We start from the raw sequence: 57,671 nt of genomic DNA on the forward strand, positions 1-57,671 counted from the left end.
GGGGGGGCGCCGGGGGGGGGGATGCGCCCCCCCCCCCCCAGCGTACCCTACCAGCCCCCCCGGTTCTTGCGAGCGCGGCCCCCCCGGCGGGGGGGGGGGGCCCCCGGCCCCCCCCCCGCCGGACCGGCAACGGGCAACCGCCCTTACAGCCGCATTCGCTGATCATGCGTCAGGAACTCCTGAGGATGACGAGTTGCTGGGTCGCCCGGGTCATCGCGACATAGCGGTCGACCGCGCCTTCCACCCCCTCGCCGAACTCCTCCGGGTCGACGAGGACGACCAGGTCGAACTCGAGCCCCTTCGACAACTCCGGGGTCAGCGACCGGACCCGGGACGTCGCCCGGAACGTGGCATCGCCGATGATGCAGGCGATCCCCTCGGCATGTGTGAGGAGCCAGGTGTCGAGGACCGACTCCAGATCCGCGACGGAACCGTGGACGACGGGAACGCCGGTGCTGCGGACGGAGGTCGGCACGTTGGCGTCCGGGAGCGCGGCGCGGATGACCGACTCGGCCTCCGCCATGACCTCTTCCGGCGTCCGGTAGTTGATGGTCAGGGAGGCCACCTCGATCCGGTCGAGCCCGATCCGCCCGAGCCGTTCCTGCCAGGACTCCGCGAAACCGTGTCTGGCCTGGGCGCGGTCCCCGACGATGGTGAAGCTCCGGGACGGGCAGCGCAGCAGCAGCATCTGCCACTCCGCGTCGGTCAGTTCCTGGGCCTCGTCCACGACGATGTGCGCGAACGGACCGGCGAGCAGGTCCGGTTCGACGGTGGGCAGTTCGGACTCGTCGACCAGGCTGACCTTGGCGTCCTCGCCGCGCAGCATCGTCACCAGGCCCTCGCCGTCGTCACCGTCGGCGCCGGAGGCGGCGGCGGCCTCGATCAGGTTGCCGACGACCTGCGCCATGCTCTCGCGCTGGGCGGCGAGAACGGCCTCGTGCCGGCGCTTGCGCCGGGCCGTCTCCGGGTCGCCGAGCCGCTGCCGTGCGGCGTCCAGGAGCGGCAGGTCGGAGACCGTCCAGGCCTGGGGGTCGTTCTTGCGCTGCAACTTCCGCACGTCGTCGGGGCCGAGCCAGGGCGCGCACATCCGCAGGTAGGCGGGCACCGACCACAGGTCTCCGACGAGGTCGGCCGCTTCGAGCAGCGGCCACGCGCGGTCAAGGGTCCCGGTCAGTTCCTCGTCGTGCAGCATCGCGCGCCGGAACAGATCGGGCGGGACATCGTCGTCGTGCCTGTCCAGCAGGATCGTGAGCAGTTCCTCCCAGATCAGGTCGCGCGCCTCGTTGTGCGGGGTACCGGGGCCCGCCGCCTCGAACGCCTCGGCCCAGTCGTCGGCGCTCAGCGTGACCTCGGCCCAGGGGGTCGTCACGGTCATCGCCCGGGTGGGCGGCTCCTCGTAGAACCTGACGGCTTTCTCGATCGCCTTCACCATGTCCGCGGACGACTTGAGACGGGCCGCCTCCGGGTCGGGCTCGATCGCCGCTCCGGGTCCTTCGACGACGAGGTCCCGCAGGGTGCAGGTCTGTACGCCCTCCTCTCCGAGGCTGGGCAGGACATCGGCGACGTAGGCCAGATAGGGCTGGTGGGGACCGACGAAGAGCACGCCGCCCCGTCGGTGGCCGAGGCGGGGGTCGGAGTAGAGGAGGTAGGCGGAGCGGTGCAGGGCGACGACCGTCTTGCCCGTACCCGGACCGCCGTCCACGACGAGAGCGCCGCGGGATCCGGCCCGGATGATGGCGTCCTGGTCGGACTGGATGGTGGCGAGCACGTCCCTCATCCGGGCCGACCGGTTGCTTCCCAGGCTGGCGATGAAGGCGGACTGGTCGTCGAGGGCGGCGTGCCGCTCCAGCCCGTCGGTGGTGAACACCTCGTCCCAGTAGTCGCTGATGCGGCCACGGGTCCAGCGATACCTGCGGCGGCTAGCCAGGCCCATCGGGTTGGCGTGGGTCGCGGCGAAGAACGGCTCGGCCGCAGGAGAGCGCCAGTCGGTGAGCAGCCTGCGGCCTTCGCTGTCGGTGAGACCGAGGCGCCCGATGTACAAAGGCTCCGAGTCGTCCGCGCCGACGACGTGTCCGAGGCACAGGTCAAGGCCGAAGCGGCGCAGGGCGCGCAGCCGACCGGTCAGCCGGTGGATCTCGATGTCCCGTTCCATCGCCTCGCGGCCGATGCCGCCGGGCGCCCTGCGCTCGGCGTCGAGACGGTCGGACAGTTCGTCGATCGCCTGCTCGAGGCTCTCCGCGATGGCCCCGAAGTGCCGTTCGTCGGCGGCGATGAGCGCCGGGTCGGCTTTGGGGGAAAGGTGGCCGGGAAGACGGAACGCACTGGTGGTCAAGGGGTTCATGTCACCGGCTCCGATCCGGGGTCGCGCCCGCGAAGGCCGGTTGCGCGCCCACCCGCGCCTCGCCGCCGGGCACCCGCGAACTCGGCGCGATCCCCACCTCGGGTACGCCGTCGCCGCACGCCCCATTGATCGACACAAGCACACGCACTTCGTGAATCTCCCATTTCCGCAGGTTCTGGCCTCGGCCAGTGATTCTGCGGCACGACCGGGGCCTTGCCGCAAGCCCCCCAGTGCGCTATATGTTGAGAGTGGCAAGGGGTGGGTGTTCCCCTTTGCCTACTCCCCTTCGCCTCTGCCGCCCGCCATCGCCGGGCAGGACCCTCGACTGTCCTGATCTGTCACGGTCGACCGTCGCGGCTATGTCACGGTCGACCGGCGCGGCCCGTCACGGCGCCAGGCGGCCGGCCTGTCGGGTGGCGGCCTCCAGGACACGGTCGAGGAGGCCGGGGAACAGTGCGTCGAGGTCGTCGGTGCGCAGTCCGTTCAGCTTCGCCGTGCCGCGGTAGACCTGGCGGATGACCCCGCTCTCACGGAGCACCCGGAAGTGGTGCGTGGTCGTGGACTTGGTGACCGGCAGAACGAAGTCCGAGCAGGAGAGTTCCCGGCCGTCGGCGGCGAGTTCCCGCACGATCTGGAGCCGCATCGGATCGGACAGGGCGTGCAGCACCGACTCCAGCCGGATCTCCTCGCGCGGGGGGTGCGGCAGATCACGGCCGCCGCCGGCGGCGGTGGCGGTCGTCATGGCGGCTCCACTTCGTCCGGGGACCTTGGTCTTCGTCCGGCTGCCTTCGGCATCGTCCGGGGCTTCGCCCGACGCCGTCATTGTACGAGACCTGTCGTAGTTTGACACCCGCCGTACTACGATGCTTATCGTACGAGGCGTACACCGGTCCCGCGACGAATGGAGTCGGCCGTGAGCGCGCTCTTCGAGCCCTACGTCCTGCGCGAAGTCACCATCCCCAACCGGGTGTGGATGCCCCCGATGTGCCAGTACTCGGCCGCACCCGAGGGTCCCTCCGCGGGCGCCCCGCACGACTGGCACTTCGCCCACTACGCGGCCCGCGCCACCGGCGGAACGGGACTGGTCATCGTCGAGGCGACCGCCGTCTCACCCGAGGGCCGGATCTCCCCGTACGACCTGGGCATCTGGAACGACACCCAGGTCGAGGCGTTCCGCCGCATCACGCGCTTCCTCAAGGCGCAGGGCACGGTGCCGGCCGTCCAGCTCGGGCACGGTGGGCGCAAGTCCTCGACCGACCGCCCCTGGAAGGGCGGCGCACCTGTCGGCCCGGACGCGTACGGCTGGCAGGCGCTCGCCCCGAGCGCGCTCCCGTTCGCCGAGGGACACCCGGTTCCCGACGAGCTGACGGTCGCCGGCATCCAGGAGATCGTGGGCCAGTTCGCGGACGCGGCGCGCCGCGCCCTGGCCGCCGGTTTCGAGATCGTCGAGATCCACGGCGCCCACGGCTACCTCATCAACGAGTTCCTCTCCCCGCACTCCAACCACCGCACCGACGCGTACGGCGGCTCGTACGAGAACCGCACCCGGTTCGCCCTCGAAGTCGTCGACGCCGTACGGGAGATCTGGCCGGCCGACAAGCCGCTCTTCTTCCGCGTCTCGGCCACCGACTGGCTGGAGGACGCGGGCTGGAGCACGGACGACACCGTCCGCTTCGCCACCGAACTGCACGAGCACGGCGTGGACCTGCTCGATGTCTCCACGGGCGGGAACGCCTCGGGCGTACGCATTCCCGTCGGACCTGGCTATCAAGTCCCGTTCGCCGCACGGGTGAAGAGGGAGACCTCGCTGGCCGTCGCCGCCGTCGGTCTCATCACCGAGGCCGAGCAGGCCGAGAAGATCATCGCCAACGGGGAGGCCGACGCGGTGCTGCTGGGCCGCGAGTTGCTGCGCAACCCGTCCTTCGCCCGGCTCGCGGCGCGCGAACTCGGGGCCGAGGTGCACATTCCGGAGCAGTACCACCGGTCCGTGTAGGCATCGGACCGCCGGGCGCCGAAGCGGGGCCCGGCACCGGGTCGTCGAAGCGGATCCTCGTCACCCGCGCCGGGGTTCGGAGCACATTCCCTTCGAACTCCCTTCGCCCCGCTTCACATTCTTTCGAGCGTCCTTCGAACTTCCTTCGAGCTCCGGCCTGTCGGGATGCCGTGCGGGCCGGGGCCGACCGGAAGCGGTGGACCCCGGCCCGCACGGTCAGGCGGCGGTCGGCGCGGCCCGCACCGCCGTCACCTCGGCCTCCGCTTCGGCGAGCAGCGCGATCAGGGTCGCCCGGGCCCGCGCCACTCGGGAGCGGACCGTTCCGACGGGGCAGTCGCTGACCAGGGCGGCCTCCGCGTAGGGCAGGCCCATCATCTGGGTCAGGACGAACGCCTCGCGCCGGTCGCCGGGGAGCGCGGCCAGCAGGTCGAGCAGCGCGATGCCGTCGTCGAAGCCGGGCAGACCGCGCGGCTGTGCGCGTTCCACCACGGTCTGCCAGTCCGCGGCGTCGTTCGACCGCGGCCGGGCAGCGGCGTGCCGCAGGCTGTCGATCACCGCACGGCGGGCGATGGACAGCAGCCAGGCCCGCGCCGAGGAACGCCCCTCGAACCGGTGCAGACTGCCGAGCGCCCGCAGGAACGTCTCTTGGGCGAGGTCGTCGGCAGCCTGCGGATCGGCCGACAGGTGGGCGACGTAGCGCACGACATCGCGGTGCAGCGCCCGGACGAACCGCTCGACGGCGGCCGGGTCACCGGCGCGGGCGGCCAGTGCCCAGGCGGTCGTCGACTCGTCGACCGAGACCGCTCGGTCGCCGTTGCTGTCGCTGTTGTTCCGCTCCTCGCATCCGTGGCGTGAAACAGGCAGGGCAGGAGTGATCACCAGGTGTCCTTCTCGGGTCATCCGTGATCCGGACCGGCGCGAGGCCGCACGGGGTCCGGTGCTGGGGGGGTACGGCCGTACAGGAGGTACGGCCGATGCCCGAAGGGCGGAAGGCCCTTCGGGAAGCCGGCTGTCTCAGGCGACAGCGGTCCCCACGGGCGGACCCCGGGAAGTGATCGGGTGAACGAGAAGGAGGCGGCGCGGGGCGCGGTCCGAGGAGCCTCGGCGCACCAGGACCCTCGGCCGGTGCGGCGGCGTCGGCAGGGCGAGCAACAACCGCAGCGGGGCGGCCAGCCGGCCGGCCAGCGCCCGCAGCGTGCGGAACACGGCCCGCTCGCCGTACGCGAGCCAGAGTCCGCACAGCAGCGCGGCGAGCACATGGGCGGCGAGCATGCCGAACGAGGAAGGGGAACCCGCCTCGCGTCCCCCTGTGAACAGATGTGCCAGGGCGCTGGAACCGATGCGCCCCATACCCATGGCGTCCATCGAGTCCATGTTCGCGGAGCCCATGTCCATGGAGCCCATGTTCAGGGAAGCCATGTGGGCAGAACCCATGTGCAGGGAGCCCAGGGCGTACCCGTGCCTCACGCTGCCCATCAGTATGCCGCCCATGCCGGGCTGCCCCGGTCCGGAGCCCGGGCCCATGTCGGCATCCGCGGTGGGCGTGAGCGTCTGCGCGATCGAGAACGCCGTATGGAGCACGCCCTGGCCGAGCAGCACGACGGACACGACGAGCGGCAGTCCACGTTCGCGGCCGGCCAGGCACCAGCCCGCTCCGGCCGTGCCCGCCCCCGCGCCGGCCAACGCCCACCAGGCCACCGGAGAGCTGGACATCATCACGTGGCCGAGGGCGGCGAGCACCACACAGACGGCCGCGAACATCGCGGCTCGCAGCGTGCGAGTGCACCACCCGGCAGTCATCAGGGCCCTCATCCTCGCATCCGGGGTCCCGGCGTCATGGATGGGTACGGAATTGGACCGGATGTCCGGTCGGTGACACACCCGTGATCCGGATCACGGCGAGCCCGGACTTCCCGGCCCCGCATGGCGGGCATCGCCCGGGGTACCCGGCGGAACACGGATCGAGCACGGGTTGAGCACGGCCAGGACAGGGGGACCCTACGTGCCGTAGGGTCCCGGCGGTGAACGTCTCATGTCAGGGGGAGCCTGTGAAGGAACGTGACGCCGGGCGCACGGCACGCGGACCGGCGTCCGTGCTGGCACTGCTCGTGCCGAGCCTCGGGATCGCCGCACTGGGCGTTTACCACCTGTGCGGGTTCGACCTGCACGCCCTGCACGGGCGCCCGCACTTCGGCGACGCGGTGACCATGGCCGGGGTGATCACGGCCCTGGTATCGGCGGGCGCCGCACTGGGCGACCTCCTGTGGATGGCGACCACACGCGACCGCCCGCTCGGTGACAGCGGGGAGCCTGGCCCGGGCAGACATTTCGGGAACTCGGGTCGCGACCGGGGAGCCTCGGGCCGCCGTTGAGGGATGCGGGGCGGGCGCCGTTGAGAAATCCGGCTCACCCCTGACAGAATCCGGCTCGGCCGTCGCGAGGGCCGAGCCGCGGCCGGTCGGCGCGGTTCCGCGTCCACGGCCGGGCTCCGTACCCCCGGCAGCGCGAAGCCGACAGCTCGCCGGCAGGCGATGCGGACCGGCGAGCAGGCGGACCAGCAGGTGCGGGTGGCGCGGAGCGGCGGACCGGCAGGCAGGTGTGACGCGGACCGGCGGGCCGTATTCTCAACACCTCCTTACCTCTTCACGCGGACTCTGCCTGGCCATAACCTGACTCTTCCCTACAAGATGTAGTGTTCCGGCCTCTGTCCCCACCGGTTTTTCCCGGCCTCTCCCCAAGGTGATGCTCCACGGTGTCCGTACAACAGTCAGCGCTCATCCCGGAACAGCGGAACGCGAGCTCGCGCCGGGGGGCTCGGGCCGGACGAGCAGGCGTCGGAATCCGGCCACGAGCCGCCGCGCTCACCGTCTGGTACCTGCGGCTGCTCGCGATCCTCAACATCGTCGCGGTGATCTCGCTGCCGTTCCGCGAAGAGGTGCACGAGCACAACGGGGGCGAGTTCTTCACCCCGTATCTGGCCACCGCCGGGCTGATCTCGGCGGCGCTGGCCCTGTTTCTCGCGCTGGTGATGCGGCGCCGCAAACGAGCCGCCTGGATCTTCAATCTGCTGATGGCCGGGCCGCTCCTCGCGCTCTACTCAGTGGCGCTGACCCAGGACCGCTACCAACGGCACGTCTTCAACTGGGTCTCGGCCCTGCTCACCGCTGCCTTCGTCGTCGCCCTCCTGCTGGGGCGCAAGGAGTTCCATGCCGTCGGGGACCGCTCGAATCCCCGGCTGGCGCTCGCCGTCGGCGCGGGCGGCCTCCTCGTCAGCGCCACCCTCGGCACCCTGCTCGTCAGTGCCACCAACCGCGTGTCGGGAACGCCGCTGAGCGACCGGATCGCGTACACCCTGCTGCGTGGAATCAGCGTCGGTCCGCTCGCCGACCGCTTCGACAGCGTCGTCGCGCCCCGCTGGGTCGACATCCTGGTCAACGTCCTGATGGCCGCCACCTTCCTGCTGGTGCTCTACGCGTGCTTCCGCTCCCCGCGCGGCCTCGAACTCCTCGGCGAGGAGGACGAGACGCGGCTGCGAGCCCTGCTGGCACGGCACGGGGAACGCGACTCGCTCGGCTACTTCGCACTGCGCCGCGACAAGGCGGTCATCTGGTCCCCGAGCGGCAAGGCGGCGATCGCGTACGGCGTCGGTGGCGGCGTGACCCTCGCCTCCGGCGACCCGATCGGCGACCCGGAGGCCTGGCCCGGCGCGATCGAGGCCTGGCTGCGGGAGGCAAGGCGCCACGCGTGGACGCCCGCGGTGATGGGCGCGAGCGAGGAGGCCGGGACCGTCTACGCCCGGCACGGCCTCGACGCCCTGGAGCTCGGCGACGAAGCCATCGTGGACCGGTCCGACTTCACCCTGGAGGGGCGCGCCATGCGGGGCGTCCGGCAGGCCCACAAGCGCGTCCGGCGCGCCGGCTACACCGTCCGCGTACGACGGCACGAGGACATCCCCGACGCCGAGATGGCCGCCCTGACCGACAAGGCGGACGAGTGGCGCGACGGTGAGACCGAACGTGGCTTCTCCATGGCGCTCGGCCGGCTGGGAGACCCGGCCGACGGCCGGTGCGTGATGCTGGAGTGCCATGACAGCGAAGGGGAACCCCGGGCCGTACTGAGCTTCGTGCCGTGGGGTGAGCGGGGGCTTTCGCTGGACCTGATGCGCCGCGACCGGAACTCCGAGAACGGGCTCATGGAGTTCATGGTGATCGAGCTGCTGCTGCGTGCCGAGGAGATCGGCGTCGAGCGGGTGTCCCTGAACTTCGCGATGTTCCGGTCGGTCTTCGAACGCGGCACCCGGCTGGGCGCCGGGCCCGTGCTGCGTCTGTGGTGCTCGGTGCTGACGTTCCTCTCGCGCTGGTGGCAGCTCGAATCCCTCTATCGGGCCAACGCCAAGTACCGGCCGGTCTGGGAGCCTCGCTACCTCCTCTTCGAGAAGAGCGCCGACCTTCCCCGTATCGGCATCGCCGCGGCCCGCGCGGAGGGCTTCCTCGCCCCGCCGGCCCTGCCCCGGTTCGCCTCCAGGCGCCCCGCGCCCCCGGCTCCGCGACCCCCCGTGACGCCCCTCGCGGCGCCCGTGGCGCCCGCGGCACAGCCTGCTCACCCCGCGTCGTCCGAGCCGCGCCCTTAGGGACGGCGACGTACACAGCGGTCACAGCCGCGTGGGCACGCACGCCGGGCACCCAGGAGGGTGTCCGGCGGCGCTGTCTCACTGCTCTTCCCTCCCCCGTCCGGTCCGCCCCGACGGCTTCGCTCCGGCCAACCGTCGTAAAGCGGCCGTTCGCTCCGCAGTTGGCTGGGTCGACGCCATCGACGGGACGGTTCCCGGGCGTCACTGTCAGTGCCGTGGTGCACACTCACGATCAATGGCCGTACGCCTGGGGAGGACACCGTGTTCAGGGGGATCGACGAGGTCGAATGGGCCTCGATGGAGCATGCCTACGGAAGCGCCGCCGACGTGCCGGAGCTGCTGCGGGGACTCGCCTCGCCACTCCCCCAGGAGCGGGAGACCGCGCTCGACGGGATGTACGGGGCCGTGCACCACCAGGGCGATGTGTACGACTCGACGCTGGCGTCCATCCCCTTCCTCTTCACGCTCGCCGGACACGTGGGACTCGCTGACCGGGGCGAGATCGTGGAGTTGCTCGCCAGCATCGGAGGATCGGGCGACGAGGACGCCTTCGAGGACGGAGCGGACGACGTCGTACCCGGCCGGGACGCGGAGGACCGCGAGGACGACAACCACGCGATGGCGCGCACGGCGATCCGCGCGGGTGCCGCGGTCTTCCTGGACCTCGTCACGGACGGGGACCCGCAGGTGCGCCGCGCCGCGCCGTCGGCGCTCGTACGCTTCCACGACGAACCGCCGCGCGTACTGGCCCTGTTGACGGAGCGGCTGCGGGACGAGCAGGAGGACGGCGTCCGGCTGGCACTGGTCGAGAGCCTCGGGCTCTTCGCCCGGCTGTACGCCGATTCCGCGGCCCCGGCGGTGGACTGTCTGGAGTCGCTGTGCGCCGCCCGGAACGACCCGGGGCTGCGGCTCGCCGCGCTCGGACAGCTCGCCTGGTGCGCCCCCGACCGACTGCCCGACGATCTCGTGCCCACCGTCGTCGCACTGCTCCACATCAGGTCACAGCGCTTCCGGCCGTCCGGTGAGCCCGTCCGGACGTCCTCCGACACCCTCATCGGCAGTCTGCGCCGCATGCGACCGGCGGACGAGGAGGGCGCCCAGCTGCTCCGGACGCTGCACCAGGCGCTGGGCTCTCGCACCGCGGACCGGATCGCCCTGCTCAAGGGGCAGTTGAGCAGCCAGGACACCGCCGACCGGTGCAACGCCGTGTGGATGTCGGCGGGGCTGTTCCGCGAGTGGCGTGCCGCGTACGAGGAGCCGGTCGCGCTGATCGGTGAGCAACTCGGTTCGGACGAGGAGCGGTTGCGCTGGGCCGCGGTGTCCGTCCTGGAGTTCCTCTTCACTCTGGCGGCTCCGGCGGCCGACCGGCTCGCCACCCTCGTGGAGTCGGGCCCGGACTCCTGGGGACGTGGTTCGGCAACGCTGGGCCGCCCCCTGAAGGCCCTCGCCAGGTGCGGGGACGCGCGGGCGGTACCGGCCCTCGCGGAAGTGCTGCGCCACCCAGTGGTGCCGAACGAAACCGGGTACACGATCGGACATCTGGGCCCGGCCGCGGCGCCCCTCGCCCCGCTGCTGCGGGAGCGACTGGCCGAGGTCCCCCTCGACGATCCGGAGACCTACGGCCGGGCCGCGCCGCTGCTGTCCGGGCTCGGCACCCTGCGGTACGCCACCGCCGTGCCGGAGGTGCTGCGGCTGCTGCACGGCACACCGCGCGAACTGCGGCTCCGGGACGCCCTGGTGAAGGCGCTGACGAGGGCGCTCGGCGCGTTCGGGGCACCGGCGCACGAGGCGATACCGGCGCTGCGGGAGCTGCTGACCGGCGGGAACGCCGTGGCGGCGGCCGACGCGCTCTGGTCCGTCGAGGGGGACGCGGGGGCGGTCCTTCCGCCGCTGCTCCGGGCGCTGGCCCCGCAGCGGGACACCGGCGGTCCCCGGACGGCGGCCGAGGCCCTCGGCCGCATGGGGGCTGCGGCAGCACCCGCGCTCCCCGGACTGCGCCGCCTGACCGACTCCGCCGAGGTGTGGGAGCGGACCGCCGCCGCCTGTGCCCTGTGGGACATCGCCGGAGATCCGGTACCCGTCCTGCCGGTGTTCCGCGCCGCCTGGACGCAGAACCCGTACACCCGGCGGACCATCACCGCATGCCTCGTCCGGATGGGCGGCGCCGGCGCACCCGTCCACGACCTGGTCCGTACGGAACTGACCTCGCCTCGGCGGCACCGGGCGCGCTCCGGCGGCCACGGCAGCCACGACGTCCTCGATGACGAACTGCTCCTGCGGGACTGCCGTACGGCTCTGGAGGCGGCGTAGTGAAACCGGGGCCGCGCGACCGCCCCGCAGGCCGTTCCCTCGGCGACCCGGGCGAGCGCCCTGAACGACCCGCTCAGCTCGTCATCCGGCCCCACAGCGGTCCGATCCGCTCCCACTCCTCGTCCCACCGCCGCATGCGCCGCCGTTCCAGACGGCCGCGGAGACGGCGCCCGGCGATGAAGGGGACGCCCGCCACGCCCACGCCGGCGAAGGTGCCGATCAGGTAGGCGCGCAGCCGGGCCACGGCGACGGTGGTGGGGCGGGTGACGAGGCGCCCGTCGGGGTCGGTCCACACCCGGACCGGGGTGTCCGCCGAGGTGCCCGCGTAGACCCGTACCTGACCGGAGCGAGGGGTGCCGTCCGGCGCGGTCCAGCGGACCTTCGTCCACACGACGCGACCGGCGGGGTCCGTCCCGCTCGCCTCCGGCGCGTCCTCGGTCAGTTGAGCGGGGACGGCGTGCCACTCCGCGCGCTGCTGGGCGAGACCGTGCTCCACGGCGCGGATGCTCGCCAGGCCCGTGACCGCGCCGGCGAGCACCGTGAGCGCCCAGGCCGCGAGCATGATCCAGGCCTCCAGGACATCGCTCCGCCTCCGTAGCGGGTTGCGCCGCCACCGCCACAGCCAGACCCTCGGACCACGGAATGCCGCCATCAAGGGCATCCTCCTCACCACCGCACGGACACGCCACATCTCCCTCCCTTACGCGCCTGCTCCGCGCGATGCTCACGCCCCGTGCCCGTCGGCTCGTGCGTCGCGGGAGCCGGGGGCCGTGCGGCGCGCCCCGCGACCGGCGTCCGACCGGCGCCGCGAACCCCCGCCGTCCGCCGACGCGACCCGCCCGAGCTGCGGAAACGCGAGACCGGGAGGTGACTGTCGGTGCCGGGGTGCAGACTGGCCCGTATCGCAGACAACGACGTCGCGGAGGTGGCCGGCCATGGCCGACGTACTGCTCACGGTGGGCACTCGCAAAGGTCTCTTCATCGGGCGACGGCGCGGCGGCGCCTGGGAGTTCGACGAGAATCCGTATTTCAACGCGCAGGCCGTGTACTCGGTCGCGATCGACTCCCGGGGCGACCGACCGCGGCTGCTGGTCGGCGGGGACAGCGCGCACTGGGGTCCGTCCGTGTTCCACTCCGACGATCTGGGACTGACGTGGACCGAACCGGCGCGGCCCGCCGTCAAGTTCCCCAAGGAGACGGGCGCCTCGCTGGAGCGCGTGTGGCAGCTGCACCCGGCGGCCGCCGAACCGGACGTGGTGTACGCGGGGACGGAGCCTGCCGCGTTGTACCGCTCGGAGGACCGGGGCGAGTCCTTCGAACTCGTCCGCCCCCTGTGGGAGCACCCCACCCGCTCGAAGTGGGTCCCGGGCGGAGGCGGTGAGGGGCTGCACACGATCCTCACCGACGAGCGCGACCCGCGGGCCGTGACGGTCGCCGTCTCCACGGCCGGTGTCTTCCGCACCGCCGACGGGGGCGCGAGCTGGGAGCCCGCCAACTCCGGTGTCTCGGCGGTGTTCCTGCCGGATCCGAACCCGGAGTTCGGGCAGTGCGTGCACAAGGTCGCGCGCGACGCGGCGGACCCGGACCGGCTCTATCTCCAGAACCACTGGGGGGTGTACCGCAGCGACGACGCGGGTGGGCGGTGGACCGACATCGGCGCGGGCCTGCCGTCCACGTTCGGGTTCGCGGCGGCGACGCATCCGCACCGCGGCGACACGGCGTACGTCTTCCCGATCAACGCGGACTCGGACCGGGTCCCTGCCGACCGGCGGTGCCGCGTCTTCCGTACGGAGGACGCCGGCGTGAACTGGGAGCCGCTGACGGCGGGACTGCCCTCCGAGGACCACTACGGCACGGTGCTGCGCGACGCGCTGTGCACGGACGGCGCGGACCCGGCGGGCGTGTACTTCGGCAATCGCAACGGCGAGGTGTACGCGTCGGCGGACGACGGCGACAGCTGGCGGCAGCTCACCTCGCATCTGCCGGACGTCCTGTGCGTCCGCGCGGCGGTCGTGGCCTGAGCACGGTCGCGGCCTGAAAGCGGTCGCGGCCTGGGGGAGTCGCGGCCTGAAAGCGGTCGCGGTCCGAGAGAGTCGTGGCCTGAGAGCGGTCGCGGCCTGAGCTCCCGGAGGCTCCAACAGCCCACGGCGGCAGGCGTCTTGTGCCCGGAGAACGTCCGATTCGACGACGAATCGGTCATCCTCGGTCGCGTGACAGCCACCGGTTTGATCTCCGCCATGTGTACGGCAGTAGGGTGACGCCGTGGCACCACGACCGTTGCATGAGATCGTCGAACCGGGCTGGGCGAAAGCCCTCGACCCCGTGGCCGGACGGATCGCCGAGATGGGCGACTTCCTGCGCGCGGAGATCGCCGCGGGACGCACCTACCTACCGGCCGGGGCGAATGTCCTGCGAGCCTTCCAGCAGCCGTTCGACGAGGTGCGCGTCCTCATCGTCGGGCAGGACCCCTACCCGACACCGGGACACGCGGTGGGGCTGTCGTTCTCGGTGGCCCCTGAGGTACGTCCGCTGCCGCCCAGCCTGATCAACATCTTCCGCGAGCTGAACACCGACCTCGGGGCGCCCCAGCCGTCCACCGGTGACCTCACCCCCTGGACGAAGCAGGGTGTTCTGTTGCTCAACAGGGCGCTCACCACGGCTCCCCGCAGCCCCGCCGCACACCGCGGCAAGGGCTGGGAGGAAGTCACCGAACAGGCGATACGGGCGCTGGCCGCCCGCGGCCGGCCGCTGGTGTCGATCCTGTGGGGCCGCGACGCCCGCAATCTGCGCCCCCTGCTCGGCGATCTGCCCTCGGTGGAGTCCTCGCACCCCTCGCCCATGTCGGCCGACCGCGGCTTCTTCGGTTCCCGCCCCTTCAGCCGCGCCAACGACCTGCTGGCCAGGCAGGGCGCGGAGCCGGTGGACTGGCGCCTGCCGTGACGTCCGACGGTGTACGCGGCGGGCGGCCGGGCGGTCCGGGTCCGTCCGTGGTGCTGGCCGTGGACTCCGGCGGTTCGGGACTGCGCGTGGCTCTCGCCGCGCACGGGGTGACGAGCGATGCCGGCTCCCCCGTACGCCAGGGGGCGGCGCCGCCCCCTCCCCCGGCCCCGCTCGGTGACCCCCTGACCTCCAAGGAGCCGGTCCGTACCGGCCCGCGCGGGATCTCGGCCGGGCATCTGCTGGATCAACTGCTCCCGATGGCACAGCGGTTGATGGCCGAGGCCGGCGTCGAGCGGCTCGGGGCGGTCGCCGTCGGCGCGGCCGGCCTGGCCACGCTCGGTGACGAACTGAGGGACGAACTGCCGGCGGCACTGGAGCGTGAACTGGGGGTACGGCGGCTCGCCCTGGCGGCCGACGCGGTGACCGCGTACACGGGCGCGCTCGGCCCTCGGGCGGGTGCCGTGATCGCGGCCGGCACCGGCATGATCGCGATCGGTACCGACCTCACGTCGTGGCGCAGGGCCGACGGGTGGGGTCATCTGCTCGGCGACTGCGGCGGCGGCGCGTGGATCGGCCGCGCGGGCCTGGAGGCGGCCCTGCGGGCGTTCGACGGCCGCCCGGGCGGCTCGGCCGCACTGCTGGCGCGGGCTGAGGAGATGTTCGGGCCGATGCCGGGGCTGCCGGGACGGTTGTACCCGCGCACCGACCGGCCCGCCGTACTCGCCTCCTTCGCCCCGGAGGTGGCCTCCCGCGCCGGGAGCGATCCCGTGGCGGCGGACATCCTGCGGGCCGCCGCACGGCACATGGCCGAGTCGGCCGCGGCGGTGTGCCCGGTCGACGGCGAGCCCCATCTCGCGCTCACCGGGGGCCTGTTCAAGATGGGCGCCCCGCTCCTCGACCCCCTGCGCGAGGAGTTGGCCGAGCGGCTGCCGCACGCCCGGCAGGTACCGGCCGCGGGCGACCCGCTCGACGGCGCGCTCCGGATCGCCGCCGACCTGGCGAACGGCCTGCTCAGGCTGCCCCTGGACGAGCGGATGTTGTACGTGGCGGCCGAAAAGCCGTATCCGGAAATCGATGGCCGGAATTCATCGCAGGACAGACAAGTCCGTGATAACTGACCACTTCTGATCCGTACGTAACTCATCAGACAAAAGCGGACGGATACCGCTCACCTGCACCCTCCCCGAACAGGGGAACCCAAGAAACCAGTAACATGCGGCGCCATGAGCTCCCCCACTGGGCCCGCGTCCGGCCTGCCAGTACGAATGCCGCGACCCCGCCAAGCCGGGCGGCACCGCCGTCCGGAACCCCTGGCGGCTCCCGAGGGCGCGCCCGCGCTCGTCCTCGCGGTGCCGGGCACCCCCAGCGCGGCCACGCGCAGCCTCGCCGAGGAGGTCGTGAGCATCGCGCGCTCCGAGCTCCCCGGCCTCGATGCCCGCATCGGTTACCTGGACGGGGACGACGAGTTCCCCACGCTGCAGTCCGTGCTGACCCACGCCGCCGAGGAGCGCACCGCGCGCTTCGAGCAGGCCCGCGCCGCCGGTTCCGACGTCACCGCGCCCGACGGCCCGGTCGGCATCGTCGTACCGCTCCTCGCCGGTCCGGACAACGCCCTGCTGCGCCGGATCCGCCAGGCGGTCATGGACAGCCGCGTCGCGGCCGAACTGACCGATGTCCTCGGTCCGCATCCGCTGCTCGCCGAGGCGCTGCACGTCCGCCTGTCCGAGGCCGGTCTGGCCCGCGCCGACCGTGCCCGGCTGTTCACCGTGGCGACCGCCGCGGACGGCATCGTCCTCGCCACCGTCGGCGGCGAGGACGCCGTGCAGGCGGCCGGGATCACCGGCATGCTGCTCGCCGCGCGGCTCGCCGTGCCGGTCATGGCGGCGGCGCTCGACGAGGAAGGGTCGATCGCGGCCATCGCCGAGCAGCTGCGCGGCTCGGGTTCGCAGCAGCTCGCGCTCGCCCCGTACCTGATCGGTCCGGAGCTCGACGCGGGTCTGCTCGACGCGGCCGCCAAGGAGGCCGGCTGCAGCGCCGCCGAGGCCCTCGGCCCGTACCCGGCGATCGGCAAGCTCGCGCTGGCCCAGTACACGTCGGCGCTGGGCATCGCGCCGCCGCAGAGCCAGGGAGCCCCGGCCTTCTAGCCGGCCGGTACACCCGCACAACCCGTACCACCCGCACATCGAAAGGGCCCGCTCCTGGGACAGGAGGGGCCCTTTCCCATGGGCGCGAGACGTACACCGCGTGAAGTCTCCGGGTCAGCCGGGACAGCCTGGGCAGACGGATCGGCCAGGTCGGCCAGCTCAGCCGAAGACCACGCAGGACGCCGCCGGTGCCTCGACCGAGCCGGCGCGGCGCGGCACGCCCGTGTCCGGGTCGACGGTGAACCAGGTCACGTCGCCGGAGCGCTCGTTGGCCGCGTACAGGAAGCGGCCCGAGGGGTCGAGGGCCAGCGCGCGGGGCCAGACGCCGCCACAGGGCACCGTGGCGACCAGCCTGAGCCCCTCGCCCACCGCGTCGGGCGTGAGCACGGAGACGACGTCCTGGCCGCGGGTGGCGGTCCACACGAAGCGGCCGTCGGGCGAGACGACGATGCCCGAGGGGTACGCGTCGCCGTCCGGGACACCGGAGAGCACCGATGTCTCGCCGACGGGCCGCAGCGAGCCCTCGGCGGCGTCCCAGCGGCAGACGGTGACGGTCGGGGCGAGTTCGTTGAGGACGTACGCGTGCCCGCCCCGCGGGTGGAAGGCGAGATGGCGGGGCCCGGAGCCGGGGCGCAGGGCGATCTCGCGGTGCAGGGTGAGCGTTCCGCCGTCGAGGGCGCACACCCGGAGGGAGTCCGTGCCGAGGTCGACGCTGACCGCCCAGCGGCCGGTGGGGTCGGGCTGCACCTGGTGGGCGTGCGGGCCCTGCTGCCGCTTCGTGTGCGGACCGGAACCGGTGTGCTGGAGCACGCTGGAGGCGGCGACGGCGAGTCCGCCGCCCGGCCGGACGGGCACGGCGGTGACGCTGCCCGAGCCGTAGTTGGCGGTCAGGACGTGTCCGTCGAGGACACTGAGGTGGGTCGGGCCGCTGCCACCGGTACTGATCGGCGGACCGGTCAGTTCCGGCTTGTCGGCGTGCACGCGGTAGGCGGCCACCGCGCCATCGGCCGTCTCGCTGACCGCGTACAGGACATCGTGTACTGGCGACAGGGCGAGGTACGAGGGGTCGGGCACGCCGTCGACCGCGCTCAGAACGGTCAGCGCGCCGCTGTCCGGATCGACGGACGCCGTGAGGACACCGAGGCCTCCCGCCGCCGTGAACGAGCCGATGAACGCCCGCTGTTGCCGCCTGCCGCCGTGTGCCACTGCTGTCCCCTCTCGATCCCGCGTCATCGGGGGCGACGGTAGCAGTCGGGGCACTGCGGTCTAGACCAGAGCGGGCGGGCCGGTCGGCCGGCTGGAACAGCCCGGCTGGAACAGCGGGTGGAACAGCGGGTGGAGGGGCAGGTGGAGCGCGGGCTAGAGCGGGGTCACGCCCCGCGCCCGTTCCAGGGCCTCCGGGTGGTGGACGTAGGCCGGAGTCCGTTCGACGGTGTCGAACGTGCGGTGGAAGACGGGCGTCGCGCTGCCGGAGATCGGGGGCACGATCCACGACCAGTCGGCGCCCACCGGGCGGCCCTTGCTCTCCTCGCGTCCCAGATGGGTGAGGAACCGCCGGGACTCGGTGTGATGGTCGGTGACGGTGACGCCCGCGCGGTCGAAGGAGTGCAGGACCGAGCGGTTGAGTTCGACGAGGGCGCGGTCCTTCCACAGGGAACGGTCGGTGCGGGTGTCGAGGCCGAGGCGCCCGGCTATGAACGGCAGAAGGTCGTAGCGGTCGGTGTCGGCGAGGTTGCGGGCACCGATCTCCGTACCCATGTACCAGCCGTTGAAGGGCGCGGCCGGGTAGCAGACGCCGCCGATCTCCAGGCACATGTTGGAGATGGCGGGCACCGCGTGCCAGCGCAGTCCGAGCGCGTGCCACCAGGTGTAGTCGGGGTGGCCGAGCTCCACCTCGAGCACCGCGTCCTCGGGCAGCGCGAACCAGCGCGGCTCGGCGCCGGTGTCCTGGATCACCAGCGGGAGGACGTCGAAGGGCGTGCCGGGGCCGCCGGGCCAGCCGAGCCGACGGGCGGCCACGGTGAGGCCGGCGTTGCGCGGGTCGCCGGTCACGCCGCCGTCGGGGCGTGGGTAGCCCGCGTACCGGATGAGCTGTTCGTTCCAGATCCTGGGGCCGGGGCGCTCGGGTGTGTCGGGCGCGAAGACCGTGATGAGCGACCGGATCCGGCCGTCGCGCGTGGCCTCCCGGAGGTGGTCCGCGGACGCCTCGGCGACCTCCCCGGCGTCCCGTACGTCGCGGCGGTCGCGCACGCTCAGCGAGTTCCAGTACAGCCGGCCGATGCAGCGGTTGGCGTTGCGCCAGGCGACCCGCGCGCCGAAGACGAGTTCCCGGGTGGTGTGCCGGTACGTCCCCGTGTCCGCGATCTCCGCGCGGACGGCGTTGATCCGGCGGCCCGGATCACCCAGTCGCTCCTCGGTGCGGTGGAGCGTGATGAACTCGGCGGCGGCGCGGAGGAGGTCGTGGGGCGATTGCGGGGCGCGTCGGTCCGGGGCCGGGCCCGGTTCGCTCCGGTCGGGATCGGCCCCGCGCCCGGCGCCGGTCCGGGTGTCCGGTCCGGTCCGGGTGTCCGGTCCGGTCCGGGTGTCCGGTCCGGTCCGGGTGTCCGGTCCGGTCCGCGTGTCCGGTCCGGTCCGCGTGTCCGGTCCGGTCGGGCTGGGATCCCGGGCCGGCCGGGTCAGCGCCTCGGCTGCGGCCTCCCCGGCCATCAGCCGCCCGCGAAGCCCTGGGATCGGGGTGGCGCCCCGGTCGGGCCAGAGCGTTGCCAGTGCGGCCACCTGCGCGGATAAGGCGCGGGACGCCGCGGCGACCTCCACGGCGTGGGCGTCGGCCCGAACGGCGGACAGGAACACGTCGTCCGCCCGGCGGGTGTTCCGGGCCTCGTGCGCGTGCGGTCCGCGCGACCGGACGGGGTCCCCGTGCCGGTCGGCCGGGGCATCGGGCGCGGACAGGGCAGGGTGCCTCGCGGGTTCCCCACGACGGTCGGCAGGCACGGTGGGCGCGTACAGATCAGGCGGCCGCACGGGGTCGCCGCGACGCTCGGCCGAGGCATCGGACGCGGACAGGGCAGGAGGCCGCCCGAGGTCCCCCCGACCGTCGGCGGGGACGCCGGGCCCGTACGGGGCAGGGGGCCGCGTGGAGTCCGTACGGTGGTCGCCAGGCGCTTCGTGGGCGCGCTTCGGGCCGAGGGCGGCGGAGGTTGCTCCGAGGCCGTCCAGCGGGCGTCCGCGCCCTCGTGCCGGATCTTCGCCGTCGTGATCGTCGTCGTACCGGATCCGGTCCAGCCAGCCCGCCGGGCCCTCGCCTCCGGGGCCCGGGTGCCCCGCGTCCGATCTGTCGGCCGTGGGCTCTTCGTGTGTGGTGCCGCGCGGGAAGTCGCGCATGGTGCCGCCCCCAAGAGTTCCGCCCGCGGGCCGCTCCCGCCCGGTCCGCGGCGCCCGCGTGTCCGAAGGCCGCGGAGTCACCCGGCGGGTGCGGCGATCCGCCCTGTGGATGACCGGTAAATCTGCCTCATTCCGGGCGTCTGTGTCCACAGAGGGAGGACGGCCTCCTGGGACGACGGGTGACGGCCGGACACCGGGGGAAGAGCCCCGCAGACGTCAGGCGCCGAGGAGCAGCGAGCCGCGCAGCGGCGTCGCCAGTTCGACGAGCGCCCGTTCCAGGCCGTGCAGGTGGACGAGCGCCTGCTCGGCACCGGGGTGGTGGCCGGGGGCGCCGTGGTGGGCCGCCGGAGCGCCTCCCGGTACGGCGCCGACCAGGGACTCCATCGCCGTCTCGACCCGCCGGCAGGCCGCCGTGAGACGGGCGTCGTGCGAGGCGTCCGGGTCGGCGGCGACGGCTGCGAGGCCCCGCACCTCGCGCGCGCAGTCGTCGAGCAGGGCGAGGATCGCGCGGGCCCGCTCCTTGCGCTGCCACATCGGGTTGAGCGGATGCACCAGGGGCGCGAGAGCCATCCGTACGCGCCCCAGAAGTGCTTCGAGCTCCCCCGCGCGCGGCGCGGGGTCGGCCTGGGCGTCGCCCGCGAGCCGCCGGGCCGCCGCCGAGGTGCAGCCGTGCACGGCGTGCAGGGCGCGCTCGATCCACCGGTCGGTGACCGTGTGCGTGGTGATGGGCAGGACGAGCGCGACCGCGAGCGCGGCGCCGAGCGCGCCGACACCCGTCTCGGCGAGCCGGAGCCCCAGCAGACCCGGGTGCAGGACACCGAGCAGCCCGTAGAGCAGGCCCGCCATGACGGTGACGAAGAACATCATCCAGCTGTACGAGGGCGCGGCCGTGTAGAAGATCCCGAAGACGCTCACCGCGACGAGGACGGCGGTGGGCGCCGGCGCGCCGTGCAGCGGTACGGCGATCAGGAGCCCGGCCACGATCCCGGTGAGCGTGCCGAGCACGCGCCGGAAGCCGCGGACCAGCGTCTCGCCGCGCGAGGCCGTGTTGACGAAGATCCACCACGCGGTGCCGACGGCCCAGTACCAGCGGTCGTGCGAGAGCAGCTGGCCCGCGGTGAGCGCGAAGGCGCAGGCCGCGGTCGCCTGGAAGGCCTGGCGGGTGGTGGGGCGCGCCAGGCCACGTCCTACCAGCGGCAGCGGCGCGGCGGGCAGGGGGCTGCGCCGCTCGACGCACCAGGCGCCGAACCGCACGGCCGAGGACGCCGCGAGCGACAGGGCGACGGCGGCGTACAACTGCGGGAGCTGGCCCGGCACGGCGTGCAGGAACTGGGTGGTGAAGAACATCATGAACGCGAAGATGCCGAGGGCGTGCCCGCGCGGGCCGTAGCGGCGGGCGTACACCCCGATGAAGACCACGGCGAGCCAGGTCGCGTCCCGCAGCGTCGGCACCTCGTGCAGGGCGGTCGCGACCGTGAGGACCGGGAGACCGGCCACCGGGAGCAGGGCGGTGGTGCCGGCCTGGCCGCGCACCGTCGGGTCGCCGACCGTGAACAGCGCGAGGAGCGCCGCGAGCCCGCCGGTGATCGACGCGGGGAGCGAGAGCCCGGCCAGTTGGCACAGGGTGACCGCGAGGCCGATGCCGAGTACCGCCCGGAGCGAGACCCGCAGCCGGAACAGTCCCGGATCCGGAGCCATGAACATCTTCTTCACCGTCGGCGGCCCGCCCCACTTCGCACTTCAGCACAGGTTCGGCATGCGCAGCGCACATGCGAAAGGCGCCGCGGGTCCGGTACGGCGTCCTTGCCGTCCGGCGCTGCGCAGCGCCATCAATAGGGACAAGGTAAGCGGCAGTCGGGAACTGGCTCAACCGGCACGGTTTCACCTGGGCCATTGGTACAGTTGAAAGTGATCATTGTCGGCCACAGGGAGGCCAACGGACCATGGCCGTGGACGAGCTCGACACCCGCATCCTGCGACTGCTTCTGGAGCAGCCGCGTACCAGTGTCCGCGAATACGCCCGCGTCCTCGGTGTCGCCCGCGGCACGCTTCAGGCCCGCCTGGACCGGCTGGAGCGGGACGGGGTGATCACCGGGACGGCCCCGTCGCTGTCCCCCGCGGCTCTCGGCCACCCCGTGCTCGCCTTCGTGCACATCGAGGTCACTCAGGGCCATCTCGACGACGTCGGGGACGCGCTCGCCGCCGTACCGGAGATCATCGAGGCGTTCTCGATCACCGGCGGCGGCGATCTGATCACCCGGGTCGCGGCGCGTGACAACGCCCACCTGGAGGATGTGATCCAGGCGCTGATCAGCCTGCCCGGCGTGGTCCGCACCCGGACCGAGGTGGCACTGCGCGAGCGCGTCCCGCACCGGTTGCTGCCGCTGGTGGAGTCGATCGGGCGGGCGGCGCGGAGCTGAGCAGCCGCTTCCGGAACGGGCGGCACGCGCGGGCAGCCGAGCGGTGGCGGGGTGACATCCCTGCGGCGCTGCCACCCCGTACTCAGCGGCTCAGCGGCTCAGCGGCTCAGCGGCTCAGCGGCTCAGCGGCTCAGCGGCTCAGCGGCTCAGCGGCTCAGCGGCTGCCCAGGATCCCTCGCGGGCATCCTTGACCGCATGCGCACCCTCGGCAGAACTTCGGTCATCTTCGATCTTGACGGAACACTCGTGGACAGCGAACCGAACTACTTCGAAGCGGGGCGCCGGACGCTCGCCGGGCAGGGCGTCACCGACTTCACCTGGGACGAGCATGAGCGATACGTCGGGATCAGCACCCAGGAGACGCTCGCGCTCTGGAGGGAGCGCTACGGTCTGACGGCTCGGCTCGACACCCTGCTCTCGGAGACGAACCGCCGCTACCTGGAACTGGCGCGCGCCTCCACGCACGTGTACCCGGAGATGCGGAAATTCGTGGAACTGCTGGCGGCCGCCGACGTGCCGATGGCCGTTGCCTCCGGTTCCTCGCCCGAGGCGATCGAAGCGATCCTGGCCGGCACGGGCCTCGCCTCCCGGCTCACGACCGTCGTCTCGGCCGACGAGGTGGCGCACGGCAAGCCGGCCCCCGACGTGTTCCTGGAAGCGGCGCGCCGGCTGGGCGCCGCCCCGGCGGACTGCGTGGTCCTGGAGGACGCCGCGCCGGGTGCCGCCGCCGCGCACGCGGCCGGCATGCGCTGCATCGCCGTCCCGTATGTCGCCGCACAGGCCGACGCCCCCGCCTTCGCGCGGGCCGATCTGCTCCTGCGCGGCGGCCAGGCCGAGTTCACGGCACAGGCGGCGTACGACTGGCTGGCGAACGGGGCCGCGCGTTCCTGAGCGGCGCAACAGCCACGACGACCGTACCCGCCGTGACAGCCGTACCCGCCGTACCCGCCGTGCCCGCCGTGCCCGCCGTGACAGCACGCGATACCGCGGGCTCCTTGCGGCCCGCCCGCCGCCGAGCCCGCCGCGACTGATTCATCCGACCTCCGCCGTTGGTGTTCCGGTCCGGTCGCGATGGATCGGCGTCCGTGACCCGGTCAGCGGCGTCCCCGTTCCGCCGCGCCCGGCCGCGACGATCTCAGCCGCGATGGACAACGCCGTCTCCTCGGGTGTACGAGCCCCGAGGTCGAGGCCGATCGGGGAGCGCAGCAGGGACAACTCGTCCTCGGTCAGGCCGACTTCGCGCAGGCGTCGGTCGCGGTCCCGGTGAGTGCGGCGCGAGCCCATGGCGCCGACGAACGCGACCGGCAGCCGCAACGCCACCTCCAGCAAAGGGACATCGAACTTCGCGTCGTGCGTGAGCACGCACACCACGGTGCGGTGGTCGGTCGCCGTACGCCGCAGGTAGCGGTGCGGCCAGTCCACCACGATGTCGTCCGCCTCGGGGAAACGGCCGCGCGTGGCGAAGACAGGTCGGGCGTCGCACACCGTCACGTGGTAGCCGAGGAACTTGCCCGTCCGCACCAGCGCCGCCGCGAAGTCCACCGCCCCGAACACGATCATCCGGGGCGGCGGCACGCTCGACTCGACGAACAGGGTCACCCCGCCGGGGCAACGGGAACCGTCCCCCGCGATCTCGACCGTGCCGGTACGCCCGGCATCGAGCATCGTCCGCGCTTCCCCGGCCGCGCTCCGGTCCAGCTCCGGACCGCCGCCCAGACCGCCGTCGTACGATCCGTCGGCACGCAACAGCAGCGCCCCGCCGAGCAGTTCGGCCGGTCCCCGGGCCACGCGGACGAGGGCTGCGGCCGCCCCCCGGACCACCGCCGCCGGCCACTGCGTGAGCACCGGCGCAGCGGCACGGACCGGCGTGACGAGCACGTCGATGACCCCGCCGCAGGTGAGGCCGACCGCGAACGCGTCCGCGTCGCTGTAGCCGAACCGCTCCAGCACCGTCCGGCCGTCCTGGAGCGCCTGCACGCACAGGTCGTACACCGCGCCCTCCACGCAACCGCCGGAGACCGAACCGACCGCCGTCCCCCCGGTGTCCACCGCGAGCGCGGCGCCGGGCCGACGCGGGGCGCTGCCGCCGACGGCCACCACCGTGGCCACGGCGAACTCCCGGTCCTCCTCGATCCACCGGCTCAACTCGCGGGCGATGTCAAGCATGTCCGCCCGCGCCCGCCGTCAGTACCCGGTCGGGCCGGATCGGCAGGTTCCGGTGGCGTACGCCGGTCGCGTGCCAGACCGCGTTGGCGATGGCGGCGGCGGCTCCCACGACCCCGATCTCGCCGATGCCCTTGATGCCGATCGGGTCGTGCGGATCCGGGTCGTCCAGCCAGTCGGCCTCGATGGCGGGTACGTCGGCGTGGGCGGAGAAGTGGTAGCCGGCGAGGTCGGCGCCGACGTGTCCGCCGGAGGCCTGGTCCCGGATCGCCTCCTCGTGCAGGGCCATGGACAGTCCCCAGGTCATGCCGCCGATGAACTGGCCCCGTGCGGTAAGCGGGTTGACGATCCGGCCCACCGCGAAGATGCCGAGCATCCGCCGCACGCGCACCTCTCCGCTGGTGAGGTCGACGGCCACTTCGGCGAACTGGGCCCCGAAGGTGTGCCGTTCCATGTCCGGTAGCGCGCCGACGGCGGCCGAGGTGTCGGACCGCACGGTGATGCCCTCGGGCGGGACGGCCCCGCCCGGAACCAGCCGGTCCCGCAGTTCGCGCGCCGCGGCGATGATCGCCCAGGACCAGGAGCGGGTGCCCATCGAGCCACCGGCGATGATGGCGGACCCGAACTCGCTGTCCCCGATGCGCATCCGGATGCGGTCCGGTGGCACCTCCAACGCGTCGGCGGCGACCAGGGTCAGCGCGGTCCGCGCACCAGTCCCGATGTCCATCGCGGTGATCCGTACGGTGAAAGTGCCGTCCGCCTCCGCCGTCACGGCCGCCGTCGAGGGAGCCGACAGGGTCGGGAACGCCGCTGCGGCCGTACCGGTGCCGAGCAGCCAGCGGCCCTCGCGGCGAACGCCCGGCCGCGCGTCGCGGTCCGCCCAGCCGAACCGGCGGGCGCCCTCCTCGAAGCAGCCGCGGAGATTGCGGCCGCCGAACGGGAGCCCGGACAGCGGGCCCACGGACGGCTCGTTGCGAAGACGCAGGGCGATCGGGTCGATGCCGCACTTCTCGGCGAGTTCGTCGACCGCCGACTCCAGGGCGAACGACCCCGGCGCCTCCCCCGGGGCGCGCATCCAGGTCGGGGTGGGGACATCGAGCGCGACCACCCGGGTGAGGGTGTGATGGGCGTCCGCGTCGTACAGCGGACGTCCGAAGTCGGCGCTGCGCTCGATGAATTCGTGCACCGTCGAGGTCAGACACTCCGCCTGGTGGTCGAGCACCCGCAGCCGACCGTCGGGGTCGGCACCGAGCCTGACGCGCTGCGCGGTGGGGCTGCGGTAGCCGACGAGCGAGAACATCTGACGGCGGGTCAGTACGACGCGGACCGGGCGGCGCAGGACGGTCGCCGCCATTACCGCGAGCACCACGTGCGGCCGGGTCCCCTTGGATCCGAAGCCGCCGCCGACGTGTTCGGACCGCACCCGCACCGCGTCCGGGTCGAGCGAGAACAGATTCGCGAGCTCGTCCGCCACCCACCTGCTCCCCTGGTTGGAGTCGATCACGTCGAGCCGGCCGCCGTCCCAGCGGGCGGTCGCCGCATGCGGTTCCATCGCGCTGTGGTGCTCTTCGGGTGTGCTGTACCGCGCGTCCACCACGACGGCGGACGCGGCGAGTTCGGCCGCCACGTCGCCCTTGCCCTGCTCGGCGCCCTCCGGTGTGTACATCCCGGGACGGCCGGCGAAGAACGCGACGTCGTGCGGCTCCTCGTCGTACCGGACGACCAGTGCCTCGGCCGCTTCCCTCGCCTGCTCGGATGTCTCGGCGACGACCAGCGCCACTGGTCGGCCGACGAACTGCACCCGTTCGTCCTGGAGGAGCTGAAGGCCCCGGTCGGGCGGACCGAAGGGGGGCGTGTAGGTTCCGTCGAGCCGGGGCGCGTTCCCGTGGTGCAGGACGGCGAGCACACCGGGCATGCCAAGGACGGGCGCGTCCTCGACGGAGCGGATGCGGCCCCGCGCGATCGTGGACAACACCAGCCATCCGTGCGCGAGTTCGGGGTGGGGGACCTCCGCGGCGTAGCGAGCCGTCCCGGTGACCTTGGCGACGCCCTCCACCCGCGTGTGCGCCGAGCCGACCGCCTTCGTCATCGTCGCGCTGTCGGTGGTGGTGCTCATCGCGAGGCCTCCTCTGCGAGTTCGGACAGGACGGCGACGACGAGGTTCCGCATCAGCTGGACCTTGTAGCCGTTGTGCGGCAGCGGTTCGGCGGCCGCCAGTTCGGCGTCCGCGGCGGCGGCGAAGGCCTCGGCACTCACCGGGCCGCCGAGCAGGACCCGCTCCGCCTCCCGGGCCCGCCACGGCCGGGAAGCCACCGCCCCGAAGGCCAGGCGCACTTCGCGTACGACGTCGCCCCGGACGTCGAGCGCGGCGGCGATCGAGCCGATGGCGAACGCGTACGACGCGCGCTCGCGAACCTTCCGATAGCGGGACCGCTCGGCAACGGTGCCGGGCGGAAGGGTGACGCCGGTGATCAGGGCTCCGGGCGGCAGCGCGGTCTCCCGGTGCGGGGTGTCACCGACGGGCGGATACAGGTCGGTGAGCGGCAACTCACCTGTTCCGGAGGCAGTTTCGTAGGAGACGACCGCGTCGAACGCGGTGAGGGCGACGGCCATGTCGGACGGATGGGTCGCCACGCAGTGCGTGGAGGCGCCGAGGATCGCGTGGTTGTGGTGCTCGCCCGCGATGGCCGGACAACCGCTGCCGGGCGCCCTCTTGTTGCATGGCTTCGACAGGTCGGTGAAGTAGCCGCACCGGGTGCGCTGCAGCAGGTTTCCGCCGACCGTCGCCATGTTGCGCAACTGCCCCGAGGCACCGGCCAATACGGCCTGCGCCAACGCCGGGTAACGGCTCCGCACTTCGGGGTGCGCGGCGAGGTCGCCGTTGGTGACGGTGGCTCCGATCCGCAGTCCGGTCGCCGGGGTGAAGTCGATCCTGTCCAGGGGTAGTTCACGAATGTCCACGAGCCGGTCCGGCCGCTCCACCCCGGCCTTCATCAGGTCGACGAGATTGGTGCCGCCGCCGAGGAAGCGCGCGTCCGGGGCACCTGCGAGCAGGGCGACCGCGGAGGAGACGTCGACTGCGCGTTCATAACCGAACTCCCTCATGCGACGCGCTCCTCGGTCTCGCCGAGCGGCGACTCGGCGGCACGCGCGACCGCCTGGGCGATCTGCACGTACGCGCCGCAGCGGCAGAGATTGCCGCTCATGCGTTCCCGGATCTCCTCCGCGCTCAGCGGAGGCGGCTCCGCCTCCGGACGGACGTCGGCCGTCACGGCGCTCGGCCAGCCGGCCGCGTGCTCCGCGAGCATCCCGAGAGCCGAACAGATCTGCCCCGGAGTGCAGTAGCCGCACTGATAGCCGTCGAGTTCGAGGAAGGCCCGCTGCACCGGATGAAGCCGTTCGCCGTCCGCCACGCCTTCGATGGTGGTGATCGCCCGCCCCTCGGCGGCCACCGCGAGTTGCAGACAGGACAGCGCCCGGCGCCCGTCGATCAGGACCGTGCAGGCGCCGCATTGCCCCTGATCACAGCCCTTCTTAGTGCCGGTGAGATCGAGGCGCTCGCGCAGGGCGTCGAGCAGGGTGGTGCGGTGGTCGACGGGCAACGTGTACTTCTCGCCGTTGATGTTCAAAGTGATGGCACTGGACGTCGATGGGGCCATGGCCGGCCTTCTTTCGCGTGTGTGGTGCGCGTCGAAGCGTCGAAGTCGTGATGGGTGGACCGAACTCGTACGGGAACGTCGAGGTCGTACGTGAAATCGGGAGGTCCGCGGCCGAGAACCGCGCCGGGTACGCAAGAATGCCGGTCGGCGACAGGTTCCGGCCATCCGCACGGAGCTGGTCAGCCACTAAAGTGGGCTCTAAGCGGACAGCTGTCCACTACCAGTGAACCTAGCGGACAGCTGTCCGGTTAGCAAGGGCGGTCCGGCCGTGGCCCGGGAGGAATCCGGCCGTCGCTCCGGAAGGAGTACGCGTGCAGCCCAACAAGGACGCACCGGTGGGCGCGGGCGAGCCCGCACGTCCGGACGGACCTCTGCGCTCGGACGCGCAGCGCAATCGTGAGCGCATCCTGGCCGTGGCCCTGGCGGAGCTGACCCGCTCGGCGGACACGCCGCTGAGCGCGATCGCGAAGAAGGCGGGGGTCGGACAGGCGACTTTCTACCGCAACTTCCCCCATCGAGAGGCCCTCGTTCTGGAGGTCTACCGCTACGAGGTGCAGCAGGTCGCCGACACGGCGCCGCATCTGCTCGCCACCCGCGCACCGGACCGGGCGCTGCGGGAGTGGATGGACCGTCTCGCGCGCTACGCCATGGCCAAGGCGGGCCTGGCCGAAGCGCTGCGGACGGCCACCAGCGCACCCCGGGGCACGCTGACGAAACTCGGGCACGGGCCCATGAGTTCGGCTGTCGCGCTCCTGCTGAAGGCCAACGAGGACGCGGGCACCATCCGGCCGGGGGTGAGCCCCGACGACTTCATGCTCGCCATCGCGGGACTCTGGCAGCTCGACCCGCACGGGGACTGGCGGTCGCGCGCCCGGCGCCTGCTGGACCTGGTGATGGACGGCCTGCGCGTGGGCGCACCCGGACCGGGCACGCCCGCACAGGAGGACTGAGCCCGTGCTCGCCGGACAGGCCCCACGCATCGGCTCACCGCCTGCGGGGGCAGGCCACGGACCGGTCGCCGCCCGAGGGCAGGCCGCGGATCAATCACCGCCCGCGGGGCAGGCCGCGACCGGTCAGCGTCCGCGGGACGGTGCGACGGAGCGGTCACCGCCCCCAGGGCAAGCCGCGGACCAGTCACCATCCGCGGGACGGTACGACGGAGCGGTCACCGCCCCCAGGGCAAGCCGCGGACCAGTCACCATCCGCAGGGCGGTACGACGGAGCGGTCACCGCCCCCGGGACAGGCCGCGGATCCGTCACCGCCCGCGGGGCGGTGGGCGACGGAGCGGCCGGAGCGTACCTGGAGGGTGGTCAGCGACGGACCAGCCGGGCGTGCGTCGCGGCCGGCGATCCGACCAGCTCGGCGACCTTGTAGCCGTCGAGCCCGTCCCCGAGGTTGTCGAACAGGCGCTCACCCCGGCCCAGGAGCTGCGGGACGACGGCCAGGTGCAGTTCGTCGATCAGTCCTGCGCGCAGGTACTGCTGGACGGTGGCCGGTCCACCGCCGAGCCGGACGTCCTTGCCCGCCGCCGCCTCGAAGGCACGGTCGAGAACCGTCTCGATGGGTTCGTCGGTGAAGTGGAAGGTCGTTCCGCCCTCCATGGCCACCGAGGGCCGCAGGTGGTGCGTGTGCACGAACACGTCGTTGTGGTACGGAGGGTTGGGGCCCCACCAGCCCGTCCACGACTCGTCCTCCCACGGTCCGCGCTGCGGTCCGAACATATTGCGGCCCATGATGGTGGCGCCGATGTTCTCCTCGCTGCGCTCCACGTACTCGACGTCGATTCCCCCCTTGCCGTCGGCCAGGTCGCGCATCGCCGCGAACATCCATCCATGCATCCCCTCGAAGCCCTCACCGAGCGGGTGTTCGAGACGCTGGCGGGGACCGGCGGCGTATCCGTCCACCGAAACGGTGATGTTGTGTACGCGCAGCTTGGGCATGACCGTGCTCCTTGGGTTCGTGGCTTCCCGCTCTCACCCGTGCGTCGAACGGGACGTACGTGGATCGACAGCTTCTCCCGAAGAATCACGACATCCCGCGCGACGCGGCCCGACATCCACGTCGGCCGCACAACGCCCGGTGCCAGCCTCCCGACGCCCGGCATCGGCCGTCCGGGGTGGGCGGTGGGACCCGCGCCGGGCGCGGGCCACGCCGTCAGCGAGCCGCCGAAGGAGGCGGCAGGCGCAGTTCGGCGAGGTCCGGCGGGATGGGGGTGTCGGGGCGGAAGAACGGGGCGAGCTCGCCGTCGGCGGCCGTGGCCGGTGCGTCGGTGAGGCGGAAGCGGTCGCGCAGCCGGCCGTAGAAGTCGGTGGGGTGCAGCCGGATGAGGCACACCCGCTGCGGAGCCCGGAAGACCCCGATCCAGTCGCCGGGGTCGAGCACTCCGCGCAGCTGGCCGTCGATGCTCACGGCGGCCTGGCCCGAGTGGGGCAGCACCCGCAGGGCGACGGGCTCGTCCGGCGCGGCGACCACACTGCGGTTGAAGGTCATGTGCGGCGCGATCGGCGTGAAGACCACCGCGTCCATGTGCGGGGAGAGCACGGGACCGCCCGCGGCGAAACTGTAGGCCGTCGATCCGGTGGGGGTGGCGACGGCGAAGGCGTCCGCCGAGTAGGAGGCCAGCCTCCGTCCGGCGATGTAGACGCCGACACTCACCTGGCGGTCCCTGGCCAGCTTCTCCAGGACGACGTCGTTCAGGGCTGTGACGTCCAGGGCCACTCCCCAGCCGTCGCCCTCCGTCGTCTCGGCTCTGACCTGCGGCGGCGGAAGGGCGGGGCCCCGTCCGTAGTGGAGCAGTGCCTCCATTCCCCCGGGGATCTCCAGGGCGCGGGAGGCCCGCATGGTCAGCGTCATGCGCTCCTCGACGGTGACCTTCCCGTCGTGGACCGCCTGCAACGCCCGTGTGACGTCGGCCGCCGGCACCTCGGTGAGGAACCCGACCTTGCCGAGGTCGACGCCCAGCACGTTCGCGCCGCTCTTGACGGCGATCCGGGCACCGCGCAGAAAGGTGCCGTCGCCGCCGAGCGTGACGACGAGGTCCGGGTTGCCGGCCGCTGCCGCTTCCGCGCGCCCGCCACGACGCTGCTGATCCTTGGCCCAGACGTCGATCTCGGTGCACCGAATGTCTCGCGCGTGGCACCAGGTGTGCACGGCGCGGGCGACATCGCGGGCCGCCGTCCGCCCTTGGTGGACGACCAGGCCGACGCGGTGTACGGACACAGCAACCTCCACGTCCACGTGAGACATGAGCACGTACGGCAGGCCCGGAGTCTGTGGCGGGCGGGCCATGGCGGGCCTCTTCCGGGATCGGTCGGGACTGGACACGATCCTTCCACGAATGCGACATTCCGGTACCGGGAGAGGGCCGCCCGGACGCGTCGGACCGTCGGGGCCGAGGGGGAAATCCGCCGAGCGGGGCGACGGCCGTCGACTTCACGGCTACCGGTTCCCAGTGCGTGCTACGTCGCGTTACCGACGAGCACATCGACGTATCTCCTGCGCGTACGCAGTCGTGTCCCCAGTGAGTGCGTCGCCCTGTTCCCGGCGAGTGCGTCGAGTCCGGCTCCGAGGCCGAGGGCCGGGGTGGCGTCACCGTCGCGACTCCGACTCCGCCCATGCGAAGCCGACTTCGCCGTGCACCCGGTCACGGGGGCGAGTTGTCGCCGCTCCCCGGTCCGGCCACAGTGTCCGCCGGACGGATTCCAGCCGTGTCGGTGCCGTCCGGACACGCCAACGTCCTTGTCGTTCAAGCGAGTTCGGGTGCGATGGACAGCCGGGCACCCGGCGCGGGAGCCGTCCCGCCCGCCGAGCGATTTCGGACACTTGGGCATCTCGCCGAACACTGAACGACTATCGTCTCGAATTGACGTCTCCTGAGCGACCGACAAGGCTCGGAGATCCCGTCATGGCCGCTTTCATCCGAATTGTGAAATAATCCGATAGCCCCCATGAAAGGTTTCTTTCGTGATCAACAGCAATCACGGGACTGATTACGAGAGCATCCGGCTCGACCGCAGAGGCCAGGCCGAAGCCTTCGACGCCATCGGCGACCGCTACGACGAGGCCTTTCCGCACAAGGAGGGCCAGGTCACCGCAGGCGAGTGGCTGATCGAATCACTCGGCGGGGGATCGCGGGTCCTTGATCTCGGGTGCGGCACGGGCGTGCCGACCTCACGCCAGATGACGGACGCCGGGTTCGAGGTCGTGGGGGTCGACCTCTCCGGCGGCATGGTGAAGCTCGCGAGCACGTACGTCCCCGACGCGACGTTCCATCAACTGGACCTCGCCGACCTCCGGCCGGGCGGCCCGCGCGACCTCGGCCGTTTCGACGCCGTCGCCGCCTTCTTCTCGCTGCTGATGCTGCCGCGCGAGGAGATTCCCCTCGCCCTGCTGACAGTGCGTCATCTTCTCGTTCCCGGTGGCCTGTTCGTTCTGTCGATGGTCGAGGCCGATGTGGACGACTTCTCGATCCCGTTCCTCGGGAACACGATCAGGGTCTCCGGCTATCTGCGGGAGGACCTGCACAAGGTCATCGAGGAGGCGGGCTTCGAGATCGTCAAGGAGACCTCGTACACGTACGCCCCCGCGGTGGCCGATGTCCCGCCCGAGGAACAGGTGTTCCTCTGCTGCAGACGGTGTGACTGAGGAGGCGGAGTCCGAGCCGCGGACCGCGCACCCACTGGACGGGACAGAACGCGTGACCGAGCACCACACCCCCCACGAGGGCGCCGCCCCGCCACAGGGCCTCCCCTCACCTGCCGCAGTGACGGACGGCCGCGTGCCGCAGACCGACCGCCTTCGGTATCTCGATGTGGCGACGCGGCGGATCGCCCGCGGGATGGATCTGGACGAGACACTCCGGGAACTGCGGCAGGCGGCCGTGCCGGCGTTCGCGGACGCGATATTCATCCACCTCGACGATCCGCTGCCGGTGGGCACGGAGCAGTCGGCGGCACCCGTCGTGCTCCAACTGCACAGTGCCGACCGGGCGTTGCCGGAGCTGCCGCACGCCGACGGGTCCCCGCCACCGCCCGCGCTCCCCGAAGTCGCCGAGCGGGTGGAACCAGCCGGCAGCGGACGGCTCGCGCAACTGCTGCGGGACGGGCGCCCCGCGTTCGGTGACGCGCCGGGCAACGCCCCCGCCGTCGCCGAACTGCTCGCGGCGGGGGCGGACCCCCCGGGGACGCTGCCGCCGGGCCACCGCCTGATCATCGCCCCGCTGCACGGCAGCCATCACGTCATGGGCACGGTCGTCCTGCTCCGCAGCACGGACCGCGCCGTCTTCACCAGCGACGACCTGCTCGTCGCCTCGCAGCTCGCCACGCACACCGCGCTCGGGGTCCAGAAGGCGGTCATGTACGGCCACGAGGCCGCCGTGGCTGACACCCTCCAGCACACCATGCTCCCGTCGTCACTGCCCGAACCCACCGGAGTCCGGCTGGCCAGCCGCTACCTGCCCGCTTCGAAGACCGCCCAGGTCGGCGGCGACTGGTACGACGCGATCCCGCTTCCCGGCAACCGCGTCGCCCTGATCGTCGGCGACGTCATGGGGCACTCCATGACCTCCGCCGCGATCATGGGCCAGCTGCGCACCATCGTGCAGACCCTCGCCGGTCTCGATCTGCCGCCCAACGAGGTCCTGCACCATCTCGACGAGCAGGCCCAGCGCCTGGGCAGCGACCACATCGCGACCTGCCTCTACGCGATCTACGACCCGATCTCGCACCGCCTGCTGATGGCGAACGCCGGTCACCCGCCCGCGGTGCTGCTCTACGAGGACGGCCGCGCCGAGGTCCTCGCGGTCCCGCCCGGTGCTCCGATCGGCGTCGGCGGCGTCGTCTTCGAGTCGGTGGAGATGGCCGCGCCCACCGGGGCGACCCTGGTGCTGTACACCGACGGGCTCGTCGAGTCCCGCGACACCGACATCGGAAGCGGCGTCGAGGCCCTTCGGGTCCGTCTCCAGAGCACCGCCCAGGGGCTCGCCTCGCTGGAAGTGCTCTGCGACCACGTACTGGGCACCCTGAGCCCGGGAACCCGGGACGACGACATCGCCCTGCTCACCGCCCGGTTCGAGGGATTCCCGCCGGACAGCGTCGGGTACTGGTACCTGGCCCCGCACCCCATGACCGCGGGGCAGGCGCGCCGGCTGACCCGCAGGGCCCTGCGCCGCTGGGGTCTCGAGTCCCTGATCGACCCGACGGAACTCATGGTCAGCGAGGTCGTGACGAACGCCGTGCGGTTCGCCTCGCGGCCCCTCTCGCTGCGGCTGCTGCGCACCGATGTGCTCCGCTGCGAGGTGACCGACGACTCGCCCCAGGTGCCCAGGATGCGGCACGCCGACCTCGGGGACGAGAGCGGCCGCGGCCTCTTCCTGGTCAATCAACTCTCCCTGCGCTGGGGTGCGACGAGACTGAGCAGCGGCAAGGTCGTCTGGTTCGAGCAGAAGATCCCGGCGAAGTAGCGGCCACTCCGCCCGGTGTGGCCGCGCACACTCCGACCACGGCAGGACGGACGTCCGGGGTCACGGGCCACGCGGGGTCACGGGTCACGCGGAGGCACACGGAGCCACACGGTGACGGGATACGGGGCACGCGGTCAGGCAACGCCGCGGTTCTTGTCGTAGCGCCGAGGCCTGCGACGGATGGCGAACCCGCCCACCAGCGCGGCCTTCACCAGAACGACCGCGAGGAGACCACCGACGGCCCATCCGGTCCACCGCCAGTTCGACAGGAGAACACCGCCCAGCCCCAGGTGTACGGCCAGGACGAGTACGACGACGCCCATGAGGCCCATCGCCCTGAAGCGACCGCGGCGCGGCACGGCCTCCCCTGCCGGACCCTGGGCGGCGTCGGCGGCGACTGCGGCGGCCACCGCGGGAGGCGGCGCGGGTGTCTCCGGGGATTGCCAGTGCACCCGAAGTCCGTCGCGTCGGCCGAACCTCTCGATGTGTCCGGCGACCAGATCCTGAAGCCGCCTCAGATCGTCGTCCGCGGCTGCCTCGACATGCAGAGACAGCACTCCCGGCGTGACCCGCAGACTGATTCGACCCCAGGCGAGGGCGACTTGCCCTTCGATGTCGGACCACTCGACCTCCGCCTGCTCCGCGACGGCCCGCATGTCACGCAGCGCCTGCTCATCACCGCCCGCGTGGCCGTGGAGCCGGCGACCGAGGTGGCGGCCCTTGTTGGAGAAGTGCCGGCAGAGCTGGACGAGGTAGCGGCTCGGCCGGTCCGTCACGACGCGGGCTTCAGCGGTTGGCATGGCGTTCCTTTGTGCGGCCTGGTGACGTACGGGTCCTCCGGCCCGCGCAGGACGGGACCGGGGGAAGGGAGCAGAACAAGGGAGCGGAAGAAGGGAAGGCAGGGCGGGCCGGCCGCTGTCGCGATCTCCCGTCCGTCCTGATCGTCCGGGTTCCCGGATGCCTTCAGTTTTATCGAGACACACTGTCTCTGTCAATGCAAAGTGTCACGACAGCGCCGGACCGTACACTGAGGCCGTGCCCAAGCTCTGGAACGAGACGATCGACGCACACCGCGCCGCCGTACGGAATGCCGTCCTGGAAACCACCGCGACACTGGTCGCCGAGAACGGACTGACGTCGGTGACGATGTCGCGGATCGCCAAGGACTCCGGGATCGGCCGCGCCACGCTGTACAAGTACTTCCCGGACGTCGACTCGATCCTCCTCGCCTGGCACGAGCGGCAGATCGGCCACCACCTCGACCACTTGGCCGAGGTCCGGGACCGGACCGAAGGGGCCGGCGAGCGTCTCGAAGCAGTACTGCGAGCCTTCGCCCTGATCTCCCGCGCGTCACGCAGGCACCACGACGGCGACCTCGCGGCGTTCCTGCATCGCGACAGCCAGGTCGCCCAGGCGCAGCAGAGGCTCCACGGCCTGGTCGAGGAGCTCCTGGCCGAGGGCGCGCAGGCCGGAGTCGTCCGCGGCGACATCGCGCCCGGTGAACTCGCGAGCTACTGCCTGCACGCCCTGACCGCCGCCGGCGACCTGCCGTCCGAGGCCGCGGTGCACCGCCTCGTCGCGGTCACCCTGACCGGCGTGCGTCCCAGCGCAACCGACACGGCGGAAGCTCCCCATCACACCGACGGCGGCACCACGCATCCGCCGCATCACCACAGCCACGACGGGCACCACCGCTCCACCCATGGTCCGCCCGGCTGATTCTTGATCGACGGTTCCGGGGCACGCATACCCACGCAGGGTATGCTGGCGGTCCTAGCTCGCAGGAAGTGCGGACGCCCCTGATGACGGTACGAAAGTTGCCCTGGGCCCAGTTCGATGGCGCCGCCCGCTGGGTTCGCGGTCCGATCGTCATGCTGTGCCCCGTGGTCGCCGTACTGCTCCCCCACGAGCTCCCCGACACGACCGTCCGTGCGATGTCGGCGGCTCCACCTCACTTCATGTCGGAATCCGCCTGCCGATCCGCCATTCCTCTCTCGACCGCGCACATAGGCCACGCCCCCACGGCTTCCCGCGTCCCCTGACGCCACCCAGCCGTGCGTGGACCGACCCGAGACACCTGTCGCGCATCGAGAAGAGGACTTTTCATGAACAGCATCAACCGTCGCTCCGTCCTCGCCGGACTGGGAGCGGCAGGTACCGGCCTACTCGCCGGCTGCGGCAACGAGGCCCCCAACAACCCCTCACTCCTCAGCCCTTCCGGTTCCCAGGTCGCCCGCGCGGAGATGAAGAGGAGCGGTACGGGCAGGGTGCAGAGCCTGAACGTGACCGCCACTGCCGCCACTCTCGACCTGGGCGGCGGCATCCTGGTCAAGTCCTGGGCCTTCAGCGGCCAGATTCCGGGCAAGGAGGTCCGCATCCCCGCCGGCGACACCCTCGCCGCCGAGTTTTCCAACCAGTTGCCCGGCGCCACCACGACGTCCGTCCACTGGCACGGCATCTCACTGCCCGGCAATATGGACGGCGTACCGCCGGTCACCCAGACCCCGGTGCGGCCCGGATCCAGTTTCACGTACCGCTTCATCGCCAACACACCCGGCACGTACTTCTTCCACCCGCACGTGGGTGTCCAGGTCGACCGCGGTCTGTACGCGCCGCTGATCGTCGAGGACCCCAAGGAGCCGCTGTCGTACGACGACGAGTGGGTCGTCGTCCTCGACGACTGGCTCGACGGCGTGATCGGGACGCCCGACGATGTCTTCGCCGAGCTCAGCCATCAATCGCCCCGCATGGACATGGAAAGCGCCGGCTCGAAGGGCCCGACGTCCTCACCGCCCCCGTCCGCGTCCTCCGGCGACGGCACGTCGACGAGGTTCAGGCTCAGCGGCGCCTCCAGCCCCCTGCTCGGCAGCGACGCCGGGGACGTGAACTACCCGTACCACCTGGTCAACGGGCGAGTGCCGACCGACCCGGCCGTCTACACCGGCAAGTCCGGCAAGCGTGTGCGCCTAAGGATCATCAACGCGGGCGCCGCCACCGCCTACCGGGTGGCGCTCGGGGGCCACAAGATGACCATCACCCACACCGACGGTTTCCCCGTCGAGCACCAGGAGGTCGACGCTCTGCTGATCGCCATGGGCGAGCGGTACGACGTTCTGGTCACCCTTGGCGACGGCGTCTTCCCGCTCATCGCGGTCGCCGAGGGCAAGGACGTCGCCGGGATGGCTCTGGTGCGCACCGGATCGGGAAGCACGCCGGAGCCGACCGTGCGGCCGGCCGAACTGGACGGCCGGATCGTGACCGCCGCACAGCTGCGCGCGAGCGACGGCGTACGGCTGGAGGAGAAGGATCCCGACATGGTTCTCCGCGTCAACCTGACCGGCAGCATGGCCGCGTACGACTGGGGCATCAACGGCAAGCAGTTCGACATGGCCGACCCGACCGCGAACCCGCTGCTCGTCCAGGAGGGTCAGCGGGTCCAAATCGACTTCTTCAACTCCACGAGGATGTGGCACCCGATGCACTTGCACGGCCACACCTACCAGCTCACCAACGGCGGCCCGCGCAAGGACACCACCATCGTGCTGCCCAGGTCGAAGGTGTCCGTCATCTTCGACGCCGACAACCCCGGACAGTGGATGCTGCACTGCCACAACGGCTATCACAGCGAGGCCGGGATGATGGCGCTCTTGGCCTACGGAGCCTGAGCCTCGGGAGCCTGAGCGTTCGGTTCCCGGCCGGGGCGGGGCCGACGGCGCTCGCTCTCCCGCCGTACGGGCCACCGGGCGTACCCCAGTGGCCCGTACGACAGCGGTGCCCATGCCGCTTCCGTTCCGCCGCCCGCCCTACCGCCCCCCTACCGCCCGCTCTTCCTCTCGCGCAGCCAGCTCTCGAACTCGACGGCGACGATCCGCTCGTCGTGCACGTCGGCCGCTTCGTCGGAGGCCAGCCAGACGATGGGCGGGCCCATCACGGCGGGCTCCAGGAACGTCCGGCCCTCCCCCGGCACGGCGTCCGGGGGCAGCATCCCCGTGACGGTCGCGCCTCCGGGAAGCAGCAGGTTGACCGTGACACCGCTGTCCCGCAGGTCGGCGGCCATGATCCGGGACAGGGACTCGCTGCCGGCGCGCGAGGGCCCGTAGGGGACGAACCCGGCACGGCGCATCGTCGTTTCGCTCACCGAGATGTTGACGATGCGACCGCTGCCGGGGGCGGCCAGCATCCGCGGTACGACCTCGCGCGCGACCAGGAAGTAGCCGGTCAGGTTGGTCTCCACGACCGCACGGAAGCCCTCGACCGGTACCTCCCAGAAGCCCCGCGGGCGGGTCATGAAGTGCGGGTCGACGGTGCGCATGCCGATCCCGGCGTTGTTCACCAGCATGTCGATGCCGCCGAGCCGCGCCTCCGCCCGGTCGACCGCCCTCGCCACCGAGGACTCGTCCCGCACGTCCAACTCGATGCCGATCGCCCCCGGCAGCCCGGCGGCGACCGAACTGGCCCGACGACCGGATCGCCCGGTCAGCGCAACGGTCGCCCCCGCCTCGGCCAGAGCGGACGCCATGGCCAGTCCCAGCCCACTCGTCCCGCCGGTCACCAGCACCTTCATGAGGCTCCTCCCTCTCCGGGATCGACCGGCCCACGACACCGAGCCGGTCTCCTCAGCAACGTCGCCGCACCGATCACAGTGACGCTAGGGCGTGGAGCCAACTCGAAGTCAAGCGACCGGCCGTGCCAGGGCCGCGGCTCTGCACGGGCAGTCGGCACACCCGGCCCACCGAGAACACCCGGTCCACCGGGGTCAACCCGGGTCCACCGGGGTCCACCGGGGTTCACCGGGGTTCACCGGGGTTCACCGGGCATCCTGGCGGTCACACGGGTCGGAGATCCATCAGCCACGACGTGATCACCGTGACCGCGACCAGTTCGCCGGTGGCGGAGCGGCCCAGCCAGACCGGCCAGGTCCCGTCGCCCTCGGTGTAGAAGGAGACCAGATCACCACCGGTCTCCTCGTCGGTGGCGCGTAGGCAGCCGTCCGTGACGAACTCGGCGGCGCTCTCGTCGCCCTCCTCGTAGTAGCGTCGGATCTTCCCTGACAGCACCTTCCAGCCCGAGGCGTCGGCGAAACCGCCGCTGGCGCCGTCGGTGCCGAAGCCGTAGGCGTGGCCGTCCAGAAGGAGTCGGGGATCGTCTCCCTCGCTGAGTCCCATCTCCCACGTGACCACCGGTTCGGCGCCGATCAGCAGACGCACCAGGGGTTCCTCCGTGACCGGGAACCGTTCGCCGCAGTAGTCGCCCTCACCGACGAGCACGGCCGCCTGCAGGGGATACTCACCGGGTGGGATGCGTTCGGTGAGTTCCCTGGGGGCGTCCTGATCCCTGGGGTCCGCGACGACGAGCCGGCCGCGTGGCGATGTGCCGAATCTCCGCGACAGTCATCTCGCCCCAGCACTCCGAGGTGAACCGGCGGCCCGGCCGAAGGAGTTCGTTCAGGGCGAGTCCCGGTCGGCCCGGCCTGGGCGGCCTCCACAGGGACTGCGGTTCCGGCTCTTCCCCGAAGGTGCTCCGGGCTGTGTACGCGCCCGGCTCGCGCTCCGAAGAGCCACCCGGAATCCGGGCCGCACGAACCCCGAACTCCGACCGCGGACGCCATCGCTCCGACTCCGGCACGTCGGCCCGTGTGTGGAACGAACCGCCGCTGTCACCGCGCTCGTCGAGCACCTTCGTCCCCCTGCCGTCGGGAAACAGGTCCACCGTGAGGCGCCAGCCGTCGCGCGCCCGGTCCGGCTCGTCCGGCGAGGAGTACCGCCTCTCCACGTGCCGGCGCAGAAACAGGCGGTCCGTTTCGAGGAGCCGCAGATCCGCCTCTTCGGTCACCCGCCCCAGCTCGTCGTAGGTCCATTGCCCGACGTAATGATCACCCCAGGACACGAGGTGCACCTTCAAGGACACGGTTCGCCCAGGTGCCCGGTGGATCACCACGTACGGCTGCCCGTCGCTGTCCTTCCGCCGTGCCTCATCCAGCGACAGCGGCCCGTACTCGCGATGCGCCTCGGCATTCCACGCCTGTGCGTACGAGACCTCGACCACGGTCATTTGTCTGCCTCTCCCGTCCGGGCCCGCCTCCGCGGAACCGGACACAGGCTGATTCCCTGATCAACTCGGCAGCACCATAAAGACCACCTCCGACAGGAGGCCTCGTCGGTGCTGGGGGCAGGCACATGTGCCTGCCCCCAGCGGCGTGTGCTCGGAGCTGGAGCGTAAATGCGTCGACAGGGCCCGCCACGCCCGCCAAAGTGGCCTCCCATGACGAGCAGCGAGCTGTGGAGCCGTGCGACCGCCGACCGCTACGACGCCGAGGAGAGCGAGAACTCCTCGGCCGCCGCGCTCGGACCGGCTCTCGCCTTCCTCGCCGAACTCGCCGGAGAAGGCAGGGCACTTGAGTTCGCCATCGGAACCGGACGCGTGGGCGTCCCGCTACGGGAACGCGGCGTGCCGGTCACGGGCATCGAACTGTCGGAGCACATGGCGGCGGTCCTGCGGCACAAGCTCGACGAGGACACGCTCCCGGTCGTCATCGGGGACATGGCCACGACCGTCGTCCCCGGCGAGTTCACCCTGGTCTATCTCGTCTACAACACGATCACGAACCTGCTCACGCAGGACGAACAGGTCGAGTGCTTCCGCAATGCCGCGCGCCATCTGACGCCTGGCGGCCGGTTCGTCATCGAGCTGGGTGTTCCGCCGCTGCGGTTCTTGCCTCCCGGGCAGGTCGCGGTGCCGTTCGACGTCTCCGAACGGCACCTCGGCTTCGACACGTTCGACCTCGTCGAGCAGATCCTCGTCTCGCACCACCTCACCCGCGACGGCGACGACGGCCGCTATCGCCGTGACGCCTCCCGGCACCGGTACGCGTGGCCGGCGGAACTCGACCTGATGGCACGGATCGCGGGGCTCGAACTGGAACGGCGCGTCGCGGACTGGGACGGGGCGCCCTTCACCGCGGACTCCGCGAAGCACATCTCCGTATGGCGCAAGCCGACCTGAGGCCGGAAACCGGCCCCGCAGTCCTGGCCACGCCCGGGCTACCCGAGAAACGACAAGCGGACCTGGCGGTTGGGATTGTCCCGGTTCGTGTCCACGAGGCACACCGACTGCCATGTCCCCAGTTCCAGGCTTCCGTCGACCACCGGCAGGGTCGCGTGCGGCGGGACGATGGCGGGGAGGACGTGGTCGCGGCCGTGGCCGGGGCTGCCGTGACGGTGTTGATAGCGGTCGTCCGCGGGGAGCAGGGAGTGCAGCGCGGCGAGGAGGTCGTCGTCGCTGCCGGCGCCCGTCTCGATGATGGCGATCCCGGCGGTGGCGTGCGGGACGAAGACGTTCAGGAGACCGTCGCGGCCCGGCGCGACCTCGCGGAGGAAGGCCTCGCAGTCGCGGGTGAGGTCGACGACCGTCTCCGACGTACCGGAGGAGATGTTCAGGACCTGCGTGGTGAAGGCATCGGACATGCCTCAATCCTCTCCCATACGCCGGATTCCGCACGCGATCGAGACCGCCGCGGGGCGTGCGGTACCCGTGCGCCCCGCAGGTGTTGCGGGCGAAACGGGCTCTCGCGCACGGCGCCGTCGGGGACCGGAACCTGGCCTGCGGCGACCGTGTCGCCGGCCGGTCTCCGGCGGCGCTGACACGGGCCGTCTGGTGGCTCACAGTGCGGCGTCCGACGGGAAGATCCCGGAAGCCGGTCCGGTTGGTAGAAGCGTGAACGACACCGGGGTAGGCATGCGTGAGGTCGATGTGGTCGTCATCGGCGCCGGTCAGGCAGGTCTGGCCGCCGCCTATCACCTGCGGCGCACCGGCTTCGAGCCCGAGCGGGACTTCGTCGTGCTCGACCACGCTCCGCACCCCGGCGGAGCCTGGCAGTTCCGCTGGCCGTCGCTGACGTACGGCAAGGTGCACGGGATGCACTCCCTGCCCGGGATGGACCTCACGGACGCCGACCCCGCCCGCCCGTCCTCCGAGGTCGTCTCGGAGTACTTCGACGCCTACGAGCGCGCCTTCGACCTGCGGGTACGGAGGCCGGTCGATGTCCGGGCCGTACGGGAGGGGCTCGCTGGGCGGCTGCTCGTGGAGACCGGCGCCGGTACGTGGGCGACCCGGGCGCTGATCAACGCGACGGGCACCTGGGACCGCCCGTTCTGGCCCCGCTATCCGGGCCAGGAGACCTTCCGCGGGCGGCAGTTGCACACGGCGCAGTATCCGGGCCCCGAGGCGTTCGCCGGGCAGCGCGTGGTCGTCGTGGGCGGCGGCGCCTCCGGCACCCAGCATCTGATGGAGATCGCCGCCCACGCGGCCGAGACCACCTGGGTCACCCGCCGCCCCCCGGTCTTCCGCGAGGGCCCCTTCACCGAGGAGTTCGGCCGGGCCGCCGTCGCGCTCGTCGAGGAGCGGGTCCGGCAGGGACTTCCGCCCCGGAGCGTGGTCTCGGTCACCGGGCTGCCGCTGAACGACGCGATCCGGCAGGCGCTGGCCGACGGCGTGCTGGACCGGCGGCCGATGTTCGACCGGATCACCCCGGACGGCGTGGAGTGGGCGGACGGCGGGCGCGTGGACGCGGACGTGATCCTTTGGGCGACCGGCTTCCGGGCCGCCATCGACCATCTGGCGCCGCTGCGGCTGCGCGAGCGCGGCGGCGGCATCCGCGTCGACGGAACGCGTGCGGTCGCCGATCCGCGGATCCACCTGGTCGGCTACGGGCCTTCGGCGAGCACCATCGGCGCCAACCGGGCCGGACGGGCCGCCGTACGGGACATCAGGCGACTGCTGGCGGACGCGTCGGTCGCCGTGTGATGCCCCGTACGCGACTCAGTTCGTGGATGTGACCGCAGGCGTGACCGCAGGTGTGACTTCGGATGTGACCGCAGGCGTGACTTCGGGTGTGACCGCGGGTGTGACCGTCGGAGGAGCCACGGGAGGAACCGTGGGAGAGGCCTCGGTGGGGACCGCGGGAGGAACCGTGGCAGAGACCGCTGGAGGAACCGTGGCAGAGACCGCTGGAGGAACCGTGGGAGAGGCCGCCGGAGCGACCGTGGCGGAGGCCGAAGGAGAAGCCGCGCGCGAATCCTTGGGGGACGCCGTCTTGTGGTTCCGGTTGAACTCGGCGACGTTGCGCTGGTGCTCCTCGTAACTGGCCGTGAAGCGCGTGTCGCCCGGCTTGACCGTGACGAAGTACAGCCAGTCGCCCGGGGGCGGATTGATCGCGACACGCATCGCCTCCTCGCCGGGGTTGGCGATCGGCGTGGGCGGCAGGCCCATGCGCCGATAGGAGTTGTACGGGCTGTTGAGCCTTGTGTCGGCCTCGCTGGTGCTCAGGGTGGAGCGGTTCAGCGCGTAGTTGATGGTGGAATCCATCTGCAACGGCATCCCGCGCTCCAGGCGGTTGTAGATGACCCGGGCCACCTTGCCCATGTCCGCCTTGGTCGCCGCCTCCGCCTGCACGATGCTCGCGATCGTGACCGCCTGATAGACGTTCATCGCGTTGCGCTGCGCTCCCGCGGCGATCGGCGCTCCGTTGAACTTCTTGTTCGCGGTGTCGACCATGAACGTCAGCAACGACTCCGGAGTCGACTTCTCGCCGATCGGATACGTCGCGGGGAAGAGATAGCCCTCGGGGTTGCCCCGGGCGTCGTTCGGAAGCTTGATGTTGGCTTTGGCGAGGGACTTCTTGGTGGTCCCGGCGGGCACCCGGAGCGCCTTGTCGACAGCCGCGTAGACCTGTCCGGAGCGCCAGCCCTCAGGAATGACGAGCGAGGTCGGGCGCGCGTCGTCGTTTCCCATGCTCAGCAGCGGCACCGCCACGGCGGTGGCCGCCACGACGGCTCCGGTCGCGATGAGGGCGGCCCGGCCCCGGCGCGTCAGTCGAATCGTGCTCCGTGGCGGAGTGTTCATCTGCATAACGGGCACGGTAGCCCTCTAGTGCACACAAACCCGGCATATCGTCATCTTGTCGGCTCCAATTGGGCGTCCCGATGGACGAGGGCGGCGTAGCGCCCCTCCTGCGCCAGCAGTTCCTCGTGAGTGCCGCGCTCGACCGCGTGGCCCGAGTCGAGGACGACGATCTGGTCGGCGCTCCGGATCGTGGACAGCCGGTGCGCGATGGTGAGCGTGGTGCGGTTGGCCGACAGGGCGTCGATGGCCTCCTGGACGGCGTGCTCCGTGCGGGTGTCCAGGGCGCTGGTCGCCTCGTCGAGGATGAGCACGGGCGGGTCGCGCAGGATCGTGCGGGCGATGGCGAGACGCTGCTTCTCGCCGCCGGAGAACCGGTGGCCGCGTTCACCGACGACCGTGTCGTACCCGTCGGGCAGCGACGCGATGTGGTCGTGGATCTGGGCCGCCCGCGCCGCCGCGTGCAGTTCCTCCTCGGTGGCGTCCGGCTTGGCGAAGCGCAGGTTCTCGGCGACCGAGGCGTGGAAGAGGTACGTCTCCTGGGAGACGACGCCGACCGCGCGCGCGAGGGTGTCGAAGTCGAGGTCGCGGACATCGACCCCGTCGAGGGTCACGCGCCCGCCCGTGACGTCGTACAGCCGCGGCACCAGATAGCTGAGCGTGGACTTGCCGGAGCCGGTCGGTCCGACGACGGCGAGGCTGCCGCCGGCCGGGACGGTGATGTCGATGCCGTCGAGGATCGGGGCTCCCTTTTCGTCGTAGCGGAACTCGACGTCCTCGAAGCGGATCTCACCCTTGACCTGGTCGAGGTGGACGGGGTTCTCGGGCTCGGTGATGTCGATGGGCAGGTCGAGGTACTCGAAGATGCGCTGGAACAGCGCGAGCGAGGTCTGGATCTGCACGCCGGTGGAGAGCAGGCTGACCGTCGGCCGGAACAGGCCCTGCTGGAGCGAGACGAAGGCGACGAGCGTGCCGATCGATATCGTGGGGCCGCCGAGCTGCAGGGCGACGCCCGCGGTCCAGTAGATGACGGCGGGCATGGCGGCCATGACGATGCCGATGACGGACATGCGCCAGCGTCCCGCCATGTTCGACCGTACTTCGAGGTCGACGAGACCCTCGGACTCCTCCGCGAACGACTTGGTCAGCGAGTCGGCCCGGCCCATCGTACGGCCGAGCAGGATGCCGCTGACGGAGAGCGATTCGGTGACGGTGGCGGCCATCGCCGCCATCTGCTTCTGCCGCTGGGTGGTGATCTTCTTGCGTTCGTTGCCGACGCGGCGGCTGATCCACACGAACACCGGCAGCAGGAGCAGGGAGACGACGGTCAGGCGCCAGTCCAGGGCCACCATCGCGATGATCGTGGCGACGACACTGGTGAGGTTGGAGACCAGTGAGGTGGCGGTGGAGGTGACGGTCGCCTGCATGCCGCCGATGTCGTTGGCGATGCGCGACTGGACCTCGCCCGTGCGTGTCCTGGTGAAGAAGGCGAGTGACATGCGCTGCAGGCGTCCGTAGACCGCCGTGCGCAGATCGTGCATCACGCGCTGGCCGACGGTCGTGGAGATCAGCGTCTGCAGGACGCCGAAGACTCCGCTCAGGACGGCGCTCGCGATCATGCCGAGCGCGAGCAGGGTCAGCAGACCCGTACGCCCTTCAGGAATCGCGGTGTCCAGGATCGCCTTCAGCAGGAAGGGCGTGGCGACCCCCACGAGGGACGCGGCGCCCACCAGGAGGCCGACGATCGCGAGGCGGCCGCGGTAGGGCCGGAAGAGACTCAGGATGCGGCGCACCTGCCGTGGCTGTTCCTTGTCGGCAGGTGGGGGGCTCCAGGTTGACTGGTCGGGACGCAATGGACTCCTAGGAAAATGGGACGAAAGGAAATGGGACTACGAGGACATCGGTGAGGATCCGACGTCCGACGGAGCCTAGCTCATTGTTACCTATACTCACAATGAACGGCATCCTGATATTGTTCCCGCATGACCACCCCCGATGCCGACGGCCTGCTCGCCGAGCAGTTGCTGCGTCTGACGCGCCGCGTGCACCGCATCCAGAAGCGCCATCTGGAGCTGCGCGAGCTGGGCATCACCCCCGCCCAGTCTCGGCTGCTGCGCACGCTCGCGCACTACAGCTCACCGCCCCGTATGGCCGATCTCGCGGAGCGCCTCGAAGTGGTGCCGCGCGCCGTGACCACGCTGGTCGACGGCCTGGAGGCGAGCGGCAAGGTGCGCCGGGCACCCGATCCCACCAACCGCCGGGTGATCCGGATCGAGGTCACGGACGAGGGGCGCATGGCACTGCGGGAACTGCGCGCCGCGCGCCGCGGCGCCGCGGAGGAGATCCTGGCTCCATTGACGGACGAGCAGCGCGAGGTGCTCGGCGGACTGCTGGACACTTTGGTGGACGGCATGCCGAGGTCGGAGCACCGTTGCTGAGAGGGCTCGGCGCGGAACGCCGCCGCCGAGGCGACTCGGGGCGGTGCACCGCCTGCTGAGACGGCTCGGTGCGGAGCACCGCCACTGAGACTGCTCAGGGCGGGGTTGCCGCCGCTGGACCGGTTGAGCAACGGCGCACCGCACCGCCGCCGGTCAGCAGTCAGGCGTCCGACCCGGTCGCCCGCCGCCGATCGACGGTCGCCGGTCGCCGGTCGTCTGCGACAGGCAGCCGACCGGGCCGCGCTGCTCGGTGAGCCCGTGAGGAGTGGTGCGCGATGCCTCTGCTGGAGCCCGACCCCGACGCGCTGCGGCCTGGCAAACGTCCCGAGGCCCCCGCGGCCGACCGGGTCCCCGAGGACCGGGCCGGGGGCACTCCCGAGCCACTGCGCGGTGACCTGACCGCCCTGCTCGGCGCCGACAAGGTACTGACCGGGATCTCCGACCTCGTGCGGTACGCCTCCGACGCCAGCCCCTACCGCTTCGTGCCGCGGGTCGTCGTGGTCCCCGAGGACATCGACGACATCTCGGCCGTGCTCTCGTACGCGCACGGCAAGGGCCGCGAGGTGGTGTTCCGCGCGGCCGGGACCTCGCTCAACGGCCAGGCGCAGGGCGAGGACATCCTCGTCGACGTACGCCGGCACTGGACGGGGGTCGAGGTCCTCGACGGCGGTGCTCGGGCCCGTATCGCTCCGGGCACGACTGTCGCCCGCGTCAACGCCACGCTCGTCCGGCACGGGCGCGTGCTCGGTCCCGATCCGGCCAGCGCGATCGCCTGCACGGTCGGCGGGGTGGTCGCGAACAACGCCTCCGGCATGACGGCGGGCACCACCCGCAACGCGTACGTCACCCTTGCCTCGCTCACGTTCGTACTGCCGTCCGGCACGGTCGTGGACACGGCCGAGCCGGACGCGGACGAGCGGCTGGCGCACGCGGAACCGGCCCTGTGCGCCGGGCTCATGGAGCTCAAGGCGGAGATCGAGTCGGATGCCGGGCTGGTCGACCGCATCCGCGCCAAGTACGCGATCAAGAACACCAACGGCTACCGCCTGGACGCCTTCCTCGACGGTGCGACACCCGTCGAGATCCTGCGCGGCCTGATGGTCGGCTCGGAGGGCACCTTCGGTTTCATCTCGGAGGTCGTCTTCGACACCCTGCCGCTGGACCGCCGGGTCTCCGCCGCGCTGCTCTTCTTCGGCTCACTTCCGGCCGCGGCCGCCGCCGTACCCCTGTTCACCGCCGTGGGGGCCTCGGCCGTCGAGCTGATGGACGGCAACACACTGCGCGCCTCGGTGAGCGTCGAGGGCGTGCCCGGGGACTGGGCCGGGCTGCCCGGTCCGACGACCGCGCTGCTCGTCGAGTTCCGCGCTCCGGACGAGGCCGCGCAGGAGGCGTACGAGGAGAGGGCCCGCACGGTGCTGGAGGGGCTCCCCCTCGTGTCGCCCGTGCCGTCGGTGACGAACTCCCTCACCCGCGATCAGCGGACCGTCGCCGGCTACTGGAAGGCACGCAAGGCGTTCGTCACGGCGGTCGGCAGTGCCCGTCCGTCCGGCACGACGCTGATCACGGAGGACTTCGCGGTGCCCCCCGAGCGGCTCGCCGAGGCCTGCGAGGCGCTGCTGGAACTCCAGACCCGGCACGGTTTCGACGCCGCCGTCGCGGGCCATGCCGCGCACGGCAATCTGCACTTCCTGCTGGCCTTCGACGCGTCCAGGCCGGCCGACGTGGAGCGGTACGCCGCCTTCATGGACGCGTTCTGCCGGCTCACCGTCGAACGCTTCGACGGCTCGCTGAAGGCCGAACACGCCACCGGACGCAACATCGCGCCCTTCCTCGAGCTCGAATGGGGGCCCAGGGCGACGGAGTTGATGTGGCGCACGAAACGGCTGATCGACCCGGTCGGAGTGCTCGCGCCGCGCATCGTGCTCGATCGTGACCCGCGCGCGCACGTGCGGGGCCTGAAGACGATCCCGCGGGTCGAGGCGATCGCCGACCCCTGCATCGAGTGCGGCTTCTGCGAACCGACCTGCCCCAGCCAGGACGTGACGACCACACCGCGCCAACGGATCGTGCTGCGACGGGAGATGATGCGCCAGCCCGGCGGCTCCCCGGTCGAGGACCGGCTCCTGGAGGCGTACGGATACGACGCCGTTGACACCTGCGCGGGCGACTCGACCTGCAAACTCGCCTGCCCGGTCGGCATCGACACGGGCGCGCTGATGAAGAAGTTCCGGCACGCCCGGCATTCGCCGCGCGAGGAGAAGGCGGCCGCACTGGCCGCGCGGCACTTCCGCGCGCTCGAAGGCTCCGCGCGGCTGGCCGTCGCCGCCCTGGACCGGATCGGCGACCGTCGGGTGAACGCCGTGACGCGGGCTGCACGCAAGGTCGTACGCCCGGATCTCGTACCCGAGTGGCTGCCGCGGATGCCGGGAGCAGCCGCCTCCGCGATGCCCCGTACCGAGCGCGTGGGGGCGGTCGCCGTCTATTACCCGGCCTGCGTCAACCGCATCTTCGGTGGTCCGGGAGACGTGTCGCTCGCCCAGGCCGTCGTCGCGGTCTCCGCACGCGCGGGAAAGCCTGTGTGGATTCCGGACGATGTGTCGGGGACGTGCTGCGCGACGATCTGGCACTCCAAGGGGTACGACGCGGGCAACACGGTGATGGCCAACCGCATCGTCGAGGCGGCATGGGGCTGGACCGCCGGCGGCAGGCTGCCGCTCGTCGTGGACGCCTCGTCCTGCACGCTCGGCATCGCGCGGGAGGTCGTGCCGTATCTGGCCGCCGACAACCGGGAGTTGCACGCCGCGCTGCTGGTCGTCGACTCGCTGGTGTGGGCCGCGGAGGAACTCCTCCCCCACCTCACCGTGCACCGTACCCTCGGCTCCGCGGTGCTCCACCCGACCTGCTCCATGCGGCACTTGGACGACGAGGCACAGTTGCGCGCGGTGGCCGAGGCGTGTGCCGACGAGGTGGTGGTGCCCGACGACGCCGGGTGCTGCGCCTTCGCGGGCGACCGCGGCATGCTCCACCGGGAACTCACCGAGTCGGCCACCCGCAAGGAGGCGGCGTTCGTGGCCTCCCGCGGCTTCGACGCGCATCTGTCGGCCAACCGCATGTGCGAGGTGGGCATGGATCACGCGACGGGCCGCGGCTACTACTCCGCCCTGCTGGCCCTGGAACACGCGACCCGCCCCGGCGTCCGGCGGGCCGACCGGTCCTGACGTGACCCGGTCTGCCCGCCGGGAGCCGTGGCGAGGACCTCCGTCCGCTTCTCGTCCTCGCCCCGGACGGCGGTGATGCGCGCGGCCCGCCGACGCGCAGACGGCCGATGTCCACGATGACCCGTACACCGCGGACGACCGGGCTCAACAGCCTGCGCGGTCCTCCGTGAGCACCCCCTGCACGGTGACCAGGGAGCGGTCGTAGCAGCCGGCGGAGCCGTACAGCCGATAGCGTTCGCTCGTCGTGGCGACCGCGTGGCGCTGGTCGCGCGGCACGTTCGCCGTGTACGTCGCGTCGCCCGTGTAGGTGTCGTCGAGCCGTGACCACGCGGTGCGCCGGCCGCCCGACGTCTCGGCCACGGCGGCCCGGTCGGCGAGCGTCAGCACGGTCCGCATCCTGTCGTCCGCGCCGAGGGTCGTCGTGCCGTCCATCGTGTACGTCCGCCGGGTGCGCGTCGTCGCGGCGAGTCCGCGTCCGTCGACGGTCACCGCCTCGTCGTCGGTCCACGTCGCCCTCAGGCCGTCGGTGTTCTCGCCGTCGGTCCAGCGGTGCACGGAGCTGTGCGCGAGGGTGCGGCTGACGGTGGTCAGCACCCGGCCGTGCGAGGTGTCGAGGTATCCGGCGACCGTCAGCCGGTGCCTTCCCGCGGTGTCGACCCGGTTCTCCGAACCGGGCGTGTACGTGGAGGAGTTGGCGAGGTCGCCCGCCTCGGCCCGGGTGAGGGCACCGCTCACATGGGCGCGCCGCGCGTCCTGCCAGACGAGCACATTGACCGGCAAACTCCAGCCGGTCCGGCCCTCGGGTACGCCCACGACGGAGACGTCGATCCGGTGCGGGCGCCCGTCGTTGAGGAGTCCGGCGAACGGGGTCAGGTCGTACTCGATGGGTCTGACGTCGAAGGCGCGGGGCCCCGGAATCACGTACCAGAGGAAGGGGTTGGACCAGCCGCCGGTCCACACGGTCGGGAACGGCTCGGCGATTCCGGCGAGTTGGCCGTCGACCTTGATCTGCACTTCGCGGTAGGGGCCGTTGTCCGCCTTGCAGGAGTACGGCGCCGTGTCCGGGACCGTCAGATACCAGAACTCCTCGCAGCCGCCGCCGGACCCGGTCGCGTACACCTCGGCGATCACGCGCTCGCTGTTGCGCGGGGTGGTCAGGGTGCCGTTCTGGAGGGTCAGGACACGGTCGGGAGCCGCGGCGGGCCTGCCCGCGTAGAACGTCAGCGTGGCCTTGACGTCGAGAACGCCGGTGTATGTGTCGTCGACGACGTTGCCGATGAGCATCTCGACGTCGCGGCTCCGCCGGAACGTGTCGCTGTAGCGCGTCACATCCTTCTCGACGGACCACGCGATCCCGTCGGGCGACGGCTCCGGGGTGGACGTGCGGAGGATCTCCACGCCTCCGACATGCAGATACCCGAGGCGGTCGAACTGGCGCCCCTCGACCTTGCCTTCGAGCCGGATCACGACCTTGCTCCAGTGGTCGCCGCAGCCCGTCGGCGGGGTGTACGTGCCCGCGTAGGGCGTGAAGTCGCGGAACTGCGCCTCGGCGAGGGTCACTTCGCACGACGGCACGGCGGGCCTGCCGACGGGCGGGGCAGCGGTGACGGGGTCGTGCCAGTCGCTCCCGAACTCGGCGGGCACATCGGTTGATCGAGCGACGGCGGGCGCGGCGGCGGACGCGGGAGCCGCGACGGAAGCGGTGGCCGCGGGAGCCGGGCCCGCTCCGAGGAGGGCGCTCGCCATGAGGATCACTCCGGCGAGCATGGACATGATGACCGGTCTACTCATGTGCGGTGTTCTACGGGGCAGTTGGGCCGACCGCAATGGGGCACCGGGGCGCCGCGCGCGGCGGGACTCGGACTTCGACGGGGCTTGGCGTCGGCGGGGCTTGGGTAGAGCTCGCGGCTGGGCGACGGCAAGGCGCGCGGGACACTGGGCCGGCGGGGCGTCCGGACCGCCGGATGCCCCGCCTCCGGCCGCCGCCGGTTTCCCGAACGGCCCCCGGCCGCTAAGCCTTCAGGTCCGCCTTGTCCCCCATCACCACGACGGGGTGCTGATCCGGGTCGAGTGTGCGCAACAAGTACTCCATGGCGGGCTTGGACATGCTCACGCATGCCGACGTGCCACTGCCGTGGTCCATGTGCAGCCAGATGCCGCCGCCCTTGCCGTTGCCCCACGGGCGGGTCGGGTCGTCCGGCGGATTGCCCTTGAGGCGGTTGTAGTCGATGGCGATGACGTAGTCGAAGTCGTGCCAGTGCGACTTCGCCCAATAATGCGGCGCCTGGAAGCCCTGCGACTGTGTGTACGGGAGCCGGGCGCCCGGGTCCTCGAGCACTCCACCGGCGTCGCTGAGCGTGAACACTCCCACGGGGCTCCGCTTGTCGTCCTCGTGGTGGTCAGTCGTCCAGCCCTTCTTCCCGTTGTGCGCGGCCCAGCTACGGGTCTTCTCCCAGCTCGTGCCGGACTTCGTGTACAGCACGACCGTGGAGTTCGCGGAGTCCTTGCCCTCGCCGTAGACCGCCAGGACCTGGCGGGAATCGGACGGGATCCGCTGCTGGAGCCGGTCACCCACGTCGGGGATGCGTTTCGGGTCGACCGCGGGCGCGCTCGTTCGGGCGACCGCGCCACCGGCTCCCGCGTGTCCCTTCGTGCCGCTCCCGCTTCCGCCCTCCGGGCCACCGCAGGCCGAGAGGGTGACGGCGACGGCCCCGCAGACCATGGCGGCGAGCCCCGTTCGCATCGCACCGTTCTTTCGCATGCCGCCCATCCTCGCATCACGTGTCGGGCGAATCGCTCCGCCCCCGGATCCCGGCCGGTCGCAGTCGCTCCGGGCTGATTCCTTGCCACCGAGCGGAAAATCGTTTGCTTTCGACCACGCTGCGACGCGAACCTTTCACGGTTTGCTACCGGCCCCCGCGGCCGGACGGTTGCCGAAATCCGCGGCTCCCTCCATTCCCTGACACGAGCCACTGGGACGTCATGCAGATCCAAGACCTTCCGTATCCCGACCCCGGTGTGGCCGACGCGCGGTCAGGTTCCCGATTCCTGTGGTGGCTCGGGCGAAATCAGCTCGGCGGACAGTTCAAGGCTCTGGCTTGGGGTCTGCTGCACTTCCTGGCCGTTTCCGCACTGCCGTTCTGCGTCGGTCTGGCCGTCCAGGCCGTCGTCGACCACTCCGGCAGCCGGCTCGCCCTGACCGGCATGCTGATGGTGCTGTGCGGAGTGTGCATCGCCCTGGGCGACACCATGCTGCACCGCACCGCGGTCACCAACTGGATCACCGCGGCCGCGCGCGTGCAGCAACTGCTGGCCCGCAGAACCGCGCTGCTGGGCTCCGCGCTGACGCGGCGCGTCGCGGCGGGCGAGGTGGTGGCGGTCTCCACCGGCGACGTCGAGAAGATCGGCTGGTTCGTGGAGGGCATGTCCCGGTTCACGGCGGCCGCCGTGACGGTGGTCCTGGTCTGCGTGGCCCTGGTCGTCTACCAGCCGGCGCTGGGGGTGATCGTCGCCGTGGGCGTGCCCGTGCTGGCGGTGTCCGTGCTGCCGCTGCTGCCCCGCGCCACCCGGCGCGCCGACTTCCAGCGGGAGAAGGCGGGCCGCGCCACCGAACTGGCCTCCGACACCGTCGCGGGCCTGCGGGTGCTGCGCGGCATCGGCGGCGAGGAGCTCTTCCTCGACCGCTATCGCCGCGCCTCCCAGGAGGTCCGCCGGGCCGCCGTGCGCAGCGCCCGTATGTGGTCGCTGATCTCGGCGATCCAGGTGCTGCTGCCCGGTCTGCTGATGATCGTCGTCGTCTGGCGCGGTGTGCAGCTGGCCCGGGACGGCCGGATCACGGTCGGCGAACTGGTCACCGTGTACAGCGCCGTCATGCTGCTTGCCTACCCTTTGCGGCATTTCGAAGAGATCGCCATGGCTTATTCCTTCTCGCGGCCGTCGGCCAGACGAGCCGCCCGGGTGCTGTCCCTGGAACGGGCCATGGACAGCACCGGATCGCTCGCCGCGGGCGTCCCGAGCGGCGATCTGTACGACCCCGCGACCGGGCTGCTCGCTCCCGCGGGCCGACTCACCGCCGTGGTGTGCGGCGACCCGGACGCGGCAGGGCTGCTGGCCGACCGGCTCGGCGGACATGCCCGCGAGCGGGGCGAGGAAGTGCTCGTCGGGGGCGTGCCGACAAGCAACTCGGTGGTCCTCGGGGGCGTACCGCTGGACGAACTGCCCCTGGAGAGCGCCCGTACCGCCGTCCTCGTCCAGGACAAGGACCCGGTACTGCTGTCCGGCTCCCTGCGCGAGCTGCTCGACGTGCCCGCGTCGGGTCTCGTGAGTGCCGAGGCAGCCCTGTCCGCCGCGCAGTGCGGCGACGTGCTGGACGCGCTCACCCAGGGCTCGCTGGACGCCGAGGATCCGATGGACGCCCGCATCACGGAACGCGGGCGCTCCCTCTCCGGCGGCCAGCGCCAGCGGCTCGCGCTGGCCCGGTCCCTGATCACGGACCCGGAGGTACTCGTCCTGGACGAGCCGACGTCCGCGGTCGACTCGCACACCGAGGCCCGGATCGCCGACGGAGTGCGCTCCCTGCGCGCCGGGCGCACGACCGTGATCTTCACGTCCTCACCGCTGCTCCTGGACCACGCGGACCGGGTCGTCCTGGTCCACGAGGGCGAGGTCGTCGCGGTCGGCGTGCACCGCGAACTGGTCCACAGCGAACCGCGCTACCGGGCCGTGGTGACCCGCGAGACCGAGGAAGAGGCCGCCGTCGAAGCCGCGGAACGGACCGCTCTCGGCGGCGTGACCGCGGACGACGAGGCCGTTCTGGACGGCGTACTGGAAGAAATCGAGGAGACCGCATGATCGGCGTGGCGCCACCGGCGTACGACCCGGCCGCCCCGACGACGGCGAACACGCTGCCCGTCGGCGCGCCCGCGACCGTACGCGCCTACGTGACGGAACTGTTCCAACGGCACCGCAAGGCCTTCCTGCTCCTGGTCGCCGTCAACACCGTGGCCGTCGTGGCCTCGATGGCCGGGCCCTATCTGCTGGGCTCGGTCGTCGAACGCGTCTCGGACCACGCCCGCGAACTCCATCTGGAGGCCACCGCCGCCTTCTTCGTCGTCGCGCTCGTCGTCCAGGCCGTGTTCGTACGGCAGGTGCGGCTGCGCGGTGCCATGCTCGGCGAGCGGATGCTGGCCGATCTGCGCGAGGACTTCCTCGTACGGTCGGTCGGACTCCCGCCCGGCGTCCTTGAACGGGCCGGGACGGGCGACCTGCTGTCCCGCATCACCACCGACATCGACCGGCTCGCCAACGCGATGCGCGAGGCCGTGCCGCAGCTGGCCATCGGTGTGGTGTGGGCGGCACTGCTGCTCGGCGGACTCACCGTGACCGCCCCGGCGCTCGCCCCCGCCGTGCTGGTCGCCGTTCCCGTGCTGGTGGTGGGCTGCCGCTGGTACTTCAAGCGCGCGCCGTCCGCCTACCGCTCCGAGGCGGCCGGATACGCCGCCGTCGCCGCCGTCCTCGCCGAGACGGTCGACGCCGGGCGCACCGTCGAGGCCCACCGCCTGGGCCGGCGCCGCATCGAGCTGTCGGACCGCCGGGTCCAGGAATGGACGGCGTGGGAGCGGTACACGCTCTGGCTGCGCTCGGTTCTCTTCCCGGTCGTCAACGTCACGCATGTGACCGTGCTCTGCTCGGTCCTGATGATCGGCGGGTACTTCGCCCTCCAGGGCTGGATCGGTGTGGGCCAGCTGACGACGGCCGCGTTGATCGCGCAGATGCTCGTCGACCCGGTGGGCCTGATCCTGCGCTGGTACGACGAGCTGCAGGTCGCCCAGGTCTCGCTGGCGCGGCTGGTCGGCGTCCGGGACATCGAGCCGGACGCGGGCGACCCGGCCGTGGCGCCGGACGGACGCGACGTCCACGCGGACCGCGTCCACTTCGGCTACCGCGCGGGCGTGGACGTGCTGCGGGAGGTCTCCCTGGCCGTCGCGCCCGGCACCCGGCTCGCCCTGGTCGGCCCGTCCGGCGCGGGCAAGTCCACCCTGGGCAGGCTGCTCGCCGGAATCTACGCGCCCCGGGACGGCCGGATCACGCTCGGCGGTGCCGAACTGTCCCGCATGCCGGCGGAGGAGGTCCGCTCGCACGTGGCTCTGGTCAACCAGGAGCACCATGTCTTCGTGGGCTCCCTGCGCGACAACCTGCTGCTCGCCGTCCCCCGCTCCCGGCAGCGCACCGCCGAGGAGAATCCGGCCGAGACACAGGCCGCGACTCCGGCCGAAGGCGCCGAAGCCGTCGACGCCCAGCTGTGGGCCGCTCTCGGCGCGGTCGACGCGGACGGCTGGGCGCGGGCGCTGGACCACGGTCTGGACACCGAGGTCGGCTCGGGCGGGTTCGCGCTCACTCCGGCCCAGGCCCAGCAGATCGCGCTGGCCCGGCTGGTCCTGGCCGACCCGCACACGCTGGTCCTGGACGAGGCGACCTCGCTCCTGGATCCGCGGGCGGCCCGCCATCTGGAACGCTCGCTGGCCCGCGTCCTGGACGGCCGAACCGTCGTCGCCATCGCCCACCGCCTCCACACTGCCCATGACGCGGACGTCATCGCCGTCGTCGAGAACGGCCGCATCACCGAGCTCGGCAGCCACGAGCAACTGGTGGCGGCGGACGGCGCGTACGCAGCGCTGTGGAGGTCCTGGCACGGGTGAGCCGGGTGCCCTGCCGAGGCCACCGCCCGCCCCACGTGAGCCGGGTGCCGACCGGGGACACCTGGCCGCCGCGCATGAACGGGGTGCTGGCCGGGACCACGTGCCCGCCCCGCATGAACCGGGTGCCGACCGAGGCCATCCTGGCGCCCGGCATGAGCCGAGTGCCGGTCGGCGCCACCTGACCGCCCCGCATGAACCGGGTGCCGGCCGGGGACACCTGACCGCCCCGCATGAGCCGAGTGCCGGCCGCGGTGTCCAGGCCACGCGGCCGGCGGGCCGGGCGGGTCCGGCCCCACCAGCGGGCCGGACCGGTGCAGAACCGTCCGCTCGGCGTCGAGCGCCGGTGTCATCCCGCAGCTCAGCGGCGTGGGCCGACGGTGACCGGCCCCGGCGGTGAACTCGCCCGGTTCGGTCCCGCTTCTCGCCCGGAGCGGGGTCGTGCCCGCCCTCGGCACACCCCGCAAGAGGCCGCCCGGGCCGGACATCGGCCCTTGTGACGCTGCTGGTCGGCCCCTGTGGCGTTGCGCGGTGCCGAAGGGGGGTGGAAGTCTGGACATGGGCACCCGCTCGGGGGACTCCCGGGAACCACCCGGTTCGCGCGGGGCGACGCCTGTGTCCTCGGGCCCGCGCGCCCGCCGTCGAGTACGGCGGCTCCGGTCCCGTCCGCACCCCCTGGAGGTACCCGTGGACAGCGCCGACGGATGGGGAGACGATGTCTACCAGCCCGACGGATCCGAGGTACAGGACGACGCGGGGCTGCTCGACGCCGAGGACACACTCGTCACCGATGGAGTCACCGACCCCCTGGACCGTGGCTGGTCCCCGCCGGAGCGGCCGTGGGCGGTGGAGCACCGCGGGGTGACCGCCTCGGAACGCCGGGCGGGCGAGACCCTGGACCAACGCCTCGCCGACGAGCTGCCCGACATCGCCGAACCCGACGGAGACGGCATCGGCGACTGCCAGGGCACCGACGGAGAG

44 protein-coding genes and 1 pseudogene (1 of these 45 running past the window's edge) are annotated in these 57,671 nt (G+C 72.0%); 22 read left to right on the forward strand and 23 right to left on the reverse strand.

Annotated features, from left to right (window positions below; translation table 11 throughout):
* Positions 1 to 169 precede the first annotated feature (169 nt).
* Positions 170 to 2,341, reverse strand: coding sequence for an RNA polymerase recycling motor ATPase HelR (gene helR, locus ACFYR3_RS30810; protein ID WP_355839042.1), 2,172 nt, complete (start codon positions 2,339 to 2,341; stop codon positions 170 to 172).
* 385 nt (positions 2,342 to 2,726) lie between these two features.
* Positions 2,727 to 3,083, reverse strand: a complete 357-nt coding sequence (locus ACFYR3_RS30815) for a helix-turn-helix transcriptional regulator (RefSeq protein ID WP_355839040.1) — start codon at positions 3,081 to 3,083, stop codon at positions 2,727 to 2,729.
* Between the two features lie 171 nt (positions 3,084 to 3,254).
* Between ACFYR3_RS30815 and ACFYR3_RS30820 the strand changes: the two genes are divergently transcribed.
* Positions 3,255 to 4,334 (forward strand): NADH:flavin oxidoreductase/NADH oxidase, encoded by a 1,080-nt coding sequence (locus ACFYR3_RS30820; protein WP_355839038.1) that lies wholly within the window; start codon positions 3,255 to 3,257, stop codon positions 4,332 to 4,334.
* A gap of 216 nt (positions 4,335 to 4,550) precedes the next feature.
* Here ACFYR3_RS30820 and ACFYR3_RS30825 read toward each other — a convergent pair whose 3' ends face one another.
* Both ACFYR3_RS30825 and ACFYR3_RS30830 read right to left on the reverse strand, forming a co-directional pair.
* On the reverse strand, positions 4,551 to 5,213 hold the full coding sequence (locus tag ACFYR3_RS30825; RefSeq protein ID WP_355839036.1) for a sigma-70 family RNA polymerase sigma factor: 663 nt from the start codon (positions 5,211 to 5,213) through the stop codon (positions 4,551 to 4,553).
* A 135-nt stretch (positions 5,214 to 5,348) separates the two neighbouring features.
* Complete coding sequence (locus ACFYR3_RS30830) at positions 5,349 to 6,134, reverse strand: hypothetical protein (protein ID WP_389285254.1); 786 nt, start codon at positions 6,132 to 6,134, stop codon at positions 5,349 to 5,351.
* 248 nt (positions 6,135 to 6,382) lie between these two features.
* On the opposite strand from ACFYR3_RS30830, the gene ACFYR3_RS30835 reads away from it, so the two are divergent.
* From ACFYR3_RS30835 to ACFYR3_RS30845, 3 genes are all read left to right on the forward strand, one after another.
* The gene (locus ACFYR3_RS30835; protein WP_355839032.1) at positions 6,383 to 6,706 is read left to right on the forward strand and encodes a hypothetical protein; all 324 of its coding nucleotides are present in this window, start codon (positions 6,383 to 6,385) and stop codon (positions 6,704 to 6,706) included.
* A 380-nt stretch (positions 6,707 to 7,086) separates the two neighbouring features.
* A complete protein-coding gene (locus ACFYR3_RS30840; RefSeq protein ID WP_389285255.1) occupies positions 7,087 to 8,964 on the forward strand; it encodes a phosphatidylglycerol lysyltransferase domain-containing protein in 1,878 nt (625 codons plus the stop codon).
* Between the two features lie 261 nt (positions 8,965 to 9,225).
* Positions 9,226 to 11,274, forward strand: a complete 2,049-nt coding sequence (locus ACFYR3_RS30845; RefSeq protein ID WP_389285256.1) for a HEAT repeat domain-containing protein — start codon at positions 9,226 to 9,228, stop codon at positions 11,272 to 11,274.
* A 73-nt stretch (positions 11,275 to 11,347) separates the two neighbouring features.
* Here ACFYR3_RS30845 and ACFYR3_RS30850 read toward each other — a convergent pair whose 3' ends face one another.
* Positions 11,348 to 11,926: a hypothetical protein gene (locus ACFYR3_RS30850; RefSeq protein WP_389285257.1), complete on the reverse strand. Its 579-nt coding sequence runs from the start codon at positions 11,924 to 11,926 to the stop codon at positions 11,348 to 11,350.
* A gap of 283 nt (positions 11,927 to 12,209) precedes the next feature.
* On the opposite strand from ACFYR3_RS30850, the gene ACFYR3_RS30855 reads away from it, so the two are divergent.
* From ACFYR3_RS30855 to ACFYR3_RS30870, 4 genes are all read left to right on the forward strand, one after another.
* Positions 12,210 to 13,295, forward strand: coding sequence for a WD40/YVTN/BNR-like repeat-containing protein (locus tag ACFYR3_RS30855; protein WP_389285258.1), 1,086 nt, complete (start codon positions 12,210 to 12,212; stop codon positions 13,293 to 13,295).
* A gap of 241 nt (positions 13,296 to 13,536) precedes the next feature.
* Positions 13,537 to 14,214 (forward strand): uracil-DNA glycosylase, encoded by a 678-nt coding sequence (locus ACFYR3_RS30860; protein WP_355839023.1) that lies wholly within the window; start codon positions 13,537 to 13,539, stop codon positions 14,212 to 14,214.
* The gene (locus tag ACFYR3_RS30865) at positions 14,211 to 15,332 is read left to right on the forward strand and encodes a BadF/BadG/BcrA/BcrD ATPase family protein (RefSeq protein WP_355839021.1); all 1,122 of its coding nucleotides are present in this window, start codon (positions 14,211 to 14,213) and stop codon (positions 15,330 to 15,332) included. Before ACFYR3_RS30860 ends, ACFYR3_RS30865 begins: the two co-directional genes overlap by 4 nt.
* 105 nt (positions 15,333 to 15,437) lie before the next feature.
* Positions 15,438 to 16,358 (forward strand): hypothetical protein, encoded by a 921-nt coding sequence (locus ACFYR3_RS30870; RefSeq protein WP_355839020.1) that lies wholly within the window; start codon positions 15,438 to 15,440, stop codon positions 16,356 to 16,358.
* A gap of 159 nt (positions 16,359 to 16,517) precedes the next feature.
* Here the strand turns inward: ACFYR3_RS30870 and ACFYR3_RS30875 are convergent, their stop codons facing one another.
* The 3 genes from ACFYR3_RS30875 to ACFYR3_RS30885 all read right to left on the reverse strand — a co-directional run bounded on the left by ACFYR3_RS30875 (position 16,518) and on the right by ACFYR3_RS30885 (position 21,443).
* The gene (locus ACFYR3_RS30875; RefSeq protein WP_355839308.1) at positions 16,518 to 17,564 is read right to left on the reverse strand and encodes a lactonase family protein; all 1,047 of its coding nucleotides are present in this window, start codon (positions 17,562 to 17,564) and stop codon (positions 16,518 to 16,520) included.
* A 153-nt stretch (positions 17,565 to 17,717) separates the two neighbouring features.
* Entirely contained in the window at positions 17,718 to 19,739 is a 2,022-nt protein-coding gene (locus ACFYR3_RS30880; RefSeq protein ID WP_389285259.1) for a nitric oxide synthase oxygenase, read from the reverse strand.
* A gap of 216 nt (positions 19,740 to 19,955) precedes the next feature.
* Positions 19,956 to 21,443 carry an FUSC family protein gene (locus tag ACFYR3_RS30885; RefSeq protein WP_389285260.1) on the reverse strand — a complete coding sequence of 496 codons (1,488 nt, stop codon included), beginning with the start codon at positions 21,441 to 21,443 and terminating at the stop codon, positions 19,956 to 19,958.
* Positions 21,444 to 21,682: 239 nt separating this feature from the next.
* On the opposite strand from ACFYR3_RS30885, the gene ACFYR3_RS30890 reads away from it, so the two are divergent.
* Complete coding sequence (locus tag ACFYR3_RS30890) at positions 21,683 to 22,159, forward strand: Lrp/AsnC family transcriptional regulator (RefSeq protein ID WP_261703115.1); 477 nt, start codon at positions 21,683 to 21,685, stop codon at positions 22,157 to 22,159.
* Positions 22,160 to 22,354: 195 nt separating this feature from the next.
* Complete coding sequence (locus tag ACFYR3_RS30895) at positions 22,355 to 23,050, forward strand: HAD family hydrolase (protein WP_389285261.1); 696 nt, start codon at positions 22,355 to 22,357, stop codon at positions 23,048 to 23,050.
* A gap of 141 nt (positions 23,051 to 23,191) precedes the next feature.
* Here the strand turns inward: ACFYR3_RS30895 and ACFYR3_RS30900 are convergent, their stop codons facing one another.
* From ACFYR3_RS30900 to ACFYR3_RS30915, 4 genes are read right to left on the reverse strand one after another with little or no spacing between them, the layout of a single operon-like run.
* Positions 23,192 to 24,325, reverse strand: a complete 1,134-nt coding sequence (locus tag ACFYR3_RS30900; RefSeq protein WP_355839012.1) for an XdhC/CoxI family protein — start codon at positions 24,323 to 24,325, stop codon at positions 23,192 to 23,194.
* On the reverse strand, positions 24,318 to 26,438 hold the full coding sequence (locus ACFYR3_RS30905; protein ID WP_389285262.1) for a xanthine dehydrogenase family protein molybdopterin-binding subunit: 2,121 nt from the start codon (positions 26,436 to 26,438) through the stop codon (positions 24,318 to 24,320). Before ACFYR3_RS30905 ends, ACFYR3_RS30900 begins: the two co-directional genes overlap by 8 nt.
* Positions 26,435 to 27,427, reverse strand: coding sequence for an FAD binding domain-containing protein (locus ACFYR3_RS30910; protein WP_389285263.1), 993 nt, complete (start codon positions 27,425 to 27,427; stop codon positions 26,435 to 26,437). The genes ACFYR3_RS30905 and ACFYR3_RS30910 overlap by 4 nt, the downstream gene beginning before the upstream one ends.
* Positions 27,424 to 27,981 carry a 2Fe-2S iron-sulfur cluster-binding protein gene (locus ACFYR3_RS30915; RefSeq protein WP_355839006.1) on the reverse strand — a complete coding sequence of 186 codons (558 nt, stop codon included), beginning with the start codon at positions 27,979 to 27,981 and terminating at the stop codon, positions 27,424 to 27,426. The genes ACFYR3_RS30910 and ACFYR3_RS30915 overlap by 4 nt, the downstream gene beginning before the upstream one ends.
* Positions 27,982 to 28,292: 311 nt before the next feature.
* Between ACFYR3_RS30915 and ACFYR3_RS30920 the strand changes: the two genes are divergently transcribed.
* Complete coding sequence (locus ACFYR3_RS30920) at positions 28,293 to 28,931, forward strand: TetR/AcrR family transcriptional regulator (protein ID WP_389285264.1); 639 nt, start codon at positions 28,293 to 28,295, stop codon at positions 28,929 to 28,931.
* A 361-nt stretch (positions 28,932 to 29,292) separates the two neighbouring features.
* On the opposite strand, the gene ACFYR3_RS30925 is transcribed toward ACFYR3_RS30920, so the two are convergent.
* Positions 29,293 to 29,922 (reverse strand): dihydrofolate reductase family protein, encoded by a 630-nt coding sequence (locus ACFYR3_RS30925; RefSeq protein WP_389285265.1) that lies wholly within the window; start codon positions 29,920 to 29,922, stop codon positions 29,293 to 29,295.
* A 214-nt stretch (positions 29,923 to 30,136) separates the two neighbouring features.
* Positions 30,137 to 31,201 (reverse strand): NAD(+)/NADH kinase, encoded by a 1,065-nt coding sequence (locus tag ACFYR3_RS30930; RefSeq protein WP_355839002.1) that lies wholly within the window; start codon positions 31,199 to 31,201, stop codon positions 30,137 to 30,139.
* Positions 31,202 to 31,945: 744 nt separating this feature from the next.
* Between ACFYR3_RS30930 and ACFYR3_RS30935 the strand changes: the two genes are divergently transcribed.
* Together ACFYR3_RS30935 and ACFYR3_RS30940 are read left to right on the forward strand one after the other, a co-directional pair.
* Positions 31,946 to 32,626 (forward strand): class I SAM-dependent methyltransferase, encoded by a 681-nt coding sequence (locus ACFYR3_RS30935; RefSeq protein WP_355839000.1) that lies wholly within the window; start codon positions 31,946 to 31,948, stop codon positions 32,624 to 32,626.
* 52 nt (positions 32,627 to 32,678) lie between these two features.
* Positions 32,679 to 34,442: a SpoIIE family protein phosphatase gene (locus ACFYR3_RS30940; RefSeq protein WP_389285266.1), complete on the forward strand. Its 1,764-nt coding sequence runs from the start codon at positions 32,679 to 32,681 to the stop codon at positions 34,440 to 34,442.
* 134 nt (positions 34,443 to 34,576) lie between these two features.
* On the opposite strand, the gene ACFYR3_RS30945 is transcribed toward ACFYR3_RS30940, so the two are convergent.
* Positions 34,577 to 35,242 carry a DUF2218 domain-containing protein gene (locus ACFYR3_RS30945; protein ID WP_389285267.1) on the reverse strand — a complete coding sequence of 222 codons (666 nt, stop codon included), beginning with the start codon at positions 35,240 to 35,242 and terminating at the stop codon, positions 34,577 to 34,579.
* 235 nt (positions 35,243 to 35,477) lie between these two features.
* Between ACFYR3_RS30945 and ACFYR3_RS30950 the strand changes: the two genes are divergently transcribed.
* Positions 35,478 to 36,161, forward strand: coding sequence for a TetR/AcrR family transcriptional regulator (locus ACFYR3_RS30950; RefSeq protein ID WP_356783004.1), 684 nt, complete (start codon positions 35,478 to 35,480; stop codon positions 36,159 to 36,161).
* A 386-nt stretch (positions 36,162 to 36,547) separates the two neighbouring features.
* Positions 36,548 to 38,107: a multicopper oxidase family protein gene (locus ACFYR3_RS30955; protein WP_356783005.1), complete on the forward strand. Its 1,560-nt coding sequence runs from the start codon at positions 36,548 to 36,550 to the stop codon at positions 38,105 to 38,107.
* Positions 38,108 to 38,256: 149 nt separating this feature from the next.
* Here ACFYR3_RS30955 and ACFYR3_RS30960 read toward each other — a convergent pair whose 3' ends face one another.
* The 3 genes from ACFYR3_RS30960 to ACFYR3_RS30970 all read right to left on the reverse strand — a co-directional run bounded on the left by ACFYR3_RS30960 (position 38,257) and on the right by ACFYR3_RS30970 (position 40,493).
* The gene (locus tag ACFYR3_RS30960) at positions 38,257 to 39,006 is read right to left on the reverse strand and encodes an SDR family oxidoreductase (protein ID WP_355838992.1); all 750 of its coding nucleotides are present in this window, start codon (positions 39,004 to 39,006) and stop codon (positions 38,257 to 38,259) included.
* A 262-nt stretch (positions 39,007 to 39,268) separates the two neighbouring features.
* The gene (locus tag ACFYR3_RS30965) at positions 39,269 to 39,832 is read right to left on the reverse strand and encodes a DUF4241 domain-containing protein (protein WP_389285314.1); all 564 of its coding nucleotides are present in this window, start codon (positions 39,830 to 39,832) and stop codon (positions 39,269 to 39,271) included.
* Entirely contained in the window at positions 39,729 to 40,493 is a 765-nt protein-coding gene (locus tag ACFYR3_RS30970; RefSeq protein WP_389285268.1) for a hypothetical protein, read from the reverse strand. The genes ACFYR3_RS30965 and ACFYR3_RS30970 overlap by 104 nt, the downstream gene beginning before the upstream one ends.
* Before the next feature lie 210 nt (positions 40,494 to 40,703).
* Here ACFYR3_RS30970 and ACFYR3_RS30975 point away from each other — a divergent pair, with 210 nt between their 5' ends.
* A complete protein-coding gene (locus tag ACFYR3_RS30975) occupies positions 40,704 to 41,444 on the forward strand; it encodes a class I SAM-dependent methyltransferase (RefSeq protein ID WP_355838988.1) in 741 nt (246 codons plus the stop codon).
* Between the two features lie 38 nt (positions 41,445 to 41,482).
* On the opposite strand, the gene ACFYR3_RS30980 is transcribed toward ACFYR3_RS30975, so the two are convergent.
* Positions 41,483 to 41,905, reverse strand: a complete 423-nt coding sequence (locus ACFYR3_RS30980; RefSeq protein WP_355838986.1) for a secondary thiamine-phosphate synthase enzyme YjbQ — start codon at positions 41,903 to 41,905, stop codon at positions 41,483 to 41,485.
* 271 nt (positions 41,906 to 42,176) lie between these two features.
* Here ACFYR3_RS30980 and ACFYR3_RS30985 point away from each other — a divergent pair, with 271 nt between their 5' ends.
* On the forward strand, positions 42,177 to 43,244 hold the full coding sequence (locus ACFYR3_RS30985) for an NAD(P)-binding domain-containing protein (protein WP_355838984.1): 1,068 nt from the start codon (positions 42,177 to 42,179) through the stop codon (positions 43,242 to 43,244).
* A gap of 273 nt (positions 43,245 to 43,517) precedes the next feature.
* Here the strand turns inward: ACFYR3_RS30985 and mltG are convergent.
* Positions 43,518 to 44,348, reverse strand: a pseudogene (gene mltG, locus ACFYR3_RS30990) (endolytic transglycosylase MltG); the annotation flags it as partial.
* A gap of 44 nt (positions 44,349 to 44,392) precedes the next feature.
* The gene (locus tag ACFYR3_RS30995; protein WP_355838982.1) at positions 44,393 to 46,192 is read right to left on the reverse strand and encodes an ABC transporter ATP-binding protein; all 1,800 of its coding nucleotides are present in this window, start codon (positions 46,190 to 46,192) and stop codon (positions 44,393 to 44,395) included.
* A gap of 129 nt (positions 46,193 to 46,321) precedes the next feature.
* Here ACFYR3_RS30995 and ACFYR3_RS31000 point away from each other — a divergent pair, with 129 nt between their 5' ends.
* Complete coding sequence (locus ACFYR3_RS31000) at positions 46,322 to 46,777, forward strand: MarR family transcriptional regulator (protein ID WP_355838980.1); 456 nt, start codon at positions 46,322 to 46,324, stop codon at positions 46,775 to 46,777.
* Between the two features lie 275 nt (positions 46,778 to 47,052).
* Positions 47,053 to 49,995: an FAD-binding and (Fe-S)-binding domain-containing protein gene (locus ACFYR3_RS31005; RefSeq protein ID WP_389285269.1), complete on the forward strand. Its 2,943-nt coding sequence runs from the start codon at positions 47,053 to 47,055 to the stop codon at positions 49,993 to 49,995.
* A gap of 144 nt (positions 49,996 to 50,139) precedes the next feature.
* On the opposite strand, the gene ACFYR3_RS31010 is transcribed toward ACFYR3_RS31005, so the two are convergent.
* Together ACFYR3_RS31010 and ACFYR3_RS31015 are read right to left on the reverse strand one after the other, a co-directional pair.
* Positions 50,140 to 51,786, reverse strand: a complete 1,647-nt coding sequence (locus ACFYR3_RS31010) for a peptide-N4-asparagine amidase (RefSeq protein ID WP_389285270.1) — start codon at positions 51,784 to 51,786, stop codon at positions 50,140 to 50,142.
* 220 nt (positions 51,787 to 52,006) lie between these two features.
* On the reverse strand, positions 52,007 to 52,756 hold the full coding sequence (locus ACFYR3_RS31015; RefSeq protein WP_356783015.1) for a L,D-transpeptidase family protein: 750 nt from the start codon (positions 52,754 to 52,756) through the stop codon (positions 52,007 to 52,009).
* Between the two features lie 221 nt (positions 52,757 to 52,977).
* On the opposite strand from ACFYR3_RS31015, the gene ACFYR3_RS31020 reads away from it, so the two are divergent.
* The 3 genes from ACFYR3_RS31020 to ACFYR3_RS31030 all read left to right on the forward strand — a co-directional run.
* Entirely contained in the window at positions 52,978 to 54,846 is a 1,869-nt protein-coding gene (locus ACFYR3_RS31020) for an ABC transporter transmembrane domain-containing protein (protein WP_389285271.1), read from the forward strand.
* On the forward strand, positions 54,843 to 56,693 hold the full coding sequence (locus ACFYR3_RS31025; RefSeq protein WP_355838969.1) for an ABC transporter ATP-binding protein: 1,851 nt from the start codon (positions 54,843 to 54,845) through the stop codon (positions 56,691 to 56,693). The genes ACFYR3_RS31020 and ACFYR3_RS31025 overlap by 4 nt, the downstream gene beginning before the upstream one ends.
* Before the next feature lie 684 nt (positions 56,694 to 57,377).
* Positions 57,378 to 57,671, forward strand: the 5' portion of a protein-coding gene (locus ACFYR3_RS31030; protein ID WP_355838968.1) for a DUF5709 domain-containing protein. The gene runs 177 nt beyond the window's last position; the window shows 294 of its 471 coding nt (coding positions 1–294); it begins with the start codon at positions 57,378 to 57,380; its stop codon lies beyond the right edge, outside the window.

Source organism: Streptomyces sp. NPDC005784 (assembly GCF_042871525.1).
Lineage (GTDB): Bacteria > Actinomycetota > Actinomycetes > Streptomycetales > Streptomycetaceae > Streptomyces.

Coding starts and splice junctions, on each gene's coding strand:
- helR (WP_355839042.1), bottom strand. CDS start 2,341: ATGAACCCCTTGACCACCAGTGCGTTCCGTCTTCCCGGCCACCTTTCC.
- ACFYR3_RS30815 (WP_355839040.1), bottom strand. CDS start 3,083: ATGACGACCGCCACCGCCGCCGGCGGCGGCCGTGATCTGCCGCACCCC.
- ACFYR3_RS30830 (WP_389285254.1), bottom strand. CDS start 6,134: ATGACTGCCGGGTGGTGCACTCGCACGCTGCGAGCCGCGATGTTCGCG.
- ACFYR3_RS30850 (WP_389285257.1), bottom strand. CDS start 11,926: ATGGCGGCATTCCGTGGTCCGAGGGTCTGGCTGTGGCGGTGGCGGCGC.
- ACFYR3_RS30855 (WP_389285258.1), top strand. CDS start 12,210: ATGGCCGACGTACTGCTCACGGTGGGCACTCGCAAAGGTCTCTTCATC.
- ACFYR3_RS30870 (WP_355839020.1), top strand. CDS start 15,438: ATGAGCTCCCCCACTGGGCCCGCGTCCGGCCTGCCAGTACGAATGCCG.
- ACFYR3_RS30880 (WP_389285259.1), bottom strand. CDS start 19,739: ATGCGCGACTTCCCGCGCGGCACCACACACGAAGAGCCCACGGCCGAC.
- ACFYR3_RS30885 (WP_389285260.1), bottom strand. CDS start 21,443: ATGTTCATGGCTCCGGATCCGGGACTGTTCCGGCTGCGGGTCTCGCTC.
- ACFYR3_RS30890 (WP_261703115.1), top strand. CDS start 21,683: ATGGCCGTGGACGAGCTCGACACCCGCATCCTGCGACTGCTTCTGGAG.
- ACFYR3_RS30895 (WP_389285261.1), top strand. CDS start 22,355: ATGCGCACCCTCGGCAGAACTTCGGTCATCTTCGATCTTGACGGAACA.
- ACFYR3_RS30900 (WP_355839012.1), bottom strand. CDS start 24,325: ATGCTTGACATCGCCCGCGAGTTGAGCCGGTGGATCGAGGAGGACCGG.
- ACFYR3_RS30905 (WP_389285262.1), bottom strand. CDS start 26,438: ATGAGCACCACCACCGACAGCGCGACGATGACGAAGGCGGTCGGCTCG.
- ACFYR3_RS30910 (WP_389285263.1), bottom strand. CDS start 27,427: ATGAGGGAGTTCGGTTATGAACGCGCAGTCGACGTCTCCTCCGCGGTC.
- ACFYR3_RS30915 (WP_355839006.1), bottom strand. CDS start 27,981: ATGGCCCCATCGACGTCCAGTGCCATCACTTTGAACATCAACGGCGAG.
- ACFYR3_RS30925 (WP_389285265.1), bottom strand. CDS start 29,922: ATGCCCAAGCTGCGCGTACACAACATCACCGTTTCGGTGGACGGATAC.
- ACFYR3_RS30945 (WP_389285267.1), bottom strand. CDS start 35,242: ATGCCAACCGCTGAAGCCCGCGTCGTGACGGACCGGCCGAGCCGCTAC.
- ACFYR3_RS30955 (WP_356783005.1), top strand. CDS start 36,548: ATGAACAGCATCAACCGTCGCTCCGTCCTCGCCGGACTGGGAGCGGCA.
- ACFYR3_RS30960 (WP_355838992.1), bottom strand. CDS start 39,006: ATGAAGGTGCTGGTGACCGGCGGGACGAGTGGGCTGGGACTGGCCATG.
- ACFYR3_RS30970 (WP_389285268.1), bottom strand. CDS start 40,493: ATGACCGTGGTCGAGGTCTCGTACGCACAGGCGTGGAATGCCGAGGCG.
- ACFYR3_RS30975 (WP_355838988.1), top strand. CDS start 40,704: ATGACGAGCAGCGAGCTGTGGAGCCGTGCGACCGCCGACCGCTACGAC.
- ACFYR3_RS30980 (WP_355838986.1), bottom strand. CDS start 41,905: ATGTCCGATGCCTTCACCACGCAGGTCCTGAACATCTCCTCCGGTACG.
- ACFYR3_RS30985 (WP_355838984.1), top strand. CDS start 42,177: ATGCGTGAGGTCGATGTGGTCGTCATCGGCGCCGGTCAGGCAGGTCTG.
- ACFYR3_RS31000 (WP_355838980.1), top strand. CDS start 46,322: ATGACCACCCCCGATGCCGACGGCCTGCTCGCCGAGCAGTTGCTGCGT.
- ACFYR3_RS31005 (WP_389285269.1), top strand. CDS start 47,053: ATGCCTCTGCTGGAGCCCGACCCCGACGCGCTGCGGCCTGGCAAACGT.
- ACFYR3_RS31010 (WP_389285270.1), bottom strand. CDS start 51,786: ATGAGTAGACCGGTCATCATGTCCATGCTCGCCGGAGTGATCCTCATG.
- ACFYR3_RS31015 (WP_356783015.1), bottom strand. CDS start 52,756: ATGCGAAAGAACGGTGCGATGCGAACGGGGCTCGCCGCCATGGTCTGC.
- ACFYR3_RS31020 (WP_389285271.1), top strand. CDS start 52,978: ATGCAGATCCAAGACCTTCCGTATCCCGACCCCGGTGTGGCCGACGCG.
- ACFYR3_RS31025 (WP_355838969.1), top strand. CDS start 54,843: ATGATCGGCGTGGCGCCACCGGCGTACGACCCGGCCGCCCCGACGACG.